This window comes from Pseudohalioglobus lutimaris (assembly GCF_002866825.1).
GTDB classification, from domain to species: Bacteria; Pseudomonadota; Gammaproteobacteria; order Pseudomonadales; family Halieaceae; genus Halioglobus; species Halioglobus lutimaris.
On record NZ_PKUS01000037.1, the window covers coordinates 1 to 57,103 of the forward strand.

General features: G+C 55.3%; 43 protein-coding genes and 1 pseudogene. 37 read left to right on the forward strand and 7 right to left on the reverse strand.

The features are described 5' to 3' along the window. Positions 1 to 727: 727 nt before the first annotated feature. A complete protein-coding gene (locus C0039_RS18440) occupies positions 728 to 1,567 on the reverse strand; it encodes a hypothetical protein (protein ID WP_101518912.1) in 840 nt (279 codons plus the stop codon). 426 nt (positions 1,568 to 1,993) lie between these two features. On the opposite strand from C0039_RS18440, the gene C0039_RS18445 reads away from it, so the two are divergent. From C0039_RS18445 to C0039_RS18475, 7 genes are all read left to right on the forward strand, one after another. Further along, positions 1,994 to 2,485 carry an Hsp20 family protein gene (locus tag C0039_RS18445; RefSeq protein ID WP_101518913.1) on the forward strand — a complete coding sequence of 164 codons (492 nt, stop codon included), beginning with the start codon at positions 1,994 to 1,996 and terminating at the stop codon, positions 2,483 to 2,485. A gap of 377 nt (positions 2,486 to 2,862) precedes the next feature. Continuing rightward, complete coding sequence (locus C0039_RS18450) at positions 2,863 to 3,171, forward strand: ArsR/SmtB family transcription factor (protein ID WP_076000170.1); 309 nt, start codon at positions 2,863 to 2,865, stop codon at positions 3,169 to 3,171. A 188-nt stretch (positions 3,172 to 3,359) separates the two neighbouring features. After that, on the forward strand, positions 3,360 to 5,543 hold the full coding sequence (locus C0039_RS18455; protein ID WP_101518914.1) for a type I secretion system permease/ATPase: 2,184 nt from the start codon (positions 3,360 to 3,362) through the stop codon (positions 5,541 to 5,543). After that, positions 5,527 to 6,945: an HlyD family type I secretion periplasmic adaptor subunit gene (locus C0039_RS18460; protein WP_101518915.1), complete on the forward strand. Its 1,419-nt coding sequence runs from the start codon at positions 5,527 to 5,529 to the stop codon at positions 6,943 to 6,945. The genes C0039_RS18455 and C0039_RS18460 overlap by 17 nt, the downstream gene beginning before the upstream one ends. 811 nt (positions 6,946 to 7,756) lie before the next feature. Next, positions 7,757 to 14,176 (forward strand): calcium-binding protein, encoded by a 6,420-nt coding sequence (locus C0039_RS18465; protein WP_101518916.1) that lies wholly within the window; start codon positions 7,757 to 7,759, stop codon positions 14,174 to 14,176. A gap of 217 nt (positions 14,177 to 14,393) precedes the next feature. Then, complete coding sequence (locus C0039_RS18470) at positions 14,394 to 15,911, forward strand: phospholipase D family protein (RefSeq protein WP_101518917.1); 1,518 nt, start codon at positions 14,394 to 14,396, stop codon at positions 15,909 to 15,911. A gap of 32 nt (positions 15,912 to 15,943) precedes the next feature. Then, positions 15,944 to 17,833: a DUF3604 domain-containing protein gene (locus C0039_RS18475; protein ID WP_101518918.1), complete on the forward strand. Its 1,890-nt coding sequence runs from the start codon at positions 15,944 to 15,946 to the stop codon at positions 17,831 to 17,833. A 16-nt stretch (positions 17,834 to 17,849) separates the two neighbouring features. On the opposite strand, the gene C0039_RS18480 is transcribed toward C0039_RS18475, so the two are convergent. Then, positions 17,850 to 19,571, reverse strand: coding sequence for a DUF885 family protein (locus C0039_RS18480; protein WP_101518919.1), 1,722 nt, complete (start codon positions 19,569 to 19,571; stop codon positions 17,850 to 17,852). A gap of 179 nt (positions 19,572 to 19,750) precedes the next feature. Here C0039_RS18480 and C0039_RS18485 point away from each other — a divergent pair, with 179 nt between their 5' ends. After that, entirely contained in the window at positions 19,751 to 20,188 is a 438-nt protein-coding gene (locus C0039_RS18485) for a glycine zipper family protein (RefSeq protein WP_232334949.1), read from the forward strand. A gap of 20 nt (positions 20,189 to 20,208) precedes the next feature. Here C0039_RS18485 and C0039_RS21440 read toward each other — a convergent pair whose 3' ends face one another. Then, on the reverse strand, positions 20,209 to 20,331 hold the full coding sequence (locus tag C0039_RS21440; RefSeq protein WP_279304949.1) for a hypothetical protein: 123 nt from the start codon (positions 20,329 to 20,331) through the stop codon (positions 20,209 to 20,211). 208 nt (positions 20,332 to 20,539) lie between these two features. On the opposite strand from C0039_RS21440, the gene C0039_RS18490 reads away from it, so the two are divergent. Genes C0039_RS18490 through C0039_RS18500 form a run of 3 tightly spaced genes read left to right on the forward strand, consistent with a single transcriptional unit; the run spans position 20,540 to position 24,455 of the window. After that, on the forward strand, positions 20,540 to 21,763 hold the full coding sequence (locus C0039_RS18490; RefSeq protein WP_076000177.1) for a saccharopine dehydrogenase family protein: 1,224 nt from the start codon (positions 20,540 to 20,542) through the stop codon (positions 21,761 to 21,763). A 38-nt stretch (positions 21,764 to 21,801) separates the two neighbouring features. Further along, a complete protein-coding gene (locus C0039_RS18495) occupies positions 21,802 to 23,067 on the forward strand; it encodes an acyl-CoA dehydrogenase family protein (protein WP_101518920.1) in 1,266 nt (421 codons plus the stop codon). Further along, on the forward strand, positions 23,067 to 24,455 hold the full coding sequence (locus C0039_RS18500) for a phosphotransferase family protein (protein ID WP_101518921.1): 1,389 nt from the start codon (positions 23,067 to 23,069) through the stop codon (positions 24,453 to 24,455). Before C0039_RS18495 ends, C0039_RS18500 begins: the two co-directional genes overlap by 1 nt. 60 nt (positions 24,456 to 24,515) lie before the next feature. Here C0039_RS18500 and C0039_RS18505 read toward each other — a convergent pair whose 3' ends face one another. Then, on the reverse strand, positions 24,516 to 24,956 hold the full coding sequence (locus tag C0039_RS18505) for a hypothetical protein (RefSeq protein ID WP_101518922.1): 441 nt from the start codon (positions 24,954 to 24,956) through the stop codon (positions 24,516 to 24,518). Positions 24,957 to 25,018: 62 nt separating this feature from the next. Here C0039_RS18505 and C0039_RS18510 point away from each other — a divergent pair, with 62 nt between their 5' ends. The 5 genes and pseudogenes from C0039_RS18510 (at position 25,019) to C0039_RS18530 (ending at position 30,758) form a co-directional block, all read left to right on the forward strand. After that, positions 25,019 to 26,122, forward strand: coding sequence for a PQQ-dependent sugar dehydrogenase (locus C0039_RS18510; protein WP_076000181.1), 1,104 nt, complete (start codon positions 25,019 to 25,021; stop codon positions 26,120 to 26,122). 78 nt (positions 26,123 to 26,200) lie between these two features. Further along, entirely contained in the window at positions 26,201 to 27,016 is an 816-nt protein-coding gene (locus C0039_RS18515) for an enoyl-CoA hydratase (protein WP_101518923.1), read from the forward strand. Positions 27,017 to 27,021: 5 nt separating this feature from the next. Beyond that, positions 27,022 to 27,447: a CoA-binding protein gene (locus C0039_RS18520; RefSeq protein ID WP_076000183.1), complete on the forward strand. Its 426-nt coding sequence runs from the start codon at positions 27,022 to 27,024 to the stop codon at positions 27,445 to 27,447. Positions 27,448 to 27,457: 10 nt separating this feature from the next. After that, positions 27,458 to 29,167 carry a phenylacetic acid degradation protein PaaN gene (gene paaN / locus C0039_RS18525; protein WP_076000184.1) on the forward strand — a complete coding sequence of 570 codons (1,710 nt, stop codon included), beginning with the start codon at positions 27,458 to 27,460 and terminating at the stop codon, positions 29,165 to 29,167. Positions 29,168 to 29,378: 211 nt separating this feature from the next. Next, positions 29,379 to 30,758 (forward strand): annotated as a pseudogene (locus C0039_RS18530) (carotenoid oxygenase family protein). A 134-nt stretch (positions 30,759 to 30,892) separates the two neighbouring features. Here C0039_RS18530 and C0039_RS18535 read toward each other — a convergent pair. The 3 genes from C0039_RS18535 to C0039_RS18545 form a co-directional block, all read right to left on the reverse strand. Further along, a complete protein-coding gene (locus tag C0039_RS18535; protein WP_243391662.1) occupies positions 30,893 to 31,867 on the reverse strand; it encodes a winged helix-turn-helix transcriptional regulator in 975 nt (324 codons plus the stop codon). Between the two features lie 215 nt (positions 31,868 to 32,082). Then, positions 32,083 to 33,264: a formate-dependent phosphoribosylglycinamide formyltransferase gene (purT, locus tag C0039_RS18540; RefSeq protein ID WP_076002256.1), complete on the reverse strand. Its 1,182-nt coding sequence runs from the start codon at positions 33,262 to 33,264 to the stop codon at positions 32,083 to 32,085. 87 nt (positions 33,265 to 33,351) lie between these two features. Beyond that, positions 33,352 to 34,596 carry an NADH:flavin oxidoreductase gene (locus C0039_RS18545; RefSeq protein WP_101518924.1) on the reverse strand — a complete coding sequence of 415 codons (1,245 nt, stop codon included), beginning with the start codon at positions 34,594 to 34,596 and terminating at the stop codon, positions 33,352 to 33,354. A gap of 5 nt (positions 34,597 to 34,601) precedes the next feature. On the opposite strand from C0039_RS18545, the gene C0039_RS18550 reads away from it, so the two are divergent. The 21 genes from C0039_RS18550 (at position 34,602) to C0039_RS18635 (ending at position 57,089) form a co-directional block, all read left to right on the forward strand. After that, positions 34,602 to 34,838 (forward strand): hypothetical protein, encoded by a 237-nt coding sequence (locus C0039_RS18550; RefSeq protein WP_101518925.1) that lies wholly within the window; start codon positions 34,602 to 34,604, stop codon positions 34,836 to 34,838. A 141-nt stretch (positions 34,839 to 34,979) separates the two neighbouring features. Beyond that, positions 34,980 to 35,690, forward strand: coding sequence for a hypothetical protein (locus C0039_RS18555; RefSeq protein ID WP_101518926.1), 711 nt, complete (start codon positions 34,980 to 34,982; stop codon positions 35,688 to 35,690). A 41-nt stretch (positions 35,691 to 35,731) separates the two neighbouring features. Further along, positions 35,732 to 35,926 (forward strand): hypothetical protein, encoded by a 195-nt coding sequence (locus C0039_RS18560; protein ID WP_101518927.1) that lies wholly within the window; start codon positions 35,732 to 35,734, stop codon positions 35,924 to 35,926. A 301-nt stretch (positions 35,927 to 36,227) separates the two neighbouring features. After that, positions 36,228 to 38,096 (forward strand): sensor histidine kinase, encoded by a 1,869-nt coding sequence (locus C0039_RS18565; protein WP_133126048.1) that lies wholly within the window; start codon positions 36,228 to 36,230, stop codon positions 38,094 to 38,096. Then, entirely contained in the window at positions 38,089 to 38,751 is a 663-nt protein-coding gene (locus tag C0039_RS18570) for a response regulator (protein ID WP_101518929.1), read from the forward strand. The genes C0039_RS18565 and C0039_RS18570 overlap by 8 nt, the downstream gene beginning before the upstream one ends. A 264-nt stretch (positions 38,752 to 39,015) precedes the next feature. Beyond that, a complete protein-coding gene (locus tag C0039_RS18575) occupies positions 39,016 to 40,245 on the forward strand; it encodes a hypothetical protein (protein WP_101518930.1) in 1,230 nt (409 codons plus the stop codon). A 15-nt stretch (positions 40,246 to 40,260) separates the two neighbouring features. After that, positions 40,261 to 41,250, forward strand: coding sequence for a CsgG/HfaB family protein (locus C0039_RS18580; RefSeq protein WP_101518931.1), 990 nt, complete (start codon positions 40,261 to 40,263; stop codon positions 41,248 to 41,250). 446 nt (positions 41,251 to 41,696) lie between these two features. After that, positions 41,697 to 42,587, forward strand: a complete 891-nt coding sequence (locus C0039_RS18585; protein ID WP_101518932.1) for a hypothetical protein — start codon at positions 41,697 to 41,699, stop codon at positions 42,585 to 42,587. 99 nt (positions 42,588 to 42,686) lie between these two features. Beyond that, on the forward strand, positions 42,687 to 46,904 hold the full coding sequence (locus tag C0039_RS18590) for a hypothetical protein (protein ID WP_133126049.1): 4,218 nt from the start codon (positions 42,687 to 42,689) through the stop codon (positions 46,902 to 46,904). 48 nt (positions 46,905 to 46,952) lie between these two features. After that, complete coding sequence (locus tag C0039_RS18595) at positions 46,953 to 48,353, forward strand: TolC family protein (RefSeq protein ID WP_101518934.1); 1,401 nt, start codon at positions 46,953 to 46,955, stop codon at positions 48,351 to 48,353. Then, positions 48,350 to 49,579 carry an efflux RND transporter periplasmic adaptor subunit gene (locus tag C0039_RS18600; RefSeq protein ID WP_101518935.1) on the forward strand — a complete coding sequence of 410 codons (1,230 nt, stop codon included), beginning with the start codon at positions 48,350 to 48,352 and terminating at the stop codon, positions 49,577 to 49,579. Before C0039_RS18595 ends, C0039_RS18600 begins: the two co-directional genes overlap by 4 nt. Then, complete coding sequence (locus tag C0039_RS18605; protein WP_076000202.1) at positions 49,576 to 50,256, forward strand: ABC transporter ATP-binding protein; 681 nt, start codon at positions 49,576 to 49,578, stop codon at positions 50,254 to 50,256. Before C0039_RS18600 ends, C0039_RS18605 begins: the two co-directional genes overlap by 4 nt. Further along, entirely contained in the window at positions 50,249 to 51,451 is a 1,203-nt protein-coding gene (locus C0039_RS18610; protein ID WP_165787188.1) for an ABC transporter permease, read from the forward strand. Before C0039_RS18605 ends, C0039_RS18610 begins: the two co-directional genes overlap by 8 nt. A 265-nt stretch (positions 51,452 to 51,716) precedes the next feature. After that, positions 51,717 to 52,160 carry an EAL and HDOD domain-containing protein gene (locus C0039_RS21250; RefSeq protein ID WP_198171933.1) on the forward strand — a complete coding sequence of 148 codons (444 nt, stop codon included), beginning with the start codon at positions 51,717 to 51,719 and terminating at the stop codon, positions 52,158 to 52,160. 96 nt (positions 52,161 to 52,256) lie between these two features. Continuing rightward, positions 52,257 to 52,418, forward strand: a complete 162-nt coding sequence (locus C0039_RS21255; RefSeq protein WP_243391663.1) for a hypothetical protein — start codon at positions 52,257 to 52,259, stop codon at positions 52,416 to 52,418. Positions 52,419 to 52,420: 2 nt separating this feature from the next. Next, positions 52,421 to 52,987 carry an EAL and HDOD domain-containing protein gene (locus C0039_RS21260; RefSeq protein ID WP_207796485.1) on the forward strand — a complete coding sequence of 189 codons (567 nt, stop codon included), beginning with the start codon at positions 52,421 to 52,423 and terminating at the stop codon, positions 52,985 to 52,987. Between the two features lie 96 nt (positions 52,988 to 53,083). Beyond that, the gene (locus C0039_RS18620; protein ID WP_076000204.1) at positions 53,084 to 53,623 is read left to right on the forward strand and encodes a hypothetical protein; all 540 of its coding nucleotides are present in this window, start codon (positions 53,084 to 53,086) and stop codon (positions 53,621 to 53,623) included. Between the two features lie 242 nt (positions 53,624 to 53,865). Beyond that, on the forward strand, positions 53,866 to 53,997 hold the full coding sequence (locus tag C0039_RS21445) for a hypothetical protein (RefSeq protein ID WP_279304950.1): 132 nt from the start codon (positions 53,866 to 53,868) through the stop codon (positions 53,995 to 53,997). 234 nt (positions 53,998 to 54,231) lie between these two features. Then, positions 54,232 to 55,374 carry a N(5)-(carboxyethyl)ornithine synthase gene (locus C0039_RS18625; protein ID WP_101518937.1) on the forward strand — a complete coding sequence of 381 codons (1,143 nt, stop codon included), beginning with the start codon at positions 54,232 to 54,234 and terminating at the stop codon, positions 55,372 to 55,374. 562 nt (positions 55,375 to 55,936) lie between these two features. Beyond that, complete coding sequence (locus C0039_RS18630) at positions 55,937 to 56,560, forward strand: hypothetical protein (protein ID WP_101518938.1); 624 nt, start codon at positions 55,937 to 55,939, stop codon at positions 56,558 to 56,560. Positions 56,561 to 56,606: 46 nt separating this feature from the next. Continuing rightward, positions 56,607 to 57,089: a hypothetical protein gene (locus tag C0039_RS18635; protein WP_101518939.1), complete on the forward strand. Its 483-nt coding sequence runs from the start codon at positions 56,607 to 56,609 to the stop codon at positions 57,087 to 57,089. The last annotated feature ends 14 nt before the right edge of the window (positions 57,090 to 57,103 follow it).

Genomic DNA, 57,103 nt, shown 5'->3' on the forward strand with positions numbered 1-57,103 from the left:
TCATAGGTCAATCCTCTCATATAGAGATTAGTGGATTGACACAGAATTTCTAACACTCCCGATACGGGTATTTTCGACGACACCTAGCATGCCCAGGTTGCCTCCGCTATGCGGCGGCGCCAATTGACATTGCGCTTCTGTGCAGCTTTTAGCGAGCGGTGAGTCGTAGCCCAATCCTGCAACATGGCGAACCATGCTGGATTCGGGCTCTGAGTCCGCTTATCACACCAATTGTTCTGCTAAACGTTTCCGCGGATATAGTCACTCAGTCCCATTTTTTGGTCTTTACTAGGACGTCTGTTAGGTAGCTACCAGAAAAGGGTGGGACATGCACCCGCCGGCTACGAGCGTCTCCGCGGAAACGCCTAAACGATTCTCAACTCATTTTCGAGCTAGCGGGTGCGCTTGAGTTCACTAACGAACACTCAGGGATTGCCGTCATACCGGCCCCTATATCACCTTTGCAGAACTCGAGCATGCATGTCCCTTGAGTCACTTTAGCAGGTAAGGAGGGAATTGCTCATGGACGCAATTAGTAAGACCTTGGAAAGCCTCTTCACGAATACCCTCCCTATGATCCCGGTAAATCGCACCCAGTCTGCGGGATAGGTTGTTTGGCAATGCTGTTGATGTGTGCAGGCTACTGAAAAGTACTTTTGGCAGGATGAAACGAACGAGGTTCAAGCAGACCTGGTCTGCAGTTGGTTTTTTCCTGCACTGCAGCGAATCATTCAAGTGCTTTCCAGAACCAGGCACCCATATCACTCCCACTGCTCTGTGCATAGATGAAAGGCGAGGGGCCAACGCCGACTTCCTCCTTGCTGGGTTCGAAGGGTTGACCATCGTAAACCGTGCCTATACTCACCCAGCCCTCGCTGGTGGTTTCGTCACTGAGTAAGACACGCAAGTTCAGGTTCACAATTTGATCAAGTTCATCGTCTTTTTCTGCAAGCGTGTAAATGAAGTCCTCGAGGATGTTTCTGCCCACCCCTGCATACACACTGAAAAGGAGCCGAACATCCTCGCTGGAGGCCCAGAAATACCCGGTTAAGTCTGTGGTGCTACCGGGTAGTGTGCCGGAGCACAGTTTGTTCGGACAGACCTCGCTAATCTGACTATAGGAATATCCAACAAAATGAATAGGCTGCAGCCATTCTTTTCCATCAACTCTGACAGGTCGGTCGTTGGGTGTGATTACCTCGGGCGGAGTCTGTTTAAATACAGGCATGAGAAAGAAGACTTCAGAAGATGCTACTAGCTCCTCAATGTCTTCGTTGTTCTTTGCCCACTCCAGGGACAACTCGCATTCCGGATCAGGAGAGCCGCCACAGAAAAATCTGTCACCGGAATTCCACTTATGAAAATACCAGTCTGCGTCAGGGGAGGCCCTGAATGTCTCTGAGAAATTGGTATCAGTGACTTCAACAACGCACACAACACCGGAAAAACAGGTTCCTGCGCCTTGCGACTGTACTTCACCGCCCTCTACAACGACAACGGCCAGTTTGCACCCCACCAATAGTGCGCCCATGCCAATAAGCAGAATAGATTTCAGTGTGTGTTTCATCGGCCGCTGCCTTCTGACTGAATCATCAGTTACCAATAAGAACCTATAAAAAGTATGGTTAATGGCATCGGTTTGCGACAATGATGTACATCAAGTGATAGCAACTTGCGGGGAAGTCGCTGACGGCTCAATGTGGAGACAGGGCTGGATGTAGAACTTCAACGACGTACTGTATTCAACAGTCAATTCACTCTTTGCCTTTTAACCGAAAGCAGGGGTGATGTCCCCGGGCAGTTTGGCAGCTTTTCAATACGCGCAGGATATAGCCGAAAGCTATATCAGCGCTCCGCGCTAAAAACCAATTTCTATAAAAACAGGCCTTGAAAACCGCTTCTTGCAACATAGATTACTTCGCATGGGAGCAGAAAAGTCTGCCCCGGCCACAAGTTGATTTTGTCGTGTATTGCTTCAATTGGAGGATATATTATGAACTCAATAGACCTTAGCCCGCTTTATCGCAGCAGTGTCGGTTACGACCGCCTCAGTTCTCTTATAGACAGTTCCCTGCGTGCCAGTGAGCACGCTGCGGGTTACCCGCCCTATAATATCCAGGTGTTGGAAGAGGACAGCTACGCTATTTCCCTGGCAGTGGCGGGCTTCGACAAGCATGAAATCGAGATCACCGTGGAAAACAGCGTGCTGACTATCCGCGGTAACAAGCAACAGCAGGGCTCAGAAGGGCGCTATCTCTACCAGGGCATCGCCAACCGGGCCTTCGAGCGTCGGTTCAATCTCGCGGAGTACGTAGAGGTCACCGAGGCCGACCTTGGCAATGGGCTTTTAACCGTGAAGCTCAAGCGTGAGATTCCAGAAGCCATGAAGCCCCGCAAGATTCCGATAGGAGGTGATGAAAAACCGGTGCTCGAACATGAGGCAGATGCTGATTCTAGTCGACAGGGTCCGGTAAAAGCCGCCTGAATACACCAGGGCTGCGATAGGGTATCCATCGCGGCCCTCTTGCCAACTGTGGAACGGGCGAGTAACTCGTCTGCAGTGTGAGCTTACCCCATATAAGCGACTTCTTTGGGTGATCGTATTCTGTGTCGATTCCGCGACGTATGACGACTTCAAAAAATGTAACAAGGTTTTGTTTCTAAAGCATGGCCCATGCCGTCGGGCTGTGAATGCCATGCGGAGAAGTTGATTGCCGCTGCGCCCCGGCGGTTGTGGGAGTTTGTTGGTCAGTATGGCCGTGCGGGGTCACTATCTGAAAGGCGCGATTAGTAATATAATGCGTTGTGATCATGTACTGGTCGCTAATAATAAAAGACTGATCGTATATATAGAGAGACCCCATGGATCTGGAGAAAATGCAGGGCTCCGTACATGTGGCGACGGACCTGTTAAAACTTCTAAGCCACCCCGAGCGCCTGATGGTGCTCTGCCAGCTAAAGACCGGAGAACACTCCGTGGGTCAGATTGCGCGCAATCTGAACATCAAACAATCCCCCCTGTCACAGCACCTTGCGCGCATGCGCAATGAAGGCGTCGTGTCGTGCCGCCGAGAGGCGCAGACTATCTACTACTCACTTGCTGGCCATGAGGTCGAGAAAGTGGTCACCGTGCTCTATGAGCTTTTCTGCACGATGGGCGGTGAGGACTGAACCACCAAACCCCGGCTCCGGGAATCGGTTGCGCTCGATAATCATCCAAACCGCTTAGTGATGGCTTGCCCGCCCCGGCAATCGACTAAGGTGTACCTAACCGTATCGCGCTGACAGGCCACCGATTTCAACTAGGTTGGTCACCGCGACACCCCAGGCACTAGCCCCGGACAAACGCAGGGATTCACATGGATAGTGGACTCGCTTCTCTCGCGCTGATTGCGCGACTGCATCATATCGACACGGATCTGGGGCAGTTGATGCATCGGTTTGTTGGTGATGGGGGCAGGGCGTCCACGACTGATATTCTGAAGGCAGCCCACTCCATCGGCCTGAAAGCCAAGGCAGTACAGGTTGCGCCGGGATTACTTGATCCAAGGATACTTCCTGCATTAGCTTGTGGTCCCGAGGGAGACTATTTCGTAATCGCTAGTGCGGTGACCCTTGAGAACAAGTGTGTCCGTTTCCTGATTCAGCGGCCTCAGCACGCAAAACCCGAAACGGTGGACGACACGGCGCTGTCCGCGTCAATCGCGGGTAGAGTCATTTTGCTTGCACCGAGGGGTTTGCACAGTTCGATAGAGCGAGACCCGTTCAACCTGCGCTGGTTCCTCCCCGCGCTGTTGAAGTATCGAAACCTGTTTGCGGAGGTGCTGATAGCTTCCCTGTTTCTTCAGCTTTTTGCCCTGGTTACACCCCTGTTTTTCCAGGTGGTGATGGACAAAGTCCTGGTTCACCGGGGCTTTACGACGCTGAATGTACTGGCGATAGGTTTCGTGGCCGTTGTCTTCTTCGAGGCCATTGTAGGCGGCATGCGCAATTATCTCCTTAGCCATACCAGCAATCGTATTGATGTTGAGTTAGGTGCACGGCTATTCGGCCATCTGGCAAAGCTGCCTATGGCCTACTTCTCTTCCCGCCAGGTGGGGCAGACGGTCGCCAGGGTGCGCGAGTTGGATACCCTCCGTAACTTCATTACGGGCGCGGCGCTGACGCTACTTGTAGACCTGTCATTTACCTTTATCTTTATTGCCGTCCTCTGGTATTACAGCCCGACGTTGACATGGATTGTACTTGGCTCTCTACCTTGTTATGTCCTGCTCTCAATGATTATTACACCGGTGCTCAGGCATCGGCTGGACCAGAAGTTTCGTTTCGGCGCTGCCAACCAGGCATTCCTGACCGAGTCGGTCACCGGTATAGAGACGGTCAAGGCCCAGGCACTGGAGCCACAGATGCAACGCCGTTGGGAAGATCAGCTTTCGCGGTATGTGACAGCGTCTTTCAGAGCCCAAAACCTCAATAATGTGGCCAATCAGATTGCGACCTTTATCAACCGGGTGACCACATTGCTGATCATATGGTGGGGTGCACATCTTGTGATCGCCAGCGCGCTTACGGTGGGCCAACTGGTCGCTTTCAATATGATTGCGGGGAGGGTAAGCAGCCCGATTCTGAAACTGGTGCAGCTCTGGCAGGACTTTCAGCAAGCTGGCATATCCATGACCAGGCTGGGCGACATCCTGAACACGCCGCGGGAACCTGGGCTGGACTCGCGCCGCAGCGTGCCAGGGGATCTGGAGGGAGATATCCGCTTTGAGCGCGTCAGGTTCCGTTATCGTAGTGATGGCCCCCTGGTGCTGGATGACTTGTCTTTGACGATAAGCGCCGGAATGGTGGTTGGCTGCGTGGGGCGATCCGGTTCGGGAAAAAGTACACTGGCTAAATTGATCCAACGACTACACGTACCCGAAGCGGGCAGGGTGCTGGTTGACGGTACTGACCTGGCGATGATTGACACCAGTTGGCTGCGACGCAACGTGGGTTTAGTGCAGCAGGAAAGCTTTTTGTTTAACTGTAGCGTGCGTGAGAACATTGCCCTGTCCAATCCCGGGTTGCCGTTTGAACAGGTGGTACAAAGTGCCCGCACTGCTGGTGCCCATGACTTTATCCTTGGCCTGCCAGAGGGCTATGACACGCTGATAGAAGAACAGGGCGCGAATCTCTCGGGAGGGCAGCGTCAGCGTATAGCTATTGCCAGGGCGCTTATCACCAACCCACGTATTCTCATTCTGGATGAGGCTACCAGTGCACTGGATTACGAGTCGGAGCGCATTGTCCAGGACAACATGGGCGCCATATCCCGCGATAGAACAGTAATCGTGATTGCTCACAGGCTGAGCACCGTGCGCCATTGTGATGTCATTCTGGTGCTGGATGAGGGCCGCATTGTTGAGCGGGGCAGTCACGAGGCGTTGCTCAACACGAACGGGCACTACGCGATGCTGTATGGGCACCAGAATCAATCGCCTGTGGCGGGTGCGGTACCCATCAGTCACCCCTCTAATGATTTGAATGACGATAATGGATAAGGGCGTTGATGACAGTACGCGCTCACCGCGCGTAAAGCTCGCCGGTTTGTGGTCGGGCCAAGCCGCTGATGCTCGAACGTCGAATACGCTGCGGCAGTTCCTGCCCGGCGCGCTGGAAGTTCAGGACAGGCCACCCTCGCCTGCGGGGCGCTGGTTATTGTGGACTCTGTTGGTACTGTTCTTAGTAGGTATTACGTGGGCGATCGTTGGCGAGGTCGATATCGTGGTCACTGCGCCGGGTCGAATCGTGCCTAGCGGCAAAGTCAAATCAGTGCAGACATCGGAGGTGGCGGTTGTAGCGGCCATCCATGTGCGAGATGGGCAACGCGTACAGGCTGGTGAGCCGCTGATTAGTCTGGAAGACACAGCCGCTGAGGCGGATGACCTTAGCGTTTCTGAGCAGTTGGCCGACTGCTCGCGAGAGCTGGCATGGCGGACTGGGCTTGAATCCTGGTTGGCGGCGCTGGACGGCGTTGCTGCGGGCGCTTCGCCGCCCGAGCCTGACGAACAAGACGACGCTATCTCGAACAGCATTTTGCAACAAAAGCAGGTGGAGATAACGTCACGACTGCGAGGGCTTGACCGGGACCTGCGCGCCAACGCCAGCGAACGTGACGTTGTAGTTGCTGAACATGCCCGTGCAAGTGCAAAGTTGGAGATAGTTAAGGAGCGTGTACTCGCATATTCAAGTCTGCTGGCGAAGCAGCACGGCGCCAGGATTAAGCACCTGGAGATGTTGGAGCAACAGACCGATCTGGAAAAGACTCTGCCGGTACTACTGGCGAGCCAACACAAGCTGGAAAACCAGAGCGAATCGATTGCCGCGCGCATTGTCGCCACCAAAAGTGATATTAGGGTGCGCAACCTGATGGAGATTGACCGACTTGTTGCCCAGCGCGCCAGATTGCGGCAGGACGCTCGCAAGTCAAGACAGCGCAGGAAGAGGCAGTTGTTGCAATCACCGGTAACGGGAACCGTTCAGGAGCTCGCAGTGCATACCAGCGGAGCGGTAACCACGCCCGCGCAGGTATTGATGAAGATTGTCCCTGAATCCGCTGTGCTGGAAATCGAGGCGTTGCTTAAGAATCAGGACAGAGGCTTTGTTCGTCCAGGCCAGCCGGTGGCGGTCAAAGTAGATACTTTCAATTTCACCAAATACGGCCTGATTGATGCAGAAGTATCAGGTATAAGTAATGATGCTATAGAAGAGAAGGGGCACGGTTGGGTGTTTAGAGCCCGCATGAAACTGGCAACAGACGAGATAGTCGTAGCGGGTGAGCCGCTGAAGCTGAGTCCGGGAATGTCTGTGATAACAGAGATCAGGATCGGCAGGCGTCGTTTGATCGAGTTTTTCTTGTCTCCTTTGCTTAGGTATAAGCAAGAAAGTTTGGGGGAGAGGTAGGGTGTTTGGGGAATTCACAGTCGTTGCTACGTATCTTCTAGGATCGCATTCTAGGGATTTGCTAAAAGTATTATTAGTTTCAGTTTATTCGGTCTCTCTTATAGCTTGTTCGTCTGAGGAAAGTAATCTGAAGACACTCAAGGCACTATGTGCGAAGGACGCTGGTTTGACTGTTTACAGAACGGCGGAGGCATATGGTTATCACGATTCCGTTAACGAGATTGATTTAGTCAAATCGAGCTACAATTTCATCGAGATCTGCAGAAAACGTGATTCACTCTCGAGTATTTTTCCTCGCGCAGGTTGCTACCGGCTGTCCAAGGTAGCTCGCGATTCGGGGCAGTGCTATGCACCTCTAGACCTTAGGCTCTCAACTTATGCAGTCGATCCCTATCCTGAGTTTCTTTCCAGTAAGTGTATTGCTGTAGAGAATATTGCTGAACCGCAAGCTGATTACCGACACGAAGCCGAGAGCGACGAGTGGTGGACCGATGAGGGGCGAGGTTCGAGAATGAGTCGTTCAACTGGTCGAGTAATCCACGCTCGTTCTGGTGAAATCCTCTCGGAAAGAATCAGTTATCACTGGTATCCCGGAAAGCATGGCTCGTTTGAGTCGACCCCGCATGTTGGCTGCGGTTCATATAGGGTAACCGGGAAGAGCAGAAGCCACACTTTCGCACCGGGTCTGATCGAGAAGACCCTGCTGTTACCGAAACCACTGGATTCTGGGGGCTAGTTTAGAATTTGGAGATACAAGCGATTTAGGAATACGCTGTTAAAAATCGATTGCTGATGAACAAGGAGGTTTATCATGATCAGGGAAATATACGAAAACTGTATACTCGCAGCGGCCGCTTATGCGGATTGGGGTCTTCGAGGCACGGTTGACGATCACAAGATAAAGGAATTTTTGACCACAGAAGCCGGCCTGTCTGAAGGTCAATATGAGGATTTATTCGACCCAAGTGGCGGTATATTCGAAGTCTACAATGGCCCCTCCTCAGGGTACATAGAATCACAAAATGGCTTTTCGGCGACCATATTCAGGAACCGGCAAACCTCAGATATAACTGTCGCATTTCGCGGTACCGACCAGCTAGCCATAGACTCCCTGACGACGAGCTTGGATGTGATTTTTCAGGGCGCGGGTATCACAGGTGGCCTCAACGCCTTCCTCGGGCAGCAAAATGTCATATCGGATTTTCTTGTCGACGCGGGCCTTGATGTTAACGGCAGCCTGACAGGCTCCGTCAACTTTGCAGGCCACTCCCTGGGCGGGTTCCTGGCGACCATTGCGGCCTACAAATATCACGCTTCAGCAGGCCAGACCTACACCTTTAACGGTCTCGGAGTGGGCGTGGATGACTTCTTGAGTCAGGAGGTGATCAACGGTATTTCACTTGGTGGCAAAGTACAGAACTACTACGCTGATCTCATCGGTGCCGTTGCTGGATATCATCCGGGCAGCAAGACCAAAATCTTCGTTGAAGAGGAGGGTGTGATCGCCGACCACTCAATTTCGAAGATGGTGCAAAGTCTTTCTGTTTATCGCGTTTTGGCCGGGATAGATCCCCAACTCAATTCCCAGGCTGGGCTAGGTGATATTTACAGCCTGCTTGAGGGCGCATCTAATGTACCCGGCGATTCGCTGGAATCGCTTGTCGATCACCTGGGTGATCTTCTCGGCGGAGACCTGAGCCTGCAGGCTATGAAAGACGATATCGGGGCATTTTACGATGCACTGGTGCTCCGAGGTTCAAGTCATGCTGTGAGTAACCCGCTGGAGATTGACCTGGTAGGCGGGGCGGCCAAAGACACGGATGTCGGGCGGGGGCTTCGTTATGCTGCGCTAAAACTCGTTCCGCTAGCTGTTACTTCCAACCTGGCCAACACATCTGCGGCCGCATCAGATTACGCATTGATAGATGTCGGTGGTGGTCTTGCCTACACCGACCAGTTCATCGCCGACAGGGCGGCGATGCTGCGCTCAGTTCTGCAGCGTAACGTGGACGATACCCGCTATCCTCAAGCGGTAGCGGGTGAAGCAATGCGCTTCCACGATGAGGATGCTGGCGAGGTCTTCGCCGGCGCCAATTCAACCGGCCAGGGTGGCAGCAATACGGTCGACCCGAACACAGTGAGAAACATCCTGTTTGGTAACGCTCAGGATAACGTAATGACAGGCAAGTCCAGAGACGACAGCCTTTATGGTATGGCGGGTGTTGATCAACTTCACGGCGCCGCAGGAAATGACTACCTGGAAGGAGGCCCGGGCAATGATGTGCTAACGGGTGGTAGGGGCAACGACAGGCTGATCGGAGGTGGCGGTAGGGACAGCTTCCATTGGGCCGATGGCGATGGTCACGACATTATTGGTGATTATGATGATGGTGGCGATCAGATTTTTGTTAATGGTATTGACCTGGCGACCATGAACTTTTCGCCTGTTTCGGTCGGATCCTCATTTTATAGCGATGCTGCCTATCCTGATATTGCCGTGCACTATGACGGTAGCTTTTTGTCGTTGAAAGTGGGCAATGGCGACACTGCAGGCTCCATTACTGCAACGCAGTACTCGCCTGCAAACGGCCAGGATTACGGCATTGTGCTTGCTGCCCCTGATATTGTGCTGCCCCCTACACAGATAAATGTTGCCACGTTGGGCACCAGTAGCTCAGACGTGGATGCCTCGGCCTTCTGGCGTGATTCCCGTAACCAGGGTGGCTTTGACTGGTCCACCATTGCGTTGCGTTTCAGTGCCATTGATGTTGCCAATTACGCAGGAGATGACAAGCCATTTGGCTTATTGAGCCCATCGTTTGAAGGCGGCCCGCTGGATGATTATCTCACGGGAGATGATGGGTCCAATCAGTTGATCGGTTTGGCAGGTGACGATCTCCTGGAGGGCGGCGCCGGGGCTGATTATCTTGCCGGTTATGCCGGCTCAGACCACCTTTTTGGCGGTGATGGCAACGATCTGCTTTTTGGGTCAACCAGGCACGATCTTGCTGACCTGCTGAACTCAGGCTCTGCCCAGGACGAGTTTTATATTGGTCAACTGGCGGAAGGTGAGCATGACAGGAATATCCTCGACGGAGGGACTGGTAACGACATGCTTTCCGGTGGTAGTCGTACTGACACCGTAGTGGGCGGTGACGGCGCAGACTACTTGCTCGGTGGGGCCGGTAGTGACTATCTGGAAGGGGGTGCCGGCCGCGACGTTATCTATGGCGATTCCTCCCTTGGTGTAATGTATTCCGGAGGGCAGGGTCAGTCGATTCAGGGTGAGCTGCGCATTGCTTTCGCCGAGTCAGTCGTAACGGTGCACGATGATGTGGTCTATGCGGGACCCGGCGACGATACGGTATGGGGTGAGTCAGGTTCGGACGTAATTCATGGCGGTGATGGCGATGATGACCTGATCGGTGATCGCTATCACGACACAGCCTATTTTGGTCTCGAACTTCCATCTTATGCAGGTACATCGCCCGAACTGGCAACGACACATCATGGTGAAGACAGGTTGTTTGGCGAAAGTGGGGATGACCTGTTGTCGGGACTTGGAGGTGATGATTATCTGGAAGGGGGGACAGGTGATGACACTTTGTTGGGGGGCTCAGGCGATGATGTCTACGCGCTGCAACCTGGTGATGGCCTGGATCATATTCAAGATGACCACGGTATGCATACGTTGGTTTTCTCTGGCTTTTCCCTGAACGAACTGCAGATTGTCTTCCAGGGCGGAGAGGTAATGCTTTCCAGCGCCGCTACCGGTGATGGTTTTACCATGAGCAGGGACCAATGGGCGCGAACGCGTATAGCCCTTAATAGCTCGGATGCATTGGTCGAGCGGACCCGTTTGGATGCCCACTACCTCGATCTGAATGGCGATGTGTTGCTTTCCACGATAGCGTCTGACGTCTATACCGAGGCGGACAGGGAGGCGCTTTTCACTATTGATGAAGGTAACTTCGGCCAACCCATTCTTAGTTTCGGGGCTGGTGCCTCCGATGTAGAGATCACGGCAATTGACGGCCAGGGTGGCGCCACAATCCGATTCCCAGGCGCACCCATAAATCCTCTGGTGGAGGTATCGCCTTTACTGCTCGATACGCAATGGGCGTTTATTGAGTCAACGGATAGTGTGACGATTAGGCTGGCGGGATTCACTAACGGTCCTGCAGGAACTGCCGGAGACGATACGATAATTGGCACGGATATGGATGATATCCTGCTGGGAAGCGGCGGCAACGACGTGGTGCAGGGAGAGGGGGGTGACGACCATCTTGATGGTGGCAGCGGCGCAGACACGCTGCTTGGGGGGTCTGGCAATGATGTCGTTCATGGTGGTACCGGGCATGACAACGACATTCTACAGGGCGGTCCGGGTGATGACCTTCTTGATGGCGCCTACTCCCATGACCTCTACCGGTTTGCTCTTGGCGATGGCAGGGACGTTATTGCCGATACGCAAGGCTACCACGCCTTCGAATTTGACAGCAGTATCGACCCGGACGCTATAGCGCTCTATTACACTGGCGATGGACCTGACAATTTCAAGCTGAAATATTCTGCGACGGACTGGGTTGAGTCCATGGGCGCTACCTCTGTGCAGAAGGTCGTCGATATACGTGCGGATGGTTTTCCTGTCGCACTGGTGCAGCGCTCGGAACTCGTTAACGGTACGTTTTACGATACGCGCATGAACGATGTATTCGAGACGGCTGATGGCAACGACGTGATTCACACTAGTGGTCTCGGCAATGATGTTTTCCGCGTTGCCAATGGAGACGGGAATGACAGCGTGCTGCTTGACGAGGGCTACTATCCGCACGTCTTCGGGGAGATTCGCCTTGTCGACCAAAGCGATGTGTCGTTTTCATTTACCGGTATCGATACCAAAATTGCTTACGCTGGCGGCCAGTTGTCGCTTGAGGCGGAGAAGCACTTCAGTGACGCGGCACGGGATAACGCACTCAACCGATTTGTGATCACCGCTGAAACAGACCCGCTTTGGGTACCGGAGATCATCGCGGAGGGCCCTGGCTGGTTGCACGGATCTTTTGGCAGCGATCGTATAATTGGCAGCGCTGACTTCGATGTAATCACCCCCGGCTACGGCAACGACCTGATACTTAGTGGTGGGGGCGCAGACTCCATCTATCTCAATGACGTATATTTCAATGTGAATCAGGCGGGTGTGGGTCACAAGGTGATAGCGCCCGGGCCTGGCAATGACTATATCGAGTCGCCGTTATATCAGGGAATGACAATCTACTACGACCTGGGCGGTGGTGATGACCGGGTGGTTTACGATTGGTCCTATGGTGAGCGGCACCCCTACCGGTTCTCACTGTCGCAAAACGCAACGCAACCTGAATTTGTGCCACACGGAGAAGATGTGCTGGCATTCGGACCGGGAATTGGCCTGGATGACCTCGTTTTTGTACGCCATGACAGCAGCTTGCAGGTGGCTTTGACCAATGAGCCTGGGAGTCTGCAATTCGAAAACTTCTTTAACGTATATGAACCACAGAGTGTCAGCAGCCGCAGTGGCTTGCTCGATCCTTTCAGCGGTGAGGATGGTGGCGATTACCGCCTTAGCTCAGACGACATCGCCACACTTTTTCCGCGTACACCAGTGAGATATATAGAGCTTGCGGATGGCAGCCGGCATGACATGGAAGTGGTATTGGCCGGCAGGATGCTGGTGGATTACCTGATTGTGCAAGGCACCGCCGCGGAGGACGCGATTGAGGCGAGCGTAGCGAATGAGCTGATTCTGGGTCACGCAGGGGATGACCTGATTTTCGACGCCGGTGGTGAAAACACCATCTACGCCGGTAGAGGTGGAGATCACGTCACGGTGAACGGCGCTTCCATAGTCTATGCCGGTGAGGGCGATGACTACGCTCTGTTGAGCGGAGACGGCAATACGCTTTTTGCAGGGCCGGGGAATGATGCCGTCGAGACCGAGGGTGACAATGCCCTGTACATGGGCGAAGGCAACGATGAGGTGTTGGTGCTGAGCGGAGCCAATAAGCTGGATATGGGTTCCGGAGAGGACATGGTAGATATGCTTGGCGGATCCTTGGCACTGGAATTCGGAGCTTCAAATGGTACGGATACAGTCACTTACGTATCTGGCCAGGCTACCCTCAACGTCTATCTCGACGAGCAGATCACGCAAAATGACCTTGAGTTCAGTGTGACCGAGGGACTGCAGGGTGAGGGTGTCTCCATGGCGATCGAAGGTTCTGGTGCGGTACTGGAAATGGTGGCCCTCACCTACAACCCGATTCGCGATGAATACGAGTCCGAGTTGGAGGAAATCTCCGCGGAGATTTACTTCTCCAACGGCGATCGTTTATCCGGTCACCAGCTTCTGGCGTTGGCGCTCGGCGACCCAGGCGAGCAGATTGTTGGCACCGACGGCAATGATAAGCTGGTCGGCACAGAAGCTGGCGACCGCATAATAGGCGGTGCCGGCAATGACCGGCTGGAGGGTCTGGGAGGTGATGACCTGTTCGTTTTCTCCGGGCACGGCAATGGGGCCGACCGGGTTCTCGGCGGTGAAGGGGTAGATACCCTTCTGGGCAGCGATGGATCAGATAGTATTGGCCTGAAGCGCCTCATTCGATCTGACTCAATAGAGCGCATTGACGGTGGCGCGGGGGATGATGCCATCGTCGGCACCGCGGGTAAGAACCGACTTGATTTTTCCACGACCGAGTTGATTGGCATTGCGAGGATAGAAGCTGGGGCGGGTAACGACTATGTTAAAGGATCGGCCGGAGACGATGTGCTGGTCGGAGGTGCTGGTAACGACAAGTTGTTTGGGCTCAGCGGTAGTGACCAGTTTCAGTTCTCCGCTGGAGATGGTGTTGACAGGATCATTAACAAGGACCCGGATCCGGACAGTGTTGACGTATTAGCTATGACGGCCATTGAGTCCGATGACCTCTGGTTTTCCAGAGACGGCAAGCATCTGGTAATTGATGTGATTGGTTCTTCTGACCAGGTAACGGTAAACAACTGGTATGGAGCAGAGAAGCATCGCCTGGATATGATCACAGCGGATGAGCATGTGCTCCATGCCAATCAGGTGGACTCGCTGGTCAGTGCCATGGCTGCGTTCACCGTGCCTTCCGGAGAGGACGCGGTCTTTCCCCAGGATGCGAGGGATGCGCTTGAACCCGTGCTAACTGCCGCGTGGGAAGTGGTTGCGTAGCACGGCTGGTCCCGCAGCTCACATGATGGAAGAAAACTCGGCCCTGCTGCCCTATACTGAGGCCCCATAATGGCGACCATTCGGAAACATGGGTATGAGTCATTCTCGCGTAGGAATGACATCGGCTTCAGGTAGCGATGTATCTGGATGCACTTTCACTAGATAACGGTCTGGGCTCAACTTGTTTCAAGTAAAAGTCTGCGGTAGAAAAGCACTGATGCGCGCACTACTATGCACCGCGTTGCTCACGCTCGCCGCCTGCGCCAGTGCGCCCTTCGATTATCCCAAAACTGAATCCCACGCCGTGCCACCAGACTCGACGACGGCAATGGGTGAGGCGGCTCTCGCCTGGCAGGAGGAACACGGAGACAAGGCTGGGCTGTTGGGGCTTTCTTCCGGGGTCGACGCACTGGGTGCACGCCTGCGCATGCTCGAGCTGGCTCAAAACACCGTTGATGCCCAGTACTTCATTCTCAAAAAGGATCGGGCGGGGCAGCTTTTTTCTGGCGGGCTGCTGGCGGCAGCAGACCGCGGCGTAAAGGTGCGCCTGCTGATAGACGATATCTTCTCACCGGGTGTTGATGAGGCCTTCACCATTCTCAGCAGCCATCCCAATATTGAAATACGCATATTCAACCCGCTGTCCCGGTCACTGAGATTCAGCAGTTACCTCACCGATTTCGCCCGCATCAACCGACGTATGCATAACAAGTCGTTCACCGTGGACAACAGCTTCAGCATTGTCGGTGGTCGCAACATCGGCGAGGAGTATTTCGAGCTCAAGCAGGATGTGCAGTTCGACGACTACGAGGTCATGGTAATGGGCGCGGTGGTGGAGGATATCAGCGCGGGTTTTGACGCGTTTTGGAACAGCCAGCTGTCTGTGCCCATAGAGGCATTTCAAACCCGGGTGGACCCGGAAACGCTGGCCGAATGGCGGGTGCTGGTCAACAAGACCCTGCAAGGGCAGCGCACGGGGCTTTATGCCACCGCACTCAACAGTCGGTTATTGGAGGACCTGCGCAGCGGTAAACTGCGCCCTGTGGTGGCCGACACCACTCTATATACCGACACACCCGAAAAAATCAGCGCCGCCATGGGTGATAGCGAGCAAGCCATACTGGTGTCGGAGCTTGCCCGTCGCCTGCGTGCTGCAACCGATCAGGTGATCGTGGTCACTCCTTACTACGTGCCACAGAAACTCGGCGCTGAAGTGATGGAGGAGTTGCTCGGCAAGGGGGTGAGGGTGATCGTGGTGACCAATTCCCTGGCCTCTACCAACCATGTTCCGGTTCACTCGGGCTATGCACGCTACCGTAGACGTTTGTTGCTGGCCGGGGCGGAGTTTTATGAAATTCGCGCCGACAGCGCTATTGCCGAAAATGATTGGGGCAACACACCGGAAAAGAAAACGCTGCATTCCAAGGCCACGGTTATCGACAGGCAGACTATTTTCATTGGCTCCCTGAACTTTGATCCTCGCTCAATCTATATCAACACAGAGATGGGGCTTTTCGTTGACTCCCACGAGGCGGGTGGTACGTTTACCGATGAGCTGCTAAGGAATCTGCCTGCCGCGACCTGGAAGGTGGACCTCGACGAGCGAAATAAGCTGCGTTGGACCTACGACAACGGCGCTGATCGCGAGGTGGTATACAAGGAACCCGGTGCCAGCTGGTGGCGTCGCTTTCAGGTCGGGTTTTATCGACTGCTCCCTATCGAGAGTCAGCTATAAGGCCCACTCTGCTACGTATTAAGGATAAAAATATGACCCGCATAATATCCCTTCTCACTGCGTTATTGCCTCTCTCTATTTGCGTTGCACAGGCAGCGCCGGAAAATACCTATTCGCCCTACGCCGGGCGCGACTACCCCACGCAGGTTTATTTCGGCGACACCCATCACCACACATCCAATTCCGGCGATGCGTTTATGAACGGTGATCGCCTGACCCCGGAGATGGCCTACCGCTTCGCGCGTGGCGCCGAAGTCGTGTCTTCAACAGGGGTGCCGGTTCGACTCTCCCGGCCCATGGACTTCCTGGTGATTTCCGACCACGCCGAAGGGCTTGGCGTCATTATGGAGGTATATAACGGCAACCCACTGTTCATGCAGGACGCCACTCTCAAGCGCTGGAGCCAGGCGATGAAGGAAGGCGGCAAGGCCGCTGCCGACAGCATGAATGAGCTGATTTCCGCGCAGGCGCAGGGCACACTGCCGGGCGTGATCCAGGACCCCGCAACGGTGGGCCCGGTTATCAGGTCGGTCTGGCAGCAATACACAGAAACTGCGGAGCGCTTCAATGAGCCGGGTCGCTTCACCGCCATGATCGGCTTTGAATGGACTTCCGTTCCCGGCGGCAACAACCTGCACCGCAATGTGCTGTTTCGCGATGGCAAGGCGCGTGCAGACCAGGTGCTGCCTTATTCGTCCTGGCAGAGCGAAGACCCCGAGGCGCTGTGGGCGTGGATGGCAAACTACGAAGAGAAAACCGGCGGCAGCCTGCTGGCGATTCCCCACAACGGCAACCTGTCCAACGGGCGCATGTTCGAGATAGAAACCTTCGACGGCAAGCCGCTCACGGCCGACTATGCCCAGCGCCGGCAGCGCTGGGAGCCCTTGCAGGAAATGATGCAGACCAAGGGCGCCAGCGAAACCCACCCGACGTTGTCGCCTAACGACGAGTTCGCCGACTTCGGGCTGGCCGGCTGGGAATATGGCAACCTGACGCTGGAGGACAGCCTCGAGACGCCGCAGATGCGTCCCACCATGTACCTGCGTGCCGGCTTGCAGCGCGGCCTTGAGCAGGAGCGTGCGCTGGGCACCAACCCGTTCAAGTTTGGCTTTATTGGCGGAACCGATGTGCATAACTCGCTGACCTCCATAGAAGAAGACAACTTCATGGGCAAGCATGTGGTGCAGGAGCCGCGGCCCGAACGCTGGGAGCATGTATCCAAACAGGGCTTCGGCAAAACCCGGTACACCTGGCACTACACTGCAGCGGGCTATGCCGCGGTGTGGGCGCGGGAAAATACCCGCGAAGCGTTGTGGGATGCCATGCGCCGCAAGGAAGTCTATGCCACCTCGGGTTCGCGCATGACGGTGCGCTTCTTTGCCGGTTGGGATTATGACCAGGAAGACGCTTTGTCGCGCGACGTGGCCGCTGCCGGTTACGCCGGCGGCGTACCAATGGGCGGTGATCTCAAGGGCAGCGAACGCGGCGCCAGCAAGGCACCCCATTTCCTGGTTTCCGCCCTGAAAGATCCGATATTTGGCAACCTTGACCGTATCCAGATTGTTAAAGGCTGGCTGGACGCCAGCGGCAAAACCCACGAGAAGATCTACGACGTGGTCTGGGCAGACGCCGATCGTCGCGCCATAGGCAAAGACGGCAGGCTGACGCCGGTGGGGAATACTGTCGATGTGGAGCGTGCCACCTGGGCTGACAGCATAGGCGAACCCGGTCTTACCACGGTCTGGGTTGACCCTGATTTCGACCCGTCACAACCGGCGTTTTACTACGCCAGGGTGATCGAGATCCCCACACCCACCTGGATGGCCTATGACCAGGTGCGTTACGGCATCAAGATGAGCGAAGACGTGCCCATGGTCCACCAGGAGCGCGCCTGGACGTCACCTGTCTGGTATACGCCTTAGTGGCGGTAAGCGCGGCCTACGCCGCTGCGCTCCCAAGCGCCGTCCCCAGCTCGTGCTCAAACACGGTACGCAGCTTCGCCACCGGCATATTGCCGGATTCCAGGTAGATGCGGTGGAATTCGCGGTCCTGCTCCAGCGCCGACAGTTTGTCTTTTGTCGCCGCCATAAAGTCGCGTTTCAGGTCCCACACCAGGCGGTTGCCCACCAGGTAGCTCAGGGGGTAGCCGCGCTCCTGTGAGTACCAGTTCAGCTCGCTCTGGGCCCGACCCGGGGTGAAGCCGGTTGCGGCGATCAGCAGGCTGGCGGCGTTCACAAAAGGGTCTTCGCTGTCGGTGCTGACGTCATAGCCGATATCCAGGTAAGACGTGTCACCGGTCATAAAGTACAGGTCAATGCCGACCCGGGCGCCGATACGACTCAGGTCCAGCTTGGTAACAAAGCGCGCTTCATCGGTCAGCTCGCCCATCAGGCCCTGGTCCAGCACGTAGTCCTCCAGCATGGTGGTCCAGCCTTCGGCGTGCTCGTTGGCGTTGAAGGTGCGGCGCACGATAGACGCGTGCATGGTGGCAGTCGCCAGCTGCAGGTGGTGCCCGGGAATACCCTCGTGCACCATCATCAGCGGAATACCCAGCTCTGTGTGTTCAGCCAGCAGCTCCTGGCTGAGCGTGAGGTAGACCATGCTGGTGCGCGTACCCTCGCGCAACGCCGGCGGTGGCATCATGGCGCCAGCCGGTATCATCGGCCGCATGAAGCCCGGTGTCTGGATGATATTCATGGACTGGCCGTCGGGTATGGGGAACAGCTCGCGCTCTTTCACGAAGGTTTCCAGTTCCGCCGCCACCTGTTTATAGCGGGTGATTACCTGTTCGAAATCACCCCCTTCTACTTTCACCGCATGGGCCTCGGCCAGGTAAGTCTGCAGTTGCTGTGCAGTGGTGGCCGGGTCCAGCCCATACTTTTCTACCAGTTTTTCCCGCAGCGACTCGATCTGGTTGCGCGTGCTGCTAACGAACTCCCGCGCCACCTGGTGAATATCTTCCAGCGAGAGTTCTATGCCCTTGGAGGCGACAATAGACTCCGCCGCGTCGCGCCCGATGTGGAAGTGGGTGGTGGTGGGCAGTTGTTTCAACTGCGCCTGGTATTGCGCTATCGCCTGGTTGGCTGTGTCTATGGCCGCGCCCAGTTCATCCAGCTGCGCATAGGACTCGTCGCGTGCCCAGTCGAGAATGCTGGCGAAGAACTCGGGCAGCCCGGCAATGGACTCACAGTCTATGTCCACCCAGCGGGCGACTGGGGTATCCAGCCTGCCCAGCATGGCTTGCAGGTAGGCGGGTACTTTTTGCAGGCGCGCCAGAATGTTATCCAGGCGGTTTTGTGCAGGGCGTGGGTCCAGGGTCACCAGGAAAAAGATGCCGGAACTTATCTCCTCGCCCGCATCGGGCAATTGCTGCGCCTGCAGCCTGCCGTTGAAGGTCAGGCTGGCATCCTGTGCATACTGGCGCGCTGTCAGGGCGATCAGCTGGGTGTCCAGCTGCTGGTGGAAGTCAGTCAGGCTGGGGTAAAGTGCCTCGGCCTGCGCCACGATTTGTTCAGCCTGGCGCTGCAGTGCAGAGAGCGCGGCCAGGGAAGGGTCCGGCAGATCATCCAGTTTTTGCTCAACACCCATCTCAACGCAGGTGTTGGGGTTTTCCAGCAGCAGTTCCAGGTAGGCGTCGCCCAGTTGTTGGAATTGACTCATTGCTCGCTACTCCAGGTTGGTGTCAACGCGCCCATACTAGTGCGCTAACATGGATAAATACAGTGCTGGCCGCTACGGCCATGCCCTGTGGCGTGGCCAGTGCGTCAATGCCCGTTTGCCCGCCGTATTGGGCTACACTTGTGAACAATGACTGAGGTTAGTGACAGAAGGTTGATGCGATGATGGAAAAGGCAATATTCATGGGCGCGCTGGCAACCTGCCCTACGCGGGAGAAAACCAGAATTTCCGGCATGGCATTGCAGCGCGCATCCCTGGTTACGGTACTGACCCTGGCGTTGGGTGCGTGTACCACCACCGACGAGATTATTATCGACAAGCAGGGCGTGGACATGTCGCGCTATGACCAGGACCTGGCTGAGTGCAAAACTTACGCCAGTGAGGTGAAAACAGGGAACAAGGCAGCCAAGGGCGCGGTGTCCGGCGCGGTGGTGGGGGGTTTGATCGGCGCCGCCGTGGGCAATAGCAGGGACGCTCAGCGCGCTGCCGGCGCGGGCGCCGTTACCGGCGGTGCGCGCGGCGTGAGAGAAGGCGAGCAAACCGAAATACAGGTGGTAAAACGTTGCTTGATTGGTCGCGGGTACCGGGTGCTCAACTGACCTGCAAGCAACGCTGGCCATCACTTAAGGGCCTGGACTCCGGTAGCCACCGCGACGGCCCTGGGTTCGTCGGCAACAGCGATCTTCGCGCCGATCAGTCCACACATGATCGCGACAAAAACAAACGGTACAAACTTCTTCATAACACTCTCCTTTGAGTCATTGCCCACCTTTCTGAGGCTTGCCCGTTATTCTGGGGCTTGAGCCGTCGATAAAGCATTGCCACGCGCGACATGTGCATGGCACGCAGCGACAGTGTCTCTGCCAGGAACAAAGGAAAGCGTAATTTAATTGCAGGGAGCCGAAGCTCCTTACTTCACGTACCATAGGCAATTTTCCAGGGACAAGATCATGCGTGACTACGATATCGTGCTGTTCGGAGCCAGTGGCTTCACCGGCCGCCTGGTGGCGGAATACCTGCTGGAGGCCTACGGCCAGGACAAGGGGCTGCGTTGGGCTATTGCCGGGCGCAACGAGGAAAAACTGAAGGTGCTTGCCCGGGAGTTGGGCGCGCCGAACCTGCCGGTGCTGGTAGCGGACAGCGACGACCCGCAGGCACTGGCCAGCCTGGCAGCCTGCACCACAGTGGTATGTACCACGGTAGGTCCCTATGCACTCTACGGCAGCGCATTGGTCGCAGCCTGCGTTACTGCCGGTACGCATTACTGCGACCTCACCGGCGAAGTGCACTGGATGCGTGAAATGATCGGTCGGCATGAGGCCGCGGCAGTCGCCAGCGGCGCCCGCATCGTGCACACCTGCGGTTTCGACAGCATTCCCTCTGACCTCGGCACCCTGTTCCTGCAACAGGCCATGCTGGCTGAACACGGCGTGCCCGCGCAGGAGGTCAAGCTGCGGGTCAAACGCTTCAGTGGAGCCTTCAGTGGCGGCACGGTAGCGAGCATGATTAACATGATGGAAGAGGCCGGCAAGGACAAGAGTTTGCGCAAGGTCATGGCCGACCCCTATGCGCTGCTGCCCAGGGGAAGTCATCGAGGCGACGACCGCAATGACCAGACCGGTGCCGTTTACGACTATCACTTTGGGCGCTGGACGCTGCCCTTTGTTATGGCGGCAATCAACACCAGGGTAGTCCGGCGTAGCAATGCGCTACTGGGCTTTCCCTACGGGGAAGACTTCGCCTATAGCGAGGCGATGCTGGCGCCCAGGCACCAGGGCCGGGTGGCAGCCAAGTTATCTGCGCTGGCCATGACTGCAGGCACTGTATCCCTGGCGATACCGCCGCTGCGTGCCGTGGCGAAGAAGTTTCTACCCGCTCCCGGCGAGGGGCCAGACAGGGAGCAGCGTGAAAAAGGCTTCTTTGATATCTACCTCTATGGCGTTCACCCCGACGATGGTGACAAGGACCTGATTGCCCGCGTTACCGGCGATCGCGACCCGGGCTACGGCTCCACCTCAAAGATGCTGGCAGAGGCCGCCGTCTGCCTGGCAATGGATGAACTGGATTGCGATGGCGGCTTCTGGACGCCGGCGTCGGCGATGGGCGAGACGCTGATACAGCGGTTGGAAGAAAGCGCCGGGCTGACCTTTACCCTGGAAGACGCTACGCCGTGAAGGGCGAAGTGCCAGGATTAACAAGAGGATAACCATGTATGGATTTTACTATTCCAGAAGATATCGCGAATTTTCTAGGTGAACTGGACGCGTTCATCGAGGCCAGCATCAAGCCGCTAGAGCAAGCCGGCGATAATATGCGCTTCTTCGATCATCGCCGGGAAGATGCCCGCACCGACTGGGAGCGTGACGGCCTGCCCAATGCCCAGTGGGAGGCACTGCTTCACCAGGCCAAGCAGCTCGCTATCGAGGCCGGCGTGTTCAGCTATCCCTTTCCCGCGGAGCACGGCGGGCGCAATGGCAGTAACCTGGGCATGGCCATTATTCGCGAGCACCTGGCTGCCCGGGGCCTGGGTCTGCACAACGACCTGCAGAACGAGCACTCCATTGTGGGGAACAACATTGCTCTGCTGCTGATGCTGGAATACGGCACCGATGAGCAGAAGGCCCAGTGGCTGCCCGGATTGAAAGACGCCACCCAGGGTTTCGCCTTTGGCATTACCGAGCCGGAGCACGGCTCGGATGCGACCTGGATGGAAACCGTCGCGGTAAGGGACGGTGATGACTGGGTCATCAATGGGGAGAAAACCTGGAACACGGGGGTGCACATTGCGCACGCCGACATGGTGATGGCCCGCACCTCTGGCGAACCGGGCGATGCGCGCGGCATCACCGCCTTCCTGGTACCCATGGACACCGCCGGGTTGAACGTTGAGGAGTACCTGTGGACTTTCAATATGCCCTCGGACCACGCACGCGTGAGTTTCACCGACGTGCGCGTCCCCGACTCGGCGATATTTGCCGGCGAAGGCAGGGGTCTGCAGGTGGTGCAGCATTTCTTCAACGAAAACCGTATCCGCCAGGCGGCTTCCAGTCTGGGTGCAGCCCAGTACTGCGTGAACGAGGCGGTGAGGTACGCAGGGGAGCGCAAGCCTTTCGGCAAACCCCTGTCGAGTAACCAGGGCATTCAGTTCCCGCTGGTTGATTTGCAGACGCGTTGTGAAATGCTGCGTGCGTTAATCCACAAGACTGCCTGGCTTATGGATCGCGATGGCGCCTTCTCGGTCTCCGATAAGGTGTCGATGTGCAACTACCAGGCAAATCGACTCTGTTGCGAGGCCGCCGATACGGCCATGCAGGTGCATGGCGGCATGGGCTATTCACGTTACAAACCCTTTGAGCATATTTACCGCCATCACCGGCGCTACCGCATCACCGAGGGCACCGACGAAATACAGATGCGCCGGATAGCAGGCTACATGTTTGGCTTTATGCAACAGCAAAAGCCCAAGGGCGTCAGTTGATGCCTGCTGGCGATGGTTTTAACGCCGCTCTGGAAGCGATGTTAGGTACTGAGGTCGCGGGCTTTCGTGAACTGAAGGAATGCCAGCAACTCACCGCCGGAGCCAGCCAGCAAACGTTTCGAATCCTGGTCGATACTGCCAGCGGAGACGCCCAGTTTGCGCTGCGCCGCTGCCCCCCGACCCTGGAAGGCGGGCCCAGCCTTGGCCAGATTGACCTGGCAACGGAGGCGTACCTGCTGCAGCGCTCGGCCGAGGCCGGGATTCCGGTCCCCGCAGTTGTACACGTGCTGGAGGAAGGTGACGGTCTGGGCAATGGCTTCCTCATGGAGTGGCTGCAGGGCGAAACGCTGGGCCAACGTATTGTGCGATCCGAGTCGCTTGCACAGATCAGGCCTCAGCTGGCGCGCCAGTGCGGTGAAATTCTCGCCCGGCTGCATGCGATAGAGGTCGATGCCAATCTGGCCGGGCAGTTGCCCGGAGTCGCGCCTGCGGTACTGGTGCAGGAGACGTGGGATTGGTACCAGGCACTGAACCTGCCGGCTCCGATGATCGATTTCAGCGCGCGCTGGCTGCTCGAGAACTTGCCGGTCAGCTCGCGCAAGACGCTGGTGCATGGCGACTTTCGCAACGGCAACCTGATGATCGATAACAACGGTGTGCGTGCGGTACTGGACTGGGAGCTCGCCCATATCGGTGATCCGGTGCGCGACCTCGGCTGGCTCTGCGTCAACTCATGGCGGTTCGGCCAGGTTGAACGGCCTGTAGGCGGGTTTGGAACAACGGCAGACCTGCTGGCGGGCTACGAGGCGGTGTCCGGTATTCGAGTCAGTGAGGAGGAATTACGGTTCTGGCAGATTTTCGGCTCGTTCTGGTGGTCGGTCTCCACACTGCAAATGGCGGCAACCTGGCGTACCGGCCATACCCCCAGTCTGGAGCGCCCGGTAATAGGCAGGCGCTCCTCCGAGGCGCAGATGGACTGTGTGAACCTGCTGTTTCCCGGTGAATTCGAACTGCCGGCGGCGACTGAGCTGGACCAGGGCACACAGCTGCCCATGCCCGCTGAATTGCTGGAAGGCGTCAGAACTTTTCTGCAGGAGCAGGTTGCGGCGAACGAAAACAAGCACTTCTCCTTCCTCGCTAAAGTCGCGGCGAATTCACTGGGTATTGCACAGCGCGAATTCCTGTTCGGCCCTGCACTCGCCGAGGCGGAACACGGCAGGCTGCAGGCCCTGCTGGGTGACGGCTCACTCGACGAACTGCGCTGGAAGTTGGTGAATGAATTGCGCGGCGGACTATCCCTGGATACCGACGCCCTCGCAGAGCACCTGCGGCAGACGGTGGCCGGGCAATTGAGTATTGATCAGCCCGGATACACGGCATTGCGCTGAGCGCGGCACCGGCCGGTGCCAGACCCTCGCTCACCCTGTCGTTGGGAGGCCAGGATCAGGTTAGGAGCTCACCGCCGGCGGGCGGCTCAGCCGGTGATAAACGTATCCGCCCAGCGCGCCGGCCAGGCCCTGTCCGATGAGTCCCGCGAGGGTGCGGGTCACCGCGATACCGGATACGCCCAACACTGACTTCAAAATAACGTGCAACGCCACCACGGCAACGAAGCCTGCAAGGGTGAACAGTAGAGCCCGCCGCGACGGGATCAAGCGGGCCAGTTGCGCGGCCACGGGCAGCGCTATCAAGAAGGCGACCAGCAGCATCAGCAGGTAGCTGGATGCCATGCCGATGATGTCGTGCCAGGTGGCCCCCAGCCGCTGGGCAAACGAAACCTCCAGGCCAAAGGATTGCACGGTTGCCAGTATCGTCTGGGTAAAGAGAATGCTCGCCAGCAGGTAAGCGATAACTACCGCTGCCAAGAAAGCTTTGAGTAGGCGCAGCATACAGTTCATCCGGGCTCTGAGTTGTGCCTATAATGACGGACAACTGATAAAAGGAAAAGGCGATGAATCATTGTCTGGCCAGGCCATTTAAGAGGCTCGTTGCTGCGGTCGCGCTTTTCTGCCTGGCCGGAGCGGTGTTGGCAGCCGACTATGAGCTGACAACGGTTGCCCGGGATATGGATGAGCCCTGGTCCGTGGCACAACTGCCCGATGGTGAATTCCTGGTGACATTGCGAGGCGGTAAGCTGCTGCGCATAAGCGAGGGGGGTGCTGCCACCGACGTTCAGGGCGCGCCGGAAACCTACTATGCCGGCCAGGGGGGGTACTTCGATATCCTGCTGCACCCTGATTTCAGTAGCAATCACACCGTATACCTCGCTTATGCCCATGGCACACCAGAAGCCAACGGCACGGCGATCATGAAAGCCACATTGGCAGGCGACCGTCTTGAAAATGCGCAGCAGATTTTGCTGGTATCGCCGCTGAAAAATACACCACAACACTACGGCGGCAAGATGCTGTTCCTGCCTGATGGCACGCTGTTACTGACCACGGGTGAGGGTTTTGAATACCGGGAAGATGCCCAGGACCGCGAGAGCGAGCTGGGTAAGATACTGCGTATCAACGACGACGGCAGCGTCCCTGGCGACAACCCCTTCACTGGTGAGAACAGCTCCCGGGTCTGGACCTATGGCCACCGCAACCCACAGGGGCTTGCGCTGGATGACACTACTGGCACTGTCTACATGCATGAGCACGGGCCGCGAGGCGGCGATGAAATCAATGTGGTCAAAGCCGGCAGCAATTACGGCTGGCCGGCAGTCACCTACGGAGTGGACTATAGCGGTGCTTATGTGTCGCCATTCACAGAAGCAGAGGGCATGACACAGCCCCTGCTGTATTGGGTGCCCAGCATTGCACCTTCGGGGATGGCCATGTACTCAGGCGAGCACTTTCCGCAGTGGCAGGGCGACCTTTTTATTGGTGCGCTTGTCGATGAAGAAGTGCGCCGGGTCGATCTGGAAAACGGCGAGGTCGTGGGACAGGAATCGTTGTTCGCCGAGCTTGAATCCCGCATTCGTGACGTGCGTATGGGTACAGATGGACACCTCTATATCCTGACTGACGGTAGTGACGGGCAGTTAATCCGCGTTGCGCCTCTGTAACGCTACTTGAGAGAACCGGCGTATCATGATTACTATCTTTCAATCCCCACAACAAGTTAATGAACGAGGCCGGTGACAATGACTGACCAGCAGACAAGCACAGAGCCCTATCTTTTAGCAACGCTAAGCAAAAACGTATTGTCGCTGACCTTGAACCGGCCCCGCCAGCGTAACCCCCTGTCCAGCCATATGATCGCAGCATTGAAAGCCGCTATTGAGGCTGCGAACGAGAATCCCCAGGTGCGGGTAGTCGTAATCAAGGGTTCAGGACCGGTGTTCAGCGCTGGCCACGACTTACGGGAAATGAGTCACAAGGAAGATGAGTCGAGGGAGGATCACGAGGCGCGAGTACGGCAAGTGCTGCTGGATTGTTCGCGGATGATGCTGGCGATCCTTCATTCCCCTAAAGCGATAATAGCCAGCGTCCATGCCACGGCAACGGCTGCAGGATGCCAACTGGTATCGGCTTGTGACCTGGCCATCAGTAGCGAAGACGCGATGTTTTGCACGCCGGGGGTCAATATCGGTACCTTCTGCACCACACCGCTGGTGGGAGTAGGGCGCAATATTCATCGCAAGCACGCCATGGAACTCGCATTGACCGGAGATCTCTTTTCCGCCGAGGACGCCATGCGCTTCGGGCTCGTCAATCGTGTTGTGCCGGCGGCTGAGTTAGAAGAGCAGACCCTGGCCCTGGCGGAGAAGATAGCCTCCCGGTCTGCGCAGGGTATTCGTGCGGGCAAGGCGGCGTTCTACCGACAGATTGATATGCCGATTGAACAGGCTTTTGAGTACGCCAACGAATCCATGCTTGAAGCGCTGCTTTCGCCCGATGCGTCGGAAGGCACTCGTGCGTTTCTTGAAAAGCGGGCCCCTCATTGGGGCGAGGCCTGACCGTTATGCCTCTCACCAGCGACAGTGACCTGGCCCGAATTCTCCGCAGTACTGCCAGCATCGCTCTGCTCGGCGCCAGTGCGAAAACCACTCGTCCCAGCTACGAAGTGATGACGTTCTTATTGGAGCAGGGCTACGATGTGTACCCGGTCAATCCGGGGCTGGCGGGGCAGACCCTGCAGGGCAGAATGGTCTATGCCAGTCTGGCAGATTTGCCACTGACCGTTGATATGGTCGATGTTTTCCGCAATGCGCAATATCTGTCATCTGTTGTCGATGAGGCTATTGAGGCAGGCGTTGGTGTATTGTGGACTCAGTTGGGCGTAGTGGACAACGCCGCGGCAGCCAAAGCAGAGGCTGCTGGCCTGGAGGTGGTAATGGACCGCTGTCCGGTTATTGAATTGCCTAGACTGCAGGTCCAGGGCGAATAAGGTAACGAGCATGAGTGAAGATCAAAAACGAGCCGACCTGGTCGCGAAGCACGCGGCGACACTTGAGCAGGCCATTGATGCGGTTCACACGCGCAAGAGCTGGAGTCCGTACAAGGATTCCCCGTCGACAAAAATACACGGACCAGATAAACCCGGCGCGGGGAAAGCGGCCTTCGAAGCGCGGCTGAACAGGCCTTTTGAAATTGAGTTGCCTGGCATGGTTGAGTGGTCCGGTGAGGAGGTTTCGCCCTTTACGCAGGAGCCTTTGGGTATAACCTATCCCTTGTGTGACCCTGAACGGGTTATTGAAGCGGCAAAAACAAGCATGCCAGCCTGGGCGAAAGCGGCGCCTGATGTGAGAATAGCCCTGTGTATGGAAATGGCCGACAGGCTTTACGAAAGAAATTTCGAGATGGCGCATTCAGTGATGCACGTTGCGGGGCAGAGCTATACACAATCCTTCAGTGGCTCAGGTCCCAACGCGCTGGATCGCGGCATTGAAGCGCTCGCCTATGCGGCTATTGCCATGGCTAATGTCGCTCCAACGGCAGAGTATCACCGTAAATTCGGTGCCGATCAGGTAGCACTTGAGAAAACGTATACGCTGGTACCGCGCGGTGTCGGTCTGGTTATCTGCTGCGCATCCTTCCCCACCTGGAATGCTTACCCTGCAATGTTCGCCAGCCTGGCGGCAGGTAACCCGGTGGTCGTGAAACCGCACCCCATAGCCATTTTGCCGATGGCGATTGTCGTGGAGACCTGTCGCGCAACTCTGGCTGAGTTCGGCTTTGATCCCAACCTCGTCACGCTGGCGGCAGATACCCTGGCTGAACCGGTTGCAGGTAGGTACGTTGATCACCCCGACGTACAGATTATCGACTTCACCGGCAGCCCTCGCTACGGCAGTTACCTTGAAAGCACGGTTACCGGAAAGCTGCTCTATACGGAGACCGCAGGTGTAAACAGCGTAGTCGTTGAGTCGGTCGATAACCTGGCTGAATCGATGCGGGCAATTGCGCGTGCGTCGAGCCTGTTCTCCGCGCAGATGTGCACCAGCCCACAAGTTGTCTATGTGCCAGGAGAGGGCATCAACACCGCCGATGGCCATGTAAGTTTTGACGAGGTAGCCGCGGCCATTGTTAGTGAGATAGACGCTATCGTAGAGAGCCCGAAAGTGGCAGCCGGTATTATGGGGGCCATTCAGGGGCAGGTCAGCCTGGATGTTGTTGCCGAGGCAGCAGCTGCGGCTGAAGACCAGGGGCTGGCTATTCTGAGACAGTCTGCTCCTTATGATCACCCGGACTTTCCCAATGCGCGTACGTGCACCCCGCTGGTGATTGCGGCTCGCTCTGAGCACAAGGAAATGTATGCTGACGAAAGGTTCGGCCCCGTTTTATTTATCGTTGCAGCAGAGAGTGGCGACGCCGCAGCCGCTGAAGCTACCGAGCTGGCGAGAACTCGCGGAACGATTTCCTGTTATATGTATTCTATAGATGAGGCCTTCATTGATCGCTGGGTAGATGTCTACGCACAGGTGGGTGCTAACCTGACCATTAACCTCACGGGTGCCATGTGGATCAACTTTGCAGCCGCCTACAGCGATTACCACGTGACCGGGCTCAACCCTGCCGGAAACGCCTGTTTGGCAGACCTTTCTTTTGTGGCGTCACGCTTTCGTATAGCGCAACGGCGCCGGCCCATTTTGCAGGGTGCGGCATAGTGGGCAGACCCCTGTAACTCGCCCGAGAGAGTTCCTTTAGTCACCGCTTGATATTACCAGTCGGTTTGTAGTTAAATAACTTGCGTAAACATACTATAAATTTGTGGGAAGCCAGTTTCCACCGGAGGAAATGATGAGTAATGCCCTAGTTGAAAGTGACGCGCCTTTTGGTCTCAATCACGGGCCCCATTTAACGGGTTCATATGCCCCCATGTCGGATGAACTGGTGTTGACGGATCTTCCCGTAGAAGGCGAGATTCCCAGCGACCTGAATGGTGTTTACCTGCGCAACGGCCCGAACCCCCGCTTCGAACCCAAAGGGTCTTACCATATTTTTGACGGTGACGGGATGTTGCACGCGGGCCAGTTCCGCAATGGGGAATTTACCTACCGGAACAAGTATGTCCAGACCGCTGATGCCATGAAAAACCTGGATGCAGGAGAGGAGTTGTTCTGGGGCGTAAGGAACTCGGTTAAAGACAGCAAAGACCAACCGATGGCCGATGTGTCCAACACCGACGTTATCGGCCACGGCGGCAAAGCGTTGACCAGTTGGTACCTCGCTGGTATCCCGCACATTATTGATCCAATCACCCTTGAAACAGTCAGGGCCGCGCCTGAATACGTCAGTGGATTCGGCAACGCCATGTCGGCGCATTTCAAGGTGGACGAAGATACTGGCGACCTGATGTATTTTGATTACTACACGCAGAAACCCCATATGAGCTACGGTGTGGTGAATGCGCAAGGTAAGCTAGTCCATCATGTGCCCATTGAGTTGCCTGGTGATCGCTTGATGCACGACATGGGCATCACGCGAAACTACTCTATTCTTCATGATGTCCCGGTCTATCACGATGAGGCTGCATTGGAAGCCGGACGGCACAAGATAGTGTTTAACGCATCATTGAAAACACGGTTTGGCGTCATTCCGCGATTTGGTGATTCTGAGAGCATCAAGTGGTTCGATTTCTCACCCTGCTTCCTTTATCACGTTATAAATTGTTGGGAAGAGGGCGACGAGGTTATCCAGATTGCCTGCCGCTATATGCCGGCAAAGAAAGCCGATGGCAGCATTGACGAGGAGCGCACTGCAAAAATGATTGGCAACCTGGTGATGGACGCGAGGTTGTGGCGATACAGCATGAATATGAAGACAGGTGAGGCAAAGGAACAATGCCTGAACCCGGATTTTAACGTTGAGTTTCCAAGCTATAACAGTGCCCTGACCGGAAGTTATACCAAATGGGGCTATTTCGTCGATCATCATCCTGAGGATTTCCGCTGGGTGGGTGTGCGCAAGATGAATCTCGATACAGGAGAGAGCGTGGGTGACTGATCGGATGACGCGGAGCATTGTTTGTACAGCGAACCCTGGTTTGCCCCTGCAGATAATCCGACCGCTGAAGACCATGGCTACCTGGTGGTATTTTGTTGGAATGAAAAAACGGAGGTTCAGGAGCTACAGGTATTTGACGCGCAAAAAATCGGTGACGGCCCGGTAGCGCGTGTCAAATTACCGCACCGTGTTCCGTTGGGTTTCCACGCTTGCTGGATGAAGCCAAACCAGATAGATGGCTGGGAAAACTAGGTTTCCGCTTAACTAGCGCAAAAGTAGCGCAAAGTTACTGGAGCGATACGGCCTTCTTTGAAAGCCCGCTTTTCGTCAAGTAAGAGTAGTCGTCAACCTGGTGGTAGGTGTCGCCGCAGACATACGGGGCGGGTCTATGCAGATCCGCTTTTCCCGTTATTATCACCGCGGCTATTGCTTATCTTCAGCTCAAAGCTTGTGTCTGTCACGAGTATCTCCTTGTTACATGCAGAGCACGCCATCTCAATCTTCAGCGGCTTTCCACATAGATTGTGAGTCAGTAATAGTGGAGGGCCTTCAGGCGCTGGGCGCCATTTGTCGCCCCATTCAAGCAGGGTAAGAAGAATTGGATATATGCCAATGCCTTTTTCCGTCAGTTTATACTCAATGCGCCGCGAGTCTCCAGGCACATCTACAGTGTAGAGGACCCGTTCCTGACAGAGTTCAGAGAGGCGGTCCGACAGAATATTAGTAGCCATACCCGTGTCTTCCAGTATCTCCTGGAACTGATTGATACCGCTAAACAGTGATCTGAGAATCAGGGTTGCCCAGCGATCGCCGACAATGCGTATTACTTCGTCCAGCAGCTTGGTGTTGCTACCCGACTCAGCGGTCTGTCGACGCCGGCGGCTATAGGTGGCCTCCATCTGGCCTACACCTGGTCCCACTTTCCAGCTGACATCACGCGGACTGATCTCTGCTCGGCATGACTTACAGACTGGGAGCGGTTCGGTCGCGGCTCTGCATGGGGTGTGCGTCAGCTTTACTTCCAGCGCGTTTGGCTTCTGGCTCCATTTGCGCTCCCAGTGAAGCATTGCCAGCGCCATGGGGAACAGGTCCAGAAACTGCTCAGTGCCTTTGTATTCGAAACGCCTGGGCTTCTCGCTATAGGCAACTTTAACCAGGCAGTCGTTTCTTATCAGCCGTTTGAGCCTGTCACTGACCACTGTTTTCAGAAGCCCGGTTTGACGGCAGAACTCATCGAACCGTCGGGCCCCAAACCAGTAGCTCTCCATGATCAGCAGGGTAGGCGTATCTCCCACAACCTCCAGAGACCGCCATATCGAGCAGGTGCGAATCAGCTTTACCTTGTCTGGGGCTTTGTTCACTTTCGTTGGACCCTGGTGGCGAAATTCAAGACCCTGTATCAAGATCGACCCTGGTCTCTTTCTCCAAAGAAGTCTATCTCAAAGTCCCTGCAATGTCCTGAGTGACACCGTGCTAAGCCGTCACGCCCTGCAAACTGCCGAAGAATACCGTCAACGTATCCGCGACGCCTTGCTGGTGAGCTAACACCGCAATGTAATTCGCTAACGGGGGCGTACTAAAGCTTGGTGGCGACGGTCGATGCAACAAGGCGTGCTTTGGCCCGTGCGTGCTCAACGTCACTACCACGCGCCAGGGCCACACCCATTCTTCTACGGCCAGCGACTCCCGGCTTGCCGAATAAACGTAACTGTGTTCCCGGCTCGGCCAATGCCGCATCCAGGTTCTCAAAACTGACGGTTTCGGATTCGCCTTCCACAAGAATGACGGCAGACGCTGAAGGGCCGTGCTGTGCTATGTCGGGAATCGGCAGACCGAGAATTGCCCGGGCATGAAGTGAAAACTGTGGCAGGTCCTGTGAGATCATTGTGACCATGCCGGTATCATGCGGGCGCGGCGACACTTCGCTGAATAATGCATTGTCACCCTTGATAAAGAGCTCGACGCCAAATATGCCCCTGCCGCCCAGGGCATCTGTGATTCTGCCGGCGACGTCCTGCGCGCGCCCCAGCGCCAGTTCGCTCATTGCCTGCGGTTGCCAGGACTCCCGATAATCGCCATCAACCTGGATATGACCTATCGGTTGGCAGTAGCTGGTGCCATCACGGTGCCGAACGGTCAGCAGAGTGATTTCGTAATCGAAGTCGACAAACCCTTCCACGATGATGCGCCCTTCACCTGTGCGGCCGCCTTCCTGCGAGTACTGCCAGGCATGCTCTATATCGTCGCTTTTCTGTATCGTGCTTTGGCCCTTTCCGGAAGAGCTCATCACGGGTTTGACGACGCACGGAATGCCGATCTCCTCTACGGCCGTGAGAAATTCCTCATAGGTGTCAGCAAACCTGTAGGGCGAGGTGGCAATTTTCAATTCTTCGGCGGCCAGTCGACGAATTCCCTCGCGATCCATCGTCAGCTGCGCAGCCCGTGCGGTGGGGATTACGGTAAAACCCTCCTGCTCCAGCTTGATCAGCTCTCCCGTGGCGATCGCTTCGATCTCCGGCACAATGAGGTGGGGTTGTTCGCGCTCTACGAGAGCACGCAGGGCACTACCATCAAGCATATCCCGCGTATAACTGCGGTCCGCTACCTGCATAGCGGGTGCATTGGCGTAACGATCTACGGCAATAACTTCAACGCCGTAGCGCTGCAGCTCTATCACTACCTCCTTGCCGAGCTCGCCAGCACCCAGCAGCATTACTCGCAATGCCGTAGATGAGAAAGGTGTTCCAATTGTTGTCATTGTTTGAGCCTCAAAGAGAAGAACCTTGATGAAGGTACCTATAGCACCGCCCATCGCACGGGGCAATACACCGGCTGGGCTGTGTGGCTATTCTGTGGAAACAGCTGACGCAAATATGCGGTTGGGCTCCAGGTCGTTTGGCGGGTTCAATACACAGCGCGTGCCTGCCGGATGGTAGATATAGGCAACGCAGCCATTGCAGTTGTCGCAGCCGGACTCAACTAACTCGCCACTGCGAAACTTGTTGACCAGTGCCGGGTCGTGTAACAGTGCGCGGGCTATAACCACACATTCAAAACCCTCGGCGATGGCTTGCTCTGCGTTGGCGAGTGACTTCACGCCACCCAGATACGCGAGTGGTAACTCCACGGCCGCACGAATTTTGCGTGAGTACTCCAGGAAATACATTTCCCTGAACTTTATATCAGGCTCCGTCGAGGCAACCCCCTTCATCATGAAGGCGACAAGCCAGTCGCCCTGCTGCTTCAGGATTTTGACAATCTCTGCACGATTCATGCGGCTGCCGAACATAAACCAGGTCGACTCCACGTTGCGACCACCGCTGAGTACCAGCATGTCAGCTCCGGCGGCCTGCAGGGCTTGCGCGGTGATCACCCCGTCCTCCACCTGTGCGCCTCTGCTTACACCATCAGCGACGTTGATCTTGGCCAGTACTGCGGTGGTATCGCCCACGGCCTGTTTTACAGCGGCCAGCACCCGGGCAGGAAAGCGCACGCGGTTTTCCGCGCTGCCGCCGTATTCGTCCTGCCGTCGGTTGTTCAGGGGTGAAATAAACTGGTTGAGCAGATAGCCGTGCCCCATATGCAGTTCTACCGCGTCAAAGCCCGCATCCCTGGCTAGTTCCGCGGCGCTCACAAACTCGCCAATCACGCGCTCCATGTCTGCTTCAGTCATCGCCCGCTGCAGGAAATTGCCCTTCAGTGCGCCGGCTGGGTTGAACCCTGAACAAGCGCTGATGGTGCGGCCTTTCACTTTCATACCGGTGACGAATGAGCCCCCGTGGGTGATCTGTGCGGAGATTGCAGCGCCCTCGGCGTGCACGGCGGCAGTGAGCGCTTTCAGGTCAGGCAGAATGTCTGCACGCATCCAGATCTGGTTGGGCAGCGTGCGCCCTTCCGGCGCGACCGCCATGTAGGCTACGGTGGTCATGCCCACGCCGCCTTTGGCGAGATCTGTGTGGTGTTTAAGCAGTGATTTAGTAGGCCTGCCATCGATGCACATGGCCTCGTTGGCTCCGGACTTGATGAAGCGGTTGCGCAGCGTCAGCGGGCCAATCGTAACCGGCTCAAAAGGTGAATTGGTGGCGGTCATGATGAATGTACTCAAGGGTTATCGAAAAGGACGCCTGGGTCGCCCATGAACAGCGAGCACTGGGCTTCTCCACGCACAATGCGCGAACCCTCCGGGCAGTGCTGCCAGTGGCCAGTATATTCGCCATGGGCATTGAAAAACAGATGTGCCGAGTCTTCCTTGCCCTGGTGGCGCGCCTGAGCGAACGTCCGACAATCTGGCTGGCAATACTGTATAGTGTTGAGGTTATCGAGACCACTTAAGGTTGCGATCCCCGCCGCTAGTCTGTAACCCGTCGAGACTACGTTACAACATTGCGCAACAGCCGCAGAGAAGCGACTGCGAAACAATCGAGAATGTATATCTCATTGTCACGATCGAATCGTGCGCTGGAGCTAAGAACCATGTCTATTCCCGTTCGAGTATGCGCAAGCCTGCTCTCTGTTATCCTTTTTGCTGTTGGTCCTATGGCCCAATCCGAGGCGGTAAACACCCAGATTTCAAGTTCAGGTGTTCCCGAGAATGCCTCCGCCAGACGCTACGGCAGCGACTGGGACTGTGACCCTGGATACCGCGAAGATAACGATACCTGCCAGGCGATCATTGTTCCTGAGAACGCTTATCCGACCAATGCAAACTATGGCTCAGGGTGGGCTTGTAAGCGCGGCTTTCTTACCGTCGGACTTGACTGTGTGGCGATAGAGCTGCCGGCCAATTCCTACATGCTCAGTGGCTCTTATTCACCCGGTTGGCGGTGTGAGCGCGGTTACACGCCTGTGGCCGACAAATGCGTAGCACTTAAAGTACCCAAGAACGGTTATCTCAATGATAGTGCTTCCCGTCCGAGCTGGAGCTGCGAGCGTGGCTATCGAAAGATTGATGACGACTGTGTCCAGATACAGGTGCCAGAACGCGGTTACCTGTCTGATCGCGGTTATGGCAGAGGTTGGAACTGCAATCGGGGTTACAGGGCGGAAGGAGAGCAATGCGTGCTGGTAACTATCCCGGAGAACGCCTATCTGAGTGATGCCGGTGATCGCTGGGAGTGTGCAAATGAGTTTTCCCGGCGCGGCGATATCTGCGTACTGCGCGCAGCATCTTCAGTAAACAAGTAACGAATGAACAGCCTGAAATTAATCAGGAAAGGAGTCATACCTTGATCAAGAATACTGCACTGACCGATGAAGAGAAGGTACTGATGGCACAGTACAATATTGAGGCTGAAACAAGGACGATATTCTATTCGGAGGGGTATAAGTACGACAAGCTGAAGGATGCACTGCGTTACGCCAGGTCCTCCATTGAGCGCAGACAAGCCGATGCAAGCGCGCAGGAGGCCACACCAACTTGAACCGGCGCCTCACACCGGTTGCCCGTAGTAGAGTAGATAGGGCTTTCCTTCCCCATCGGGTTTTCCTTGTGAGTCCGATATCGGCTCCCTGAGCGCGGCAGTTTGTATCCACCGTTTGAGGCAGTAAAATGAGATCGGAAGCCCTGTTTACCCGGCCCCATGTGTAAAGTCGCCTGAAGCCTTGATATGCCTCAAGCACCGAACATTTCAATGACCGGGAGTAATCTAAAAAGTTATTGGGGTGTGGCAAGAGCGGTTAGAATGGGTGCTTTATGGCGTACCAGAGCAGGATCGCAACAGTGTGAGAAATGGCCTTCCGCATGCAGTGAGTGTAGTGACGTTAATGGCGGTCGCTGTTTTTGTTTCGATCGCTGTCAGTATTGTCGCTCAAAATGGGTTGGAAAGCGGTATGGAGCGCCCATTTTATACTCTCGAGGATTTCGGAAAAGAGCTATCGATCGCGCAGGTTCAATCCCGTAAGTCAGCGGGGGAGTTTGTTCTGGTCACGGATACTCGGATAAAGGCCAAAGAATCGGGCTCAGCACTCTGGTTGAACTTCGCCCTGCCAGCAGCCGATGACGAGCAGCAAACCCGAGTACTGGTGATAGGTCCTGGCTATCTGGACGAGGCGACGCTTTATCGCGGTACAGAGAGCGGCCCGGCGGAATTCGATCCGATGCTATCCGGCGATGCCATACCCTTTACCCAAAAACCCTATCCTCATCGTCTACATGTTTTTCCCCTGTCGTCTGACGCTGGTGAATATTACTTGCGTGCAACTTCCGAAGGCATACTTAGAATAAATTGGGAGATAAAGGCCGAGTCTTCATTCAGGCTCGAAGATAAACAACAGGCCGTCGGGTACGCGATCCTGTTTGGCTTCCTCGTGTGTATGATGCTCTATAATCTGGGTATCTACATCAGTACCGGAGACAGTGCTTATATCTATTATGTGTCGTATCACTTTTGCGCGGCCATGTTGATTTTTTCACTTAGTGGTTACACTAGTCAGCTACTCTGGCCTGGCTATGCAAACACCACCAACACCAGCGTTCCCCTGGCACTCACCGGGATGAGCCTGAGTGGGCTACTCTTCGTATATTCATTTTTGGAGTTTGGGCGCTTATTGCCCAGCCACGCAAAAATTGTTCGAGGCATCTTCCTGCTCGTCTGTCTACTCGCGATTCCCGGCTTACTGCTGCCCTATAGCGAGGGCATGTCCTATACTTATTCGGGTTGCCTGATTGTACTTGCGGTTATCGGATATGCCGTGTTCGTGGCATTGAAGGAGGATAGTGCGGCCGCACGCTTGATGACGATTACATTCTTTAGCACCATATTGCCGGGTTCACTTGGCGCGCTTGGCTATGAGCTCGGCCTGCTGCCAGAAAATTTTTTCTTCGTTCACCTTTTTGAAATTACGACGGCGGCAGAGACCCTGTTGCTTTCATTGTTCCTGTCATATCGCATTACACTGGCTGAAACTGAAATGAAGCAGGCGCAGGAGAAAAATGCGGCACTGCAGGCCACGTTCACCCAGCGGGTACTTGCCAGGCAGGAGGAGGACCGCAATCATATTGCCAGGGAGTTACACGACTCGGTAGGACAGTCTCTTTCGCTCCTGCACATTCATTTGTGTTCCAGTGGTCGGGCAGCAGCAGATGAATCGACTTCATTGTTGAGTGATGAGCAAGCGCTGGTGTTACTCAAGCAGACCATTACCGATGTGCGCCAGTTGTCACACAGCCTGCATCCCAGTCACCTCGACCGTATTAGTCTCATCAGTGCTATTGGTGAGTTTACCAGACAGCTACGTGGCGACGGTTTACCCGTGTTCAAAATGCTTATGGAAGTAGAAGAGACGGAGATTCCAGAGAAAAAGAAAATCCATCTTTATCGTATAGTGCAGGAGGCCGTACACAATGTTATCAGTCACGCCGATGCCTCCTATTGTCACCTGTCGCTGCAACATGTCAGCCAGGGTATACAATTGTCGATAAGGGACAATGGACGCGGCTTCAGCAACCGTGATCGGGAGAACTGGGGGCTGGGGCTGACATCAATGACTGATCGAGCAAACGCCATTAACGCAACATTGGAGATTGATACGCAGCCGGGGGAAGGCACCAGAATTTCCGTCCGTTTCCGTGTGGAATCAGACCATGACTAAAGCCACAGTACTGATAGCCGATGACCATCCGATATTCCGTCAGGGCGTACGCCATCTGATAGAACAGTACGAGGGAATGTCAGTAGTCGCAGAGGCGAACGATGGCTTGTCAGCTATCAGGCTTATTAGTTTTCACCAACCTGATATCGTTGTCGTAGATTTGTTTATGCCCAATATTGATGGTCTCGGTGTGGTGCAGTGGATGAGAGAAAACTGCAGCAGTTCTTTAGCTATTGTCTTGACCATGTTGACAGACGAGGCACTTATTGACCGGGCTATTTCTCTGGGTGCAAAGGGGTATTTGTTCAAGGAGGATGCCTATGATCAGTTGCACAATTGCTTGCAAGCGGTAAGCGCGGGAAAGGTATACATTAGCCCGTCTCTCGCCTCACCTGCGGTGCTGCAGTCGCCAATAGATAGTGAAATTGTCTCCCGACTTGAATCGCTTACCCCTACACAACGCGTATTGTTGCAGCTGTTGGGTGAGTTCAAGACCAGCAGGGAGATCGCTGAAATCATGCATATCAGCCACCGGACTGTGCAAAACCACAGGCTGAATATCTGCTCAGCTCTCGACGTGCAAGGCTCGGGAAAGCTTCTTGAGTTCGCGGTTCGCCACGAAGCGGAAATAAAGCACCTGGCAGCGGAGAAGTAGCGGGCAATTTCCACCCATCGGGCACTTCCAGGCCCGGGATAAACACCTTTCTTTCTAAAACCTTATAGATCATCCCGCCCCTTGTGAGATTGTCACAGGCATTCGAGTAGTTCTGCTCTTTTGCAATTCATTCGCCGCTTGTACGGTAAAGGTCGTCGTTGCTTACTCATATGATTTGCGTAACTCGCACCCGGTTGAGTTCGAATCACTACTCCGTGAGAGAAGCAAGGCACAGACATACAAATAGAATCCAAGGAGCTACGCATGGAATTCAACAGAGCATTTTCCGTGGTGCGGTCAATACCGCTGTTAGTGGTACTAAGTGCAGTGTGTTCAACGCAAGCTGCCGTTGAAATAGATCACGATGCGATTGAGAAAGCCCGTTCCGGTAAGCGTATCGGTGTCGAGGCTGGTGTGTCAGTTTCCGGCGACGCGGGCGAAAGCCTCAGCCAGGTTCGCACCTACTTTCGTGCTGATAATGATGGACGTTGGCATTTTGTGCCCATGCAGGCATCAGGTGCAGGTTACCAGGGCATTTTGCCCGCGCCAGACATTCATACGGAGTTTGTACGCTACCAACTCCTGGCTATTACCAGTGGCCGTAACCTCGTTAAGTCAGAGATTTACAACATAGAGATAGTCAAGGATGAAGAAGCCCTGGCCCGGCTGAATCAGCAGGCACCTACCGACGTTAAGATCGATGTGTCCGAGTTGCAGGACGCACAGGATATCTACGAAAAGCTGCAGTCCAGTGACCGCATCGAGTCGGCTGATAGACTGAATGTTGCGCAAAACGCCGATGAAGCGACACCCGATTCGAGAGTGGACATTCGGTCAGAGTACAACCCGCTCAGTGACGCGATTCCCGGTTTTAGGGACTACATTAATCTTTCCTATGTTCCGGGTGCCGAAAGCTATGGTGTTACAGCAGGTATTGTTAGTGCGGCGGCTGCAACCGCTGCGACGGCACCTGAAGTGGCATCAACCACGACAGCGGCAGCTGCTGGTGGTGGTGTTTCAACCACTGCCTGGGTTGTGGGTGGACTTGCTGTAGCCGGAGGCGTGGCTGTTGCGAGTGATAGCGGGGGTAGCAGTGGCAGCAGTCGCAGCAGCGGTACCGACACCGGCACCGGCACCGGCACCGGAACTGGTGGTGGTTCCACCCCTCCGCCCGATCCGGGTACCGTAACCAACTTTGATGGACGTTTTACCAGCGCGGGAACGTGTGCCGCCACCGGCAACGCCGCCTTCCGCTGGGTTGTGGACCTCAATCAGACCGATGACCAGGTAACCGGCGTTATTGCTTTCCATAAATGCCCCGGCGAAGGCAGGGCAGAGTACAGCGTCACGGGCACCGCCACCACAGCGAGCTCTGTGCAGCTCAATGGCACGCTCACCAGCAGCCAGGGTCCGATGGCGGCTACAGCGCCCGCCAACCAGACCTTTACTGTGTCAGTTGGTCAGGCCCCCAACCCTAACTTTGCCGCTCCCTGAGAAAGGATTCTCACTATGGCGAGGATAGACAAGGCTGACCCTGGCCTGGCCCTACTCAGGCTACTTCGTGGTGGGGTACTTCTCCTGCTGGTTTCCTTGACGGGCCAGGTCGTTGCTAAAGATGAGCGCGCTGAGGAAGGCCAGCCGCTGACCTACTCCGGACCCAAGCAGGTGGTCGCTGTACTGCCTTTTGAAAACCGGGTTAAGGGTGTCCCGCAGAATTGGAAGCTCGGAGAGGGGTTGTCTGAAATACTCATCACTGAGCTGATCAACTCGGGCCGCTTTCTGCTGGTGGAGAGAGAGTCAATTCAGGCGATTGTCAGAGAGCAGGAACTTGGGATGAGTGGCCTGGTACAACAGGAAACGGCAGTCTCAACCGGCCAGCTCAGTGGCGCCCAGTTTATGATCAAGGGCGCTATCACCGAATTCAATGCGGAGGCCGGCGGTGGTGGCCTTAGCGTTGGTTTTCGCGAAGGCGAGGCGGGCGTGAAGTCGCGAACGGCTTACGTGGGTATTGATGTAAGGATTGTGGATAACCTGACGGGTCAGATTCACTCGTCCTACAACGCCAGCGGTACCGCCAAGTCCCGAGGTGCGAGTGCCGCGGCTTCTATCACCGGCTCCGACGATTTCAAGATAGGCGCCTCAGCTTTCTACAGTACCGCTTTAGGTATCGCGACACGTGAGGCGGTGGAGAAAATCGTGACCTTCATTCTTGAAGAGAGTGCAGACATCCCGTGGCAAGGGGCGATAATTCAGGCCAAGGGCAGCAATGTTTTTGTTAACCGGGGGGAAAGCGCGAACGTCAGGGAGGGTGATGTATTCAAGGTGTTTTCCAAGGGTGAGCCGTTGATTGACCCGGAAACCGGTTTCAATCTCGGCAGCGATGAAGAGTACCTGTGCGACATTACCGTCACCCGCTTGATGCCGAAGTTTTCCAGCGGCAGAAAAGCGGAAGCCTGCCGGGGATTGGAAATAAAGCGTGGGGATCTGGTGAGGTACTAGGATGGAATCGGCTGCGTACAACAATAGGCACGCGCGAAGATGAGACTAGCGGCCTATATATTGCTGGCTTTTCTGTGGCATTGGGTCAGGCCGGCTTCTGCTCAGGAAGGCGGGGCTCTGCAGGAAGTGGCCCCGGGGCCTTCGCAGGAACAAATAGAGAGCGCTTTACAATTGGGCAATCAGTTCCAGGGGATGGCGCCTCGGCAAAACCAGCCGCAACCAGGTTACAGCATCCCGCCCGACTACAGCTACCCGGGAGCCTGCTACGGTCAACAGCTTCCCTTGTGGCCCTACAGCCGGGAAAGCAGATACTGGTGGTGTTACCAATCGGGCTACTTACTGCCACCTGAACCCTATCCGCTGCTTCACAGGTCGTACCCCGTCGCTCCGCCTTTAAGAAGGGGGCATCTGTACGGCCATCAGCCGGGAGCGGGGAGTAAAGTGCAATGAAAAAACATGTAACGATTATAGTTCGCGCCGCCAGCAGTTTCACGGCTTCAGGGTTGCTTGTCCTGCTAGGAGTGTTGGCGGCAGGGTCTATTTCAGCTGAGGGTGTCAGTACCCATGGTAAGCCAACTGTCATGGTTGTTCTGCAGGAAAAGGTCATGGGGGTATTTGGGACAACCGGTTGGGAGGTCCCAACGCAGGCGGAACTGACCGTGATGGACCAGATTCAGCAACAGGGTTTCCCGGTGGTAGACCCGGCTACAGTGCGCAGAAACATCGTGCAGTCCAAAGGACTGAGAATGCTGGAGGCGGATAATGTTGGAGCGGCAGCGGTAGGACTGCAGCATGGCGCTCAGATTTCCATACTGGGGACCGCTATCAGCAAACCCGCCGGTGCGAAACTCTTCGAAACACAAATGCAATCTATTCAGGCTACGGTAACCGCCAGGGTTATTCAGAACGATACAGGGGAAGTTGTCGCCACAGGGTCGGCAACAGCGGCGGTAGCGCACATCGATGAGGTCCGCGGCGGCGCGTTGGCGCTGGAAGAAGCGGCGCAAAAGCTGGCTGCCCAGCTTCTACCGAAAATCATTGCTGCTACCGAGAAGCCGCAGGGGGAATCAAGAATGATTACCCTCAACATCACTGGTTTGAAGTCCTATCGACACCTCGACTACATACTGTATTTCTTTGAAGAAAAAGTGACCGGAATAGCAGAGGTCTATCTAAGGAGCTTCAGTAACAACGTCGCTGAAGTGAGCCTGATGTATGCCGACCAACCTGCGGTATTGGCGCGCATCATAGCAAAGGAATCGTTTCGAGGATTTCGTCTGGAGCCGACTAATGTCACTGAAAATAGAATCGATATCTCAGCCATTGGCAATGATTGATAGTGCGGGCTGCGGTGGCGATATTGCAAGTAAGATTCGTGTGCCGGTTCTCGGCCGCGTAGGCATTATGGGGAGCGCATGACTATGGCTATCTCCGCAATGAAGACGAAACCAGGAATGATGTTTTATCGTAGCCTTGTCGTGCTGTTGAGCATGAGCCTGGTCTATGGTTCTGCGCGGGCGAATGACTTGTGGGGAAGTCTGTCTGAACAAGAGCAGGCTATGGTCAAGGAGCGTACAGTCACTGAGTTGGGCAAGCTGCTGAAAGAAGGGGAGGCCAGTGAGGAACTGGCCTTCGTGGCGAGCAATATTGGCACCTGGGCAACGTACACGGGGCAGATAGTAGGCGGTGAATACGCGGACGCCTCTTCGGCCTTCATAAGCTATGCGCAGGACACACTCTATTCCTCCTTTGAGCAGGAACTCGGCAGTAGAGTCGATAGCATGGGTAGTCCTTCCCTTACCTACTTCTACACACAAGTCGTCAAACATGAATCAGCGGTTAAAGATATTGCTCGCCATGCCTTCAACAATGAGTTGGAGAAAGCCGGAAATGTGGCATGGGAAACCGCGAAGAACGAGGTCGTCACTCAGGTAAACGAGAGAGCGGACCTGGCATTCGATTTTGCCTATAACTGGGTTTTCAATGGCGCCAGAATCGCAGGCATGGCCCCTTCGGATATTTTCCGGGAGGTGATACGTGTTGAAAAAATTCTCATCAAGGAGGGTAGTAATTACCTGAGGAACAGCCAGCAGTATCAGATTATGGAACTGTATAGAGGGTACCTGGTAGAAGCGAATGGAAGTCATGAGGAGGCGTGGGAAAGCATGTGGGCCCATGGTATCCCCGCCAAAGGCTGGAGTGTAAGTCGGCTGGAGGAGGGAACATTAAAATCGGCACTGAAACTCTGCGCCGACAAACCTTACAGCCTGCAAATGTGCATAGAAGAAGTGCAAAACGGAGCGCGTAGAAAGATAGAAAAACAAAAAGAAGACGCAGAGAGGGTCCTGAAGGAGATTGCCGACAAGAAGAACGCCAGAATAAAGGCCGCTTATGCAGAGATGCAGGCCTTGATCATGCAGCAGATTTCTGCTGTCAGCCAGGAGTACAAGGACGCGGTCAGTGCAGCCAACTCGATACTCTCGAAGCTGAAAGCCCAGGCATCAGGTATACCTGCTGATTGCGCTGCCTATAAAGAAAAGATGGCCCTGATAAGCGCGACCAGAGCCAAAGTTGAAGCGGCGAACGAAGCCGCCGCAAAGGTGCATAGATACATCACGCTCACGCAGCAGTGTGAAGTCCTCGCGGAGTCCCCGGATGACCTGGACACCCTTTTGCAGCAGGTTAAGCAGGAAAAGACCGGGTTTGATCAACACCTTGGTGCAGTGGCCGATCAGGCAGATCTGGTTTGCCAGGACACTACCGCCATTGCATCGGCCTATTCCCGGGCGGATGGCAAAAGGCTTCTGCAGCAGGCCGTAACAAAACATCTGGCCCTTGAGTCAAAGATCAAAATCATGCAGGCCAGCGCGCAGCGAATTCGTGATGTGAATACAGATATAAAAGGGGCGGTGAGCGCTCTGACGGAAGAGGTCGCGGCGCTGTCCACATCGCTGGAAAATTATGGGGATGTCGATGGGCTATTGAGTGATATAGACGCGGCGAAAGGCGCCAGAGTGGGTTATGACGCCACGCTTGATGAGCTAAAGGTCATTGTTAACCGATTAATTGCCAGAAAGACCAATATGGAAAATGCCAATCCGCTGCAGTTGGGTCTCGGTGAGCAAATTGCGGATGCCTGGGAAAAGAACGTTGTTGGGATAAAGGGTGGAATAGACAAAGCGGGTAGAACCAGAGTTAGTAAGCTTCTGCTGCAATATAAAGACTTTCCGGAGGTGCGAAAAATAACTCAGGAAATGGAGGCTACATACAGCTTGGCGGCGTGCGCGGACGAAGCCATCAAAGCCAGCGGGGCGGCTTCGGGTTTCGAGGCGCTAAAGTGGACGTCGCCTACCTTTAAACCCGGGCTTGCCGATGAACTGCATGAGGCCAGAGCAGCCTGTGAGAACGTACCCACCAAAAGCACTTTAGAGACCATTGCACATGATTCAGCCTCTGTAGCGGCAGATATGGAGGCAATGGAACTACCCTTCATATACGAGAAAAAGTCGGGGCAGTGTCTGATCTCTGGTGAAGCCGCCTACGAGGCACTCAGTGATCCCTATGATGCCCTGGGGGGGGAGGTGGACCAACTGGAGGCAGAGTGTAAACAGGCCGCAACCAAAGCGGACAATGCATCGCGGTCGGCGGCGAGCGCGGCACAAGCCGCCAGCTCCCTCAATCCGGTCGGCGGCCTGCGCGACAAAGCCAATGCCATGGCTGCGCAAATCAATTCCTGTGCCGAGTTAACCACGATTCGCGGTCGCGTGGCGCAGTACGCTGCAGATGCCACGAATGCGCGTGGGCTTGCGCAAAGTGCTGCGGATCACGGATCTGGCATCGCGTCCACCTGCGCGTCCAAAACTGCCCTTGGTTCGATTGACGGCGATCTGCGCGATATCCGTGCATATCAGCGCGATGCTGTTGTGGCGCTTGGCAAGGCACAGGAGGGCGAAGAGCAATTTGACCGTGTGGTGGAGAGGGCGAAAGAGACGGTCTCTGCTTTGCAGGAGATAGGGACTGAGTTGAGTCGGTTGATGCTTTATCGCTCAGTGGTCAAAGACCATATCAGGAGTGCAACCAAAGGCAGGGAAGCAGCATTGGAGGGGTTCGCCGGCTGTAGCACCAGGCAGACTGCACTGGCGGCTAAAGCCGGTTCCCTGAGAGGCAGCATGGAAGACGATTTACTCAATGAACTGCTGCAAAGGATACAGGCGGTGACTACTCAGCCTGGCAGTCATCTTGATGACATGGTTTTGCATTTGGACGACGCCAAAGCATCTGTGGATCAATGGGATGACGCAAACGCTGAAGTCACTGTGTTGGTCGCTCGCGCCAGCAATGAATGCCTCGGCAAGGAAACGCCGTATACGCATGTCCTGACCGCGATGGATGCCATAGTGTCTATAGACCAACTAACCAGTTCCTTGACCCGGTTGCGAGACAAGTGCGTCGCTTCCCTGGATTCTGCAGGCTCTGGCGGCAGGGACGACTATGCCGGCTATGATCAGGACCCAGGTATTGTCGACCCACGGCGAAGCGGTGGCGGTGGCGGTAGCGTGGTGCCAGGTGGTGGCGACACTCAGCCAACTAACAATCCTGATCAGCAGAATACTACCCAGGGTGGAGCGCCAATCGACGACACCTATCGAGGCAATCCGATCGCAGACCGAGAAAGAGAGCGGGAACGCATTGCCGCGGCAGCGGCTGCCGCTGCCGCGGCGGCTGAGGCGGAGCGTCGTCGGCCAGACGTAGAGCCGAGACGTGAGGACCCCGACGGTTTTGTGCAGACACCAGACCTTGATGACCTGCCTGACCGCGGGGATGAGGGCCGCCGGGAAAGACCGCCTCGAGCACCCGCTGCAACCCGGCCTGATCCAGCGCGGCCGGAACCATCACTTCCCGAGCCGAAGACGCCTGAACCGGCGAAGCCGGAACCTTCACCAGCCGTCCCGGAAACTACCGCACCTGTCCGGCCCGAACAGCCCGTACCTGCGCCAGCTCCTGCGGCCAGTAATCCCAGGTGCGAGCAGATTGCACGAAGCCTGCAAGCCACCTCCAATAGCATTATGGCCAACTACAATCGTTTCATGTCCGCAGCGGCGGCCAAGGACGAGGAAACCGCACGGCTGGTGGGCTGTAGACTGCTGGTCGACTTCGACAAAGTTCTTGGCACCTTTGAACAGCTAAGCCGTGAAAATTGCCCAATCAAAGGCAATACCGAGGAGTTGCGGGCTACTATGCAACGCATGCGCGGTGAGATACAAAGAGAGCTACGCGATGGATGCGGAGCCGCGCCAGCTGCTTCCCCAGCACCTGCTCCAGTTCCTGATCCAGCTCCCGTTTACACCCAGTTTGCTGGCCGCTGGAATTCAAAAGGAAAGTGCCGTGACGCCCCTGACGCACCGTTTCGCTGGGTAGTAAACCTCACCCAGAATGGCAATAGCGTGTCGGGGTCCATCGGGTTTCACAAGTGCCCGGGTGGAGGTCGTGCTTCCTTCAACGTCAGTGGAACGGCCGGTACGGGACCAAAGGTGACGTTGAAAGGATCGCTTTTCAGTAGTCGTGGACCGTTGGCAGATGTGGTGCGGCGCAACCCCAGCCCTACGTTCACTTTGCAAAAGGGTGGTGCGCCTTCGCCCAACTATGCGCCGTGATTGGCAGAGGATGACGTGACCAGTAAACCAGCGTTACGGAGAAAGCACATGATGCGAGTTCGAATAGCGCTCAGCTGCTACTTGATCGTCATGGCAGCGCCAGGTCAGCAAGCTATGGCCGGGGAAACAATCACCCTGGAAGAGACTATCAATACTGCTTTGTCCAACAATCCAAACCTCAAACAATTTCGCCTGCAGACTACATCGGCAAACTATTCTGTTGGCATTGCTCTATCTGAATTCCAGGTTTCAGTTCGCCCGGAAGGCGGTGTGTTCGTCGAGAAAGCGGGCGACACTAGCGGTTTCTATGGTTTGCGCCTGTCCAAGAAAACGCGTTATGGCAGTGAAGTGTCCGTGGCGGGGACAAGTGACTCCCTGTTTGGTACAGATGGCAGGGAACGCTTTCGTATCGAATTCTCGCAGCCTCTATTCCGTAATGCGGGAACTCTGGTTAATGAAGAGAATATTGTGCGTGCCAGGCAGTCGCAGTTGACGGCCTTGAGAGCGCTTGAACTGGGCCGGTCCCGGTTGGTGGTGTCGGTGGTGGAGGCCTATGAACAGGTGTTGAGGCTTGAGCAGCAACTCGCGGCTGATCGCCAGGCTCTGCAGAGAGCAGCGTCACTTTACAAGCTCACCCTCGCCAAGGAGAGACTGGGGCGTACTACGCGAATAGATTCTCTCAGGGTTCAGTTACAACAGGGTGAAACCATTTCTCGCACATCGTATACCGAAGAGCAGCTAGCCTCTGCGAAGCGGGTGTTGGCTGAACTCATGGGTATCAAGAATGGCACTCTGCCAGATCTGCAGCCTTCATCGCTGTTTGAGGTGGAGGTTGGCAGTGTGGAGGCGGCCACCCGACTGGCAATTGCAAACCGGATGGAATACGCCCAGGCCCAGCAACAGTATCAGGATGCCGTACGGGCAACGCGTATTGCCAAGCGCTACAAGCAGCCCAATCTCAAGCTAGTGGCGGCCTACGAGCATGCCAATGGCGACCTGTTCTTTGATGATGACCTCAATGGTTCACGCAATGCATGGACGGTCAGCCTGGTGTCGGATACAGATCTGAATCAAAACCGGGAGAAGCTGCAGTACAGGGAATCTCTGGTGCAACAAGACCAGGCCCTGGAGACTATCAGGGCACAGCATTTGAGTATTGGGCGCGAGGTTGAGCAAGCCCTGCTGGCGTATCAGCGTGCACACAATGAGCTGAGTATTCTGGAGGGCAACTTTCAACACGCAGAAGCGCGTTTGAAGTTGGCGAGACGTCTTTTTCGCGTGGGTCGGACCGATGGGTTTTCCGTTACCGATGCAGAACAGGCCTATTTTACCGCCCAAACCAGCTGGCTGAACGGGCAATCAGATGCGTCCATCAGTGGCTATCGCCTGCTACACGCCACAGGCACTCTTGTCGAGTCGCCTGATTACCTGAAACCTGAGTTTCAATGAGTCCGCATTACATTACAAGGTTCGGAATTTCTGCCGGTATCGCGGCAGTGATGCTCTTTTTTGTTCTGGGTAACACGGGAAAGCCTTCGCAAACTTCTCACCACCTGGTCGATGTTCGGCGTGGTGATCTGATCGTTCGCTCAATCTACCAGGGAAAAATCGAGGCGCGCAATCAAGTGACTGTTATGTCCAAATTCAAGGGTTTCGCGACCGTGGTTGAGCTAGCGAAAGAAGGAGCCCAGATACGCGCCGGAGACCAACTGGCGCGGTTTGACTCTGCTGAACTGGAGCGTGAGTTGCTTAAGCTTGAGAAAGAGTACGCCCTGGCTGAGTCAGAGCTTGAAAGTCAGTCCAATGCGATTATCCCATTGGAGCTGGGCGAGCTGAGAATGGATCTACAGAAATTCAAGGAAATGGTAGCCGCGGAGAAGCAGTTTCTGCAAGACAGCATTTCCCTGGCTGCCGAGGATGTGGTTTCAGGAATGGAAGTGGAGCAACAGCAAGCCAAAGTGGCTCAGCTCGAGGCCGAACTGTTGGGTATTGAAGAGCGCTTGCTACTCACGCAGAAGTATTTACATCCATCTATGCGTCAACGTGCAAAGGCCAAGCTGCATTCAGCACGACAATCGCTGGAGCTGGCGCGTGAGCAGTTACAGAACACCACTATCTATGCCCCGGCTGGTGGGCTGCTTGTCTATAAGCCCTTACATATCGGCGGTGAGTATCGCAGTTTACGGATTGGCGACAGTCTGCATGCCAATCAGCCTTTTATGGTTATTCCTGATCTGGAGGATCTCATTCTGCGTTGCATGGTTCCTGAGAACGAGCTGTCACGCGTCAGGGCGGGACAAAAGGTGCTGATGTTTCCCCAGGCATTTCCTGAAGTGAGGCTGGAGGGCGTGGTTGAGCAGGTAGGGGTTATCGCTGAGTCGGTGCCCGGCCAGCCCAAATGGCAGAAGTATTTCAGTTTGACCATATCCATCGATGATGAGGACCACCGGCTACGGCCGGGTATGTCTGCTCTTGCACATGTGATTTCTGAGCACAGCGAAAACGTTCTTCTGGTACCGCGTCGTGCGGTGAGCTGGGTGGATGGCAGGCCCCATGTAGACGTAAAGGATCCGTTGTACGTTACCTCACGGGAAATAACGCTGGGCGCGGCAAACGAAACAGACTATGAAGTACTGGCAGGCTTAAGTGTTGATGAAGCGGTGATCCTTAAATGAAGCCTATTCTCGAGTTCAGAGGGGTCAGCCGATCCTATGAGAGCGGAAGTGGTACGCAAACTGTTCTTCGCGATGTGAATATTTCTATTTTCGCGGGTGAATTCTCGGCCATTACCGGGCCTTCAGGATCCGGAAAGTCTACGTTCCTGAATCTGTGCGCGTTACTCGATGAGCCCACTACCGGAGAGATTTACTTTGACGATGTACCCACCTCGGGGCTCTCCGAGGCCCTGCTTTGTAACTTGCGAAAGAATGCGGTGGGCATGGTCTTTCAGCAGTATTGTCTGCTGCCCTACAGAACAGTACTCGAGAACGTATTATTCCGCTTTCGATATCTGGACATGGACAGCGCGGAAACCCGCAAGCTGGCGCGCAACGCCCTCGCCATGGTGGGTCTGGAGGGATTTGAAGACAGGTCTACTCATCAGTTGTCGGGAGGAGAAATGCAGAGGGTTGGCATTGCGCGAGCCATTGCGCTAAAACCAAGGCTTCTGGTAGCGGACGAGCCCACTGGAAATCTCGATTCCGCCGCCGCAGCGCAGGTGATGCGTTGTTTACAGCAGCTGGGTGAGCAGGGTGATATCGCCATACTACTGGTCACACACGATGAATCCTTACTGAAGTACACCTCCAGGCACCTGAGTTTCAATGATGGCTTGCTTACCGAGTGTGAGTAGTCGCCGTACACCACCCCTGTTCGTCGATATATGGGAGGGGGTGCGCAGCCGGCCGGGTCGTTTCGGATTGTCGCTGTTTGCGATGTCTATCGGCATGGCGGTGCTTACCACCCTGATTGCCTTGCTGGTGGGCCTGGAGTCGCGTTCACAACAGCTCAGTTCGCAACTGGGTACCAACGTTATCGCTATCCTGCCAAAAGCTCAGGCAGACAGGAAGTTCCTGCTTACAACACATGCGCAATTGTTGCGCGAGAACTATCCGGGGTCGAAGGTAAGCGGCGTAAGGCACACTACGGCCACAACTTCTGGCACGGACCGTAGCCTGTCTGTTGTCGCCGTTGAAGAATCATTCTTCGCCATAAGACAGTGGCCCATTATTGCGGGGCGTTTCTTTGACCAGAGTGACCTCCAGAATCGAAAGCGCTATGCGGTGGTGACGCAGGCGCTTCTGCGGGATTGGCAATGGGGCGTGGGTGACACCATTTTGCTTAAGAATACGCCCTTCCTGATTATAGGGGTGGTTGGCTCAGAGGATTCTGCATTAGGTGGTGAGTATGGGGATTCGCGGCTTATCACTGGAGAGACAGCGATTTTTGTGCCGATCACAGTGGCCTCTCATTGGGATGACAGCGCCGATGGCAGTGAGCCCATAGATGCGCTGTATGTGCGTCCCCCAAGTCATGTTCCAGCTTCCCAGGTTCTACCCGGACTACAGAACCTGCTGACGCAGCCTGACCTTCACCTGCAGGCTTTGTCCTGGATAATACCCGCCAGCCTGATCAGAAACGTCAAGCAGATGCAGGGCACAGTGGGGCTCACGGTTGGCGCGATCGCTGTCTTGTGCCTGGTATTGGGTGGTACGACCTTAACCAGTCTGCTGGTGGCTAATGTTCGCGAGCGCATCGCTGAAATCGGCCTGCGCCGGGCCATGGGTGCTACCGAGCGGGATATTGCGCTGCTGTTTATCGCCGAGGGTTGTGCGGCCACGGTAACGGCGGGAGTTCTGGGCTCTTTATCGATTCATTTGATCATTGTTCAGGAGCTCGCGCTACTGTCACGCTTTCCGTTTGAGCTGGGAATTCACACCCTGCTGCTACCCATAGCGTTCTCCGTGGTACTGGGCGCGCTTTTCTCTTGCTGGCCGGCGATGTCCGCGGCGCGTATTTGCCCCGCGGAAGCACTCAGGGCTGAGTAAAAAAAGAAAAAATGGGGACAGACCACCGTTTAGCCAGTACCTGGAACCCCATTATCAATCTGGTTGCGCTCTGTATGCTTCTGTTGCAGCCCATCGTGGCGGTCCAGCAGCTATTGCCCAGGCAGGACGATGCCCGCCGGTGGTATGGGTGTGCCCGGCAGAAAAACAGTGCAAGGTGGTACTTCCGTAGGCAGCTTAGTGAACTTGTTGGCAGTGTTTTATACTGCGTCATCAACGGTTATCAGCGGGGCCACGGAGCGTCACTTTGGAAATATATTTCTTTCTTGCGCGGCAGCCCATCCTGGACAGGAACCTGAAGCTCTATGCCTATGAACTGCTGTTCCGGGCATCGGAGGAGAACAGCGCCCCCACCGACCTCGACGGCGATGCTGCGACCGCGCAAGTACTCACCAATGCCATGGAAATCGGTATTGATCGTCTGTCGCGAGGCCATGTCACGTTTATTAACCTGCCGAGGCAGTTTGTGCTTGACCCCAGCCTGTTGCCGATTGAGCCGGTGCGGGTAACGCTGGAAATTCTTGAGGATGTCGTGCCAGACGAAGACGTGCTGGCCGGGGTACAGGCGTTGCGTGAAACCGGCTTCAAGATCGCGCTCGATGACGTGGTGGAATCGGCAGCTTACGATCAACTCATGCCCTATGTTGATACGGTGAAAATCGACATCCGCGCCATGCCGCAGGCGGACTGAGCGGCACAGATCGAGCGCCTCAAGTCACACGGCTGCAAGATTCTCGCTGAGAAAGTAGAAACAGAGAAGCAATTCCAGCAGCTCAAAGCACTGGGCGTGGATTATTTTCAGAACTACTTCTTCGCCCGCCAGCGTATCGTGCGCGGAAAACGACTGCCCAACAACAAGATCGCCCTGCTGCGCCTGCTGTCTCGCATCAGCGATCCTGAAACAGACCTTGAAGAACTACAGTCACTGATCAGCCAGGATGTAGGTTAAGTGTGCGTGCACTGGCATACGTGAACTCTGCCGCCAATGCACTGAATCGAAATATTGATTCAATCAAGGAAGCCATTGTCTATCTCGGGCGCGGCACAATACGCAACTGGGTCGTGCTTTACATCATGGGTGGTGTGGACGGTAAAGCCGACGAGATCGTGACCCTGGGTCTGGTGCGCGGGCGGCTCTGTGAACTGCTTGCGCAGCGTAGCGGGCTGCCCAATGCCGACAGTTACTTTACCGTGGGTCTTTTCTCGGTGCTGGACGCCCTGCTTGACGTACCCCTTGAGGAGGCACTCAAGTACCTGCCACTGCCTGAAGACATGCAGGAGGCACTGACCCATCGCAGCGGTGACCGCGGCGAAGCACTCAGCTGCGCCCTCAGCCTTGAAGCCGGTCATGGGGGGCGCTGTCCTATCGCGATCTGCCCGCTACAGAGTTGGCTGATATCTATATGGCCGCCGTGCAGTGGGGGGACATCGCTGCCCGTCAGGCCGGATTGGAATAGCCTTGTCGACTCGCCCGCGAATACCACTGGATTGAAGCATTATCACGGCCGCTGGCGTTGACGCATGTAGCATGCTTGGTCAGCAGCGCTTCCATGTGAACCGGATTGGGAGTAGCCTAATGTCCATGCGTGGAGTAACTCCCGGTAGGGGTGAGTGATGCAGCAAGGCACTCTTCTGGACGAAAGCTTTCCCTCACGTGTGGAGGCAGTCTTTGCCGATGCGCGCAGCGCCCGTTCGGCTGCGATGTCCCTCTGCCTGCGCTTTGGGCTGGACGCCTCACAAATCAGCTACTTTGACCTGCACGCAGTTCCTCCCGACCGGCACAGCAATCGATTCAAATACAACGCCAGCGGCTGGACTCTGCAGAAACGCCAGATCAAGCGCACGCTCATCGCCTTCGGGATCATCGTCCTCGGGATCGTCATCATGCACCTGCTGCACACCAACGGGCTGGTCTCCAGAGAGACGGCAGGTGCGCTGCTGGGCATACCGGTTGTCGCTGCCATCATGGTCAGTGTAAGCGGCATGCTGTCCTGGCGGCCGGCCAAGGTGGGGGCGCGCATCAAACCCAGGGATGACGACGAAGTTGTGCTGGTGGTGGAGATCCATGATGTGAGCCAGCAGTACGAATTGCGTCGCGCTCTGGCGGAGATGGGGGCGAATACCGAGCCGGGCAATATCGCCGAAGTGGCCTGAGCGCAGAGGGGTGTTCCTCTTCGAGCCAGATTTCGAAAAAGGGCTCTGCTTTTGCCGCTGACCCCTTTTGCCGGGACGGCGACTCAGAAGGCTTGTGCGCACAAGAATTAAAACGGATTTTGCGAGGATATAGGTCTATAGTGAGGAGGCATCAAGGCCTCTGGTGAAAGTCTCTTCAAGGCCTATCATCGCCCGCTTTCATCGCTGCCGTGCACGCCCAGTTCGGGCTCGGAGTCACCATCATGTCAAAGAACCAGCGCAGCAATAAGGAAACCAAGAAGCCATCCACTCTTACCGGCAAGGAAAGAAAAGCAGCTAAACGGGAAAAGAAGAATGCTGGCGGGCATGTCCCTTTCATCGTGAAAGACGGCTGAAGGCGGCAAGCTTTCCAGGCCACGATAACGCTTCAATCGCTGAAGCTAGCCGCATCATCACAAGGGGTTCACAGCTAATACTAGCTGGAGAGCAACCTGCGCTATCTCCTGCTGTTTGGTGTTGATTGTGGATCACTGGACCCAGCGCAAACTGGTTTTTCACGCTTAACCGGCGCCGTATTCTGGCAATGGTTTTCAGGAAGGTATGACTCTACAGAGGCAAAACGAAATACATTGAGTACGTTATCAGTAGGCGTTATCGGAACGTCCAGAAAAGAAGATGAACGACGGGTGCCAATCCATCCCGAGCACCTGCCGCGGCTTGCCAGAGAACTACGCGAGCAGCTGGTTTTTGAAGCAGGTTATGGTGAACGTTTTGGCGTGTCTGACTCTGAGCTTGCCAGTCAGGTTGGCGGGCTTGCTTCGCGCGACGAGTTACTGGAGAACATGGACGCGGTAATAATCGCCAAACCCTTGCTCGCGGATTTTGAGAAACTTCGTGAATATGGAGTCCTGTGGGGGTATCCCCATTGCACCCAGCAGCAACAGATTACCCAGACTGCAATAGATCGAAAGCAGACGCTTATCGCTTTCGAGGATATGTTCGTCTGGGGCCCACAAGGCCAGGTTGGCAGGCATACCTTTTATAAGAACAATGAAATGGCCGGATACTGTGGAGTAATTCATGCACTGCAGCTAAAGGGAATAGATGGACATTATGGTAACCAGCGGAAAGTCGTCATCTTCAGCTTTGGCGCGGTGAGCCGTGGTGCTATCTACGCTCTGAAGGCGCACGGGTTTCGCGACATTACGATCTGCATTCAACGACCTGACCATGAAGTTCGCGAAGAAGTTCTCGACTGTCATTATGTAAGGTTGAGAATGGGAGGCGAGAATGAAGCGCGGATGATTGTGGTTGAGCATGATGGCTCACAAAGGCCTTTGACCGAGCTGATCAACGAGGCCGGCATCATTATTAACGGTACTTACCAGGATACCAACACACCCATTGATTTTGTTCTTGAAGAAGAGAAGGCCTGCCTCAATCCGGGTTGCCTGATTATAGATGTCAGTTGCGACGAGAATATGGGCTTCTATTTCGCTAAACCCACCACCTTCCGGGAACCGATGTTTCAAGTTGAAAAGGTGGATTACTACGCTGTAGACCATACGCCGAGTTACTTGTGGGAGAGTGCCTCACGATCCATCTCGGCCGCGCTGATTGTGCACTTACCTACGATCGTGTCCGGGGAGAACGCGTGGCAGAAAAATGAGACCATTCGCAGAGCAATAAATATAGATAAAGGAGAGGTTCTGAAGAAAGATATTCTGGCATTCCAGAACCGGCAGTCGGACTATCCGCATGCGGCCATCTAGCAAGAGTAGAGAAGAGAATTGATCACTGCAGCCTTGAGGCTACACTGACCCCGCAAAACTTCACGCCTAAGGTGCTGGCCTCAAATTTGCCGCCGGTGGCGAATGTGTCGAACCCGGGAGGTTCAAATCGAGTCTTTCAGAAGGCCCATAACCAATACACCCGGAACAGACCGGGCTTTAATGGCCCGCCCGAGAGGATTCGAACCTCTGACCTCTGCCTCCGGAGGGCGGCCCCTGTACCTGAATATTAACTAACGTTATCTGGCGAAGCCTTGTGTTTACAGGGTCTCTGAGGTGCCCTTTGCAGTCAAGGGATGGTTACTTCAGTGCAACTTAAAGCAATCTATTTCGGGATACGGTCCATTTTGTGGTGTTGATTTCAACACATTCATGACCCTCGCCCTGACCATACTGGCTTCAATTGGTGTTTCCAATCATAAACGCCAGCGAACTTTATTATTGTATTCCGATTCAAGTTGAATCGGAATACACATGGCAATAACGGGCTAAATACTACTATTTTCGCAAATCTTTGAATTGTTGTAGCTGCCTGAACGCGGACGTGTTTGACTCGAATGCAAGCAGTGTTTTTGAGGATCTTGCGTTCGTGATAGGAAAAGAGCTTCGCCTCGATAGTCTTAAGCTAGAAGTGCATCCTGCGGCCATGGATGCATTCAATGCAGAGAAGAAATTGCGTCACCAGGTGTCTATCGAGTCTCTGACTGACGCAGGTTTATATTCTTTAATATCCCTTGCACCAATTCCCATTAGAAAGGTTGAGGGCGAACCATGCTACGTGATTGGCATGTTTCGATGGCTCGAGGCAGCGCAAGCGAGGAACATATCCAAGGTACACTTTACGCGGCTAAACAAGCTTAGTGATGAGGATGTTGCGGTGGCGTCCTGGCGCTACCTAATTCGCTCGATTTTTGATTCTCTCCATTACCAGTCGGGGATTGCCTCTTTTGAAGCGGCCATCAGACCGGAACTTCCCAAGGAACTTGAACTGGAGATATTCGGAGACTTCCTGAAGCCCTCCGGCAAGTTTCTCAGCACGTTTGGAATCACAAAGCAGACGCTTCGAACCTCACGTCAACGATTTGGGTGTCGATCGGCTGCGAACAGTGAACGTGATTCCGATGAGAGCTCCATGTTTGAGAGGTTTGCCTCCAATCCCGATGAATGAAGATCTTGCTACTTTGGTGTTCGGCAGACGGCCGGAATATGAGCCCATGACTGTCAATATCATTGGGCATGTAGCATGGCTCATGATCAATCACAGAAGCGATGCACCAGAATGGATGCCTGTTCTTGCACAGGCGTGGGAACTTGACTGCGTCGAGCCGCAGGCGGCTTCCGAAGACTCGTTGGGAGAATACCTGAAGCGGCTGCGGGTAGAATCACGTTTAGATGATGCGCTTCTTCCATATATGGTAGCAGCCTATCCAAACGCCGCCCTGCCGGATGCCAGTGCCAAATGGTTGGCAAGCATAACGCCACTCATTTTTACTATCGGCTGTGATCATCTAGTGAAAGGTGGCTCGAATTGGCGAGTTCGTGAAGCTGCCAGGAGAACCAGATTAGCTGCTACCCGAAAGTACGATTGGGCAAAGGGCAGTGTTGGCGGGCTTAGCTCCAAACAGATTATGGAGAATCTAGATGGGATGGGAGTGTTCAGAATTCTGTGTCACAGTAATTCCTCGTTAATCATCTGATCACAGATCCAATA

Bases quoted from the DNA above. Each gene is read 5' to 3' on its own strand.
- C0039_RS18520 (WP_076000183.1), top strand. From the start codon at position 27,022: ATGCCTCTCACCAGCGACAGTGACCTGGCCCGAATTCTCCGCAGTACT.
- C0039_RS18570 (WP_101518929.1), top strand. From the start codon at position 38,089: ATGACTAAAGCCACAGTACTGATAGCCGATGACCATCCGATATTCCGT.
- C0039_RS18620 (WP_076000204.1), top strand. From the start codon at position 53,084: ATGCAGCAAGGCACTCTTCTGGACGAAAGCTTTCCCTCACGTGTGGAG.
- C0039_RS18465 (WP_101518916.1), top strand. From the start codon at position 7,757: ATGATCAGGGAAATATACGAAAACTGTATACTCGCAGCGGCCGCTTAT.
- C0039_RS18605 (WP_076000202.1), top strand. From the start codon at position 49,576: ATGAAGCCTATTCTCGAGTTCAGAGGGGTCAGCCGATCCTATGAGAGC.
- C0039_RS18590 (WP_133126049.1), top strand. From the start codon at position 42,687: ATGAAGACGAAACCAGGAATGATGTTTTATCGTAGCCTTGTCGTGCTG.
- C0039_RS18500 (WP_101518921.1), top strand. From the start codon at position 23,067: ATGCCTGCTGGCGATGGTTTTAACGCCGCTCTGGAAGCGATGTTAGGT.
- C0039_RS18485 (WP_232334949.1), top strand. From the start codon at position 19,751: ATGATGGAAAAGGCAATATTCATGGGCGCGCTGGCAACCTGCCCTACG.
- C0039_RS18555 (WP_101518926.1), top strand. From the start codon at position 34,980: ATGTCTATTCCCGTTCGAGTATGCGCAAGCCTGCTCTCTGTTATCCTT.
- C0039_RS18510 (WP_076000181.1), top strand. From the start codon at position 25,019: ATGAATCATTGTCTGGCCAGGCCATTTAAGAGGCTCGTTGCTGCGGTC.
- C0039_RS21445 (WP_279304950.1), top strand. From the start codon at position 53,866: ATGTCAAAGAACCAGCGCAGCAATAAGGAAACCAAGAAGCCATCCACT.
- C0039_RS18455 (WP_101518914.1), top strand. From the start codon at position 3,360: ATGGATAGTGGACTCGCTTCTCTCGCGCTGATTGCGCGACTGCATCAT.
- C0039_RS18460 (WP_101518915.1), top strand. From the start codon at position 5,527: ATGACGATAATGGATAAGGGCGTTGATGACAGTACGCGCTCACCGCGC.
- C0039_RS18600 (WP_101518935.1), top strand. From the start codon at position 48,350: ATGAGTCCGCATTACATTACAAGGTTCGGAATTTCTGCCGGTATCGCG.
- C0039_RS18475 (WP_101518918.1), top strand. From the start codon at position 15,944: ATGACCCGCATAATATCCCTTCTCACTGCGTTATTGCCTCTCTCTATT.
- C0039_RS18440 (WP_101518912.1), bottom strand. From the start codon at position 1,567: ATGAAACACACACTGAAATCTATTCTGCTTATTGGCATGGGCGCACTA.
- C0039_RS18585 (WP_101518932.1), top strand. From the start codon at position 41,697: ATGAAAAAACATGTAACGATTATAGTTCGCGCCGCCAGCAGTTTCACG.
- C0039_RS18470 (WP_101518917.1), top strand. From the start codon at position 14,394: ATGCGCGCACTACTATGCACCGCGTTGCTCACGCTCGCCGCCTGCGCC.
- purT (WP_076002256.1), bottom strand. From the start codon at position 33,264: ATGACAACAATTGGAACACCTTTCTCATCTACGGCATTGCGAGTAATG.
- C0039_RS18580 (WP_101518931.1), top strand. From the start codon at position 40,261: ATGGCGAGGATAGACAAGGCTGACCCTGGCCTGGCCCTACTCAGGCTA.
- C0039_RS18515 (WP_101518923.1), top strand. From the start codon at position 26,201: ATGACTGACCAGCAGACAAGCACAGAGCCCTATCTTTTAGCAACGCTA.
- C0039_RS18480 (WP_101518919.1), bottom strand. From the start codon at position 19,571: ATGAGTCAATTCCAACAACTGGGCGACGCCTACCTGGAACTGCTGCTG.
- C0039_RS18490 (WP_076000177.1), top strand. From the start codon at position 20,540: ATGCGTGACTACGATATCGTGCTGTTCGGAGCCAGTGGCTTCACCGGC.
- C0039_RS18575 (WP_101518930.1), top strand. From the start codon at position 39,016: ATGGAATTCAACAGAGCATTTTCCGTGGTGCGGTCAATACCGCTGTTA.
- C0039_RS21440 (WP_279304949.1), bottom strand. From the start codon at position 20,331: ATGAAGAAGTTTGTACCGTTTGTTTTTGTCGCGATCATGTGTGGACTG.
- C0039_RS18495 (WP_101518920.1), top strand. From the start codon at position 21,802: ATGGATTTTACTATTCCAGAAGATATCGCGAATTTTCTAGGTGAACTG.
- C0039_RS18450 (WP_076000170.1), top strand. From the start codon at position 2,863: ATGGATCTGGAGAAAATGCAGGGCTCCGTACATGTGGCGACGGACCTG.
- C0039_RS18505 (WP_101518922.1), bottom strand. From the start codon at position 24,956: ATGCTGCGCCTACTCAAAGCTTTCTTGGCAGCGGTAGTTATCGCTTAC.
- C0039_RS18545 (WP_101518924.1), bottom strand. From the start codon at position 34,596: ATGACCGCCACCAATTCACCTTTTGAGCCGGTTACGATTGGCCCGCTG.
- C0039_RS18550 (WP_101518925.1), top strand. From the start codon at position 34,602: ATGTACTCAAGGGTTATCGAAAAGGACGCCTGGGTCGCCCATGAACAG.
- C0039_RS18445 (WP_101518913.1), top strand. From the start codon at position 1,994: ATGAACTCAATAGACCTTAGCCCGCTTTATCGCAGCAGTGTCGGTTAC.
- C0039_RS18595 (WP_101518934.1), top strand. From the start codon at position 46,953: ATGATGCGAGTTCGAATAGCGCTCAGCTGCTACTTGATCGTCATGGCA.
- C0039_RS18635 (WP_101518939.1), top strand. From the start codon at position 56,607: ATGACTGTCAATATCATTGGGCATGTAGCATGGCTCATGATCAATCAC.
- paaN (WP_076000184.1), top strand. From the start codon at position 27,458: ATGAGTGAAGATCAAAAACGAGCCGACCTGGTCGCGAAGCACGCGGCG.